50 protein-coding genes, 1 pseudogene and 1 other annotated feature (1 of these 52 cut by a window edge) are annotated in these 57,553 nt (G+C 58.4%); of the genes and pseudogenes, 17 read left to right on the top strand and 34 right to left on the bottom strand.

The window, feature by feature from the left end; translation table 11 throughout:
• Positions 1-822, top strand: the 3' portion of a protein-coding gene (locus FHC52_RS14060; RefSeq protein WP_126288202.1) for an AAA family ATPase. Its footprint begins 267 nt before the window's first position; 822 of the gene's 1,089 nt are visible here — the last part of the coding sequence; its start codon lies off the left edge, out of view; its stop codon occupies positions 820-822.
• A 56-nt stretch (positions 823-878) separates the two neighbouring features.
• Here FHC52_RS14060 and FHC52_RS14055 read toward each other — a convergent pair whose 3' ends face one another.
• Both FHC52_RS14055 and FHC52_RS14050 read right to left on the bottom strand, forming a co-directional pair.
• Positions 879-1,130, bottom strand: a complete 252-nt coding sequence (locus FHC52_RS14055; protein ID WP_039267093.1) for a hypothetical protein — start codon at positions 1,128-1,130, stop codon at positions 879-881.
• Positions 1,131-1,431: 301 nt separating this feature from the next.
• The gene (locus tag FHC52_RS14050; protein WP_039267135.1) at positions 1,432-1,665 is read right to left on the bottom strand and encodes a hypothetical protein; all 234 of its coding nucleotides are present in this window, start codon (positions 1,663-1,665) and stop codon (positions 1,432-1,434) included.
• Positions 1,666-1,775: 110 nt separating this feature from the next.
• On the opposite strand from FHC52_RS14050, the pseudogene FHC52_RS22770 reads away from it, so the two are divergent.
• Positions 1,776-1,923, top strand: a pseudogene (locus tag FHC52_RS22770) (AAA family ATPase); the annotation flags it as partial.
• A gap of 38 nt (positions 1,924-1,961) precedes the next feature.
• Here FHC52_RS22770 and FHC52_RS14045 read toward each other — a convergent pair.
• From FHC52_RS14045 to FHC52_RS14005, 9 genes are all read right to left on the bottom strand, one after another.
• On the bottom strand, positions 1,962-2,417 hold the full coding sequence (locus tag FHC52_RS14045) for a hypothetical protein (protein WP_039267095.1): 456 nt from the start codon (positions 2,415-2,417) through the stop codon (positions 1,962-1,964).
• 4 nt (positions 2,418-2,421) lie between these two features.
• The gene (gene cdiA, locus FHC52_RS14040) at positions 2,422-14,520 is read right to left on the bottom strand and encodes a contact-dependent inhibition toxin CdiA (RefSeq protein WP_126288204.1); all 12,099 of its coding nucleotides are present in this window, start codon (positions 14,518-14,520) and stop codon (positions 2,422-2,424) included.
• A gap of 14 nt (positions 14,521-14,534) precedes the next feature.
• A complete protein-coding gene (locus tag FHC52_RS14035) occupies positions 14,535-16,232 on the bottom strand; it encodes a ShlB/FhaC/HecB family hemolysin secretion/activation protein (RefSeq protein WP_241236508.1) in 1,698 nt (565 codons plus the stop codon).
• A 182-nt stretch (positions 16,233-16,414) separates the two neighbouring features.
• Positions 16,415-17,368 (bottom strand): GlxA family transcriptional regulator, encoded by a 954-nt coding sequence (locus tag FHC52_RS14030; RefSeq protein ID WP_126288206.1) that lies wholly within the window; start codon positions 17,366-17,368, stop codon positions 16,415-16,417.
• A gap of 26 nt (positions 17,369-17,394) precedes the next feature.
• A complete protein-coding gene (locus tag FHC52_RS14025; RefSeq protein WP_032654371.1) occupies positions 17,395-18,174 on the bottom strand; it encodes an MBL fold metallo-hydrolase in 780 nt (259 codons plus the stop codon).
• Positions 18,175-18,297: 123 nt separating this feature from the next.
• On the bottom strand, positions 18,298-19,098 hold the full coding sequence (gene nlpA, locus FHC52_RS14020) for a lipoprotein NlpA (protein ID WP_220420119.1): 801 nt from the start codon (positions 19,096-19,098) through the stop codon (positions 18,298-18,300).
• 139 nt (positions 19,099-19,237) lie between these two features.
• Entirely contained in the window at positions 19,238-19,636 is a 399-nt protein-coding gene (locus tag FHC52_RS14015) for a type II toxin-antitoxin system VapC family toxin (protein WP_023293716.1), read from the bottom strand.
• Positions 19,633-19,899 carry an antitoxin gene (locus tag FHC52_RS14010; RefSeq protein ID WP_032654366.1) on the bottom strand — a complete coding sequence of 89 codons (267 nt, stop codon included), beginning with the start codon at positions 19,897-19,899 and terminating at the stop codon, positions 19,633-19,635. Before FHC52_RS14010 ends, FHC52_RS14015 begins: the two co-directional genes overlap by 4 nt.
• A 129-nt stretch (positions 19,900-20,028) precedes the next feature.
• Positions 20,029-20,448, bottom strand: coding sequence for a GNAT family N-acetyltransferase (locus FHC52_RS14005; RefSeq protein WP_032654363.1), 420 nt, complete (start codon positions 20,446-20,448; stop codon positions 20,029-20,031).
• A 141-nt stretch (positions 20,449-20,589) separates the two neighbouring features.
• Here FHC52_RS14005 and FHC52_RS14000 point away from each other — a divergent pair, with 141 nt between their 5' ends.
• Positions 20,590-20,886, top strand: coding sequence for a YicS family protein (locus FHC52_RS14000; protein ID WP_032654360.1), 297 nt, complete (start codon positions 20,590-20,592; stop codon positions 20,884-20,886).
• A gap of 50 nt (positions 20,887-20,936) precedes the next feature.
• Here the strand turns inward: FHC52_RS14000 and FHC52_RS13995 are convergent, their stop codons facing one another.
• Complete coding sequence (locus FHC52_RS13995) at positions 20,937-21,887, bottom strand: LacI family DNA-binding transcriptional regulator (RefSeq protein WP_126288210.1); 951 nt, start codon at positions 21,885-21,887, stop codon at positions 20,937-20,939.
• 293 nt (positions 21,888-22,180) lie between these two features.
• On the opposite strand from FHC52_RS13995, the gene FHC52_RS13990 reads away from it, so the two are divergent.
• The 6 genes from FHC52_RS13990 to FHC52_RS13965 all read left to right on the top strand — a co-directional run bounded on the left by FHC52_RS13990 (position 22,181) and on the right by FHC52_RS13965 (position 28,095).
• Positions 22,181-22,495, top strand: coding sequence for a PTS sugar transporter subunit IIB (locus FHC52_RS13990; RefSeq protein ID WP_021242703.1), 315 nt, complete (start codon positions 22,181-22,183; stop codon positions 22,493-22,495).
• Positions 22,496-22,506: 11 nt separating this feature from the next.
• Entirely contained in the window at positions 22,507-23,835 is a 1,329-nt protein-coding gene (locus tag FHC52_RS13985; protein ID WP_032675701.1) for a PTS sugar transporter subunit IIC, read from the top strand.
• Positions 23,836-23,852: 17 nt separating this feature from the next.
• On the top strand, positions 23,853-25,229 hold the full coding sequence (locus FHC52_RS13980) for a glycoside hydrolase family 1 protein (RefSeq protein WP_219369134.1): 1,377 nt from the start codon (positions 23,853-23,855) through the stop codon (positions 25,227-25,229).
• Positions 25,230-25,234: 5 nt separating this feature from the next.
• Positions 25,235-25,537 (top strand): PTS lactose/cellobiose transporter subunit IIA, encoded by a 303-nt coding sequence (locus tag FHC52_RS13975; protein ID WP_029741865.1) that lies wholly within the window; start codon positions 25,235-25,237, stop codon positions 25,535-25,537.
• Between the two features lie 138 nt (positions 25,538-25,675).
• Positions 25,676-27,055 carry a carbohydrate porin gene (locus FHC52_RS13970; RefSeq protein WP_126288214.1) on the top strand — a complete coding sequence of 460 codons (1,380 nt, stop codon included), beginning with the start codon at positions 25,676-25,678 and terminating at the stop codon, positions 27,053-27,055.
• A gap of 134 nt (positions 27,056-27,189) precedes the next feature.
• Positions 27,190-28,095 carry an EamA family transporter gene (locus tag FHC52_RS13965; RefSeq protein ID WP_023345167.1) on the top strand — a complete coding sequence of 302 codons (906 nt, stop codon included), beginning with the start codon at positions 27,190-27,192 and terminating at the stop codon, positions 28,093-28,095.
• 48 nt (positions 28,096-28,143) lie between these two features.
• Here the strand turns inward: FHC52_RS13965 and nepI are convergent, their stop codons facing one another.
• The 3 genes from nepI to FHC52_RS13950 all read right to left on the bottom strand — a co-directional run bounded on the left by nepI (position 28,144) and on the right by FHC52_RS13950 (position 30,476).
• The gene (gene nepI / locus FHC52_RS13960) at positions 28,144-29,334 is read right to left on the bottom strand and encodes a purine ribonucleoside efflux pump NepI (protein ID WP_021242697.1); all 1,191 of its coding nucleotides are present in this window, start codon (positions 29,332-29,334) and stop codon (positions 28,144-28,146) included.
• Positions 29,335-29,399: 65 nt separating this feature from the next.
• On the bottom strand, positions 29,400-29,927 hold the full coding sequence (locus tag FHC52_RS13955; protein ID WP_126288216.1) for an SRPBCC domain-containing protein: 528 nt from the start codon (positions 29,925-29,927) through the stop codon (positions 29,400-29,402).
• Between the two features lie 96 nt (positions 29,928-30,023).
• Positions 30,024-30,476: a DUF1198 domain-containing protein gene (locus FHC52_RS13950; RefSeq protein ID WP_014830062.1), complete on the bottom strand. Its 453-nt coding sequence runs from the start codon at positions 30,474-30,476 to the stop codon at positions 30,024-30,026.
• 99 nt (positions 30,477-30,575) lie between these two features.
• Here FHC52_RS13950 and FHC52_RS13945 point away from each other — a divergent pair, with 99 nt between their 5' ends.
• Entirely contained in the window at positions 30,576-31,478 is a 903-nt protein-coding gene (locus tag FHC52_RS13945; protein WP_126288218.1) for a LysR family transcriptional regulator, read from the top strand.
• Here FHC52_RS13945 and FHC52_RS13940 read toward each other — a convergent pair.
• The 10 genes from FHC52_RS13940 to FHC52_RS13895 all read right to left on the bottom strand — a co-directional run bounded on the left by FHC52_RS13940 (position 31,466) and on the right by FHC52_RS13895 (position 41,326).
• On the bottom strand, positions 31,466-32,470 hold the full coding sequence (locus FHC52_RS13940; protein WP_126288220.1) for an alpha/beta fold hydrolase: 1,005 nt from the start codon (positions 32,468-32,470) through the stop codon (positions 31,466-31,468). The genes FHC52_RS13945 and FHC52_RS13940 overlap by 13 nt on opposite strands.
• A 160-nt stretch (positions 32,471-32,630) precedes the next feature.
• A complete protein-coding gene (uhpT, locus tag FHC52_RS13935) occupies positions 32,631-34,022 on the bottom strand; it encodes a hexose-6-phosphate:phosphate antiporter (RefSeq protein WP_126288222.1) in 1,392 nt (463 codons plus the stop codon).
• A 132-nt stretch (positions 34,023-34,154) separates the two neighbouring features.
• Positions 34,155-35,474 carry an MFS transporter gene (locus FHC52_RS13930; protein WP_126288224.1) on the bottom strand — a complete coding sequence of 440 codons (1,320 nt, stop codon included), beginning with the start codon at positions 35,472-35,474 and terminating at the stop codon, positions 34,155-34,157.
• Entirely contained in the window at positions 35,467-36,972 is a 1,506-nt protein-coding gene (uhpB, locus tag FHC52_RS13925; protein WP_126288226.1) for a signal transduction histidine-protein kinase/phosphatase UhpB, read from the bottom strand. The genes FHC52_RS13930 and uhpB overlap by 8 nt, the downstream gene beginning before the upstream one ends.
• Positions 36,969-37,562: a transcriptional regulator UhpA gene (gene uhpA, locus FHC52_RS13920; protein WP_021242693.1), complete on the bottom strand. Its 594-nt coding sequence runs from the start codon at positions 37,560-37,562 to the stop codon at positions 36,969-36,971. The genes uhpB and uhpA overlap by 4 nt, the downstream gene beginning before the upstream one ends.
• Positions 37,563-37,644: 82 nt before the next feature.
• Positions 37,645-37,932, bottom strand: coding sequence for an acetolactate synthase small subunit (gene ilvN / locus FHC52_RS13915; protein WP_008500144.1), 288 nt, complete (start codon positions 37,930-37,932; stop codon positions 37,645-37,647).
• Positions 37,933-37,935: 3 nt separating this feature from the next.
• Positions 37,936-39,624 (bottom strand): acetolactate synthase large subunit, encoded by a 1,689-nt coding sequence (gene ilvB, locus FHC52_RS13910; protein ID WP_220420118.1) that lies wholly within the window; start codon positions 39,622-39,624, stop codon positions 37,936-37,938.
• A 106-nt stretch (positions 39,625-39,730) separates the two neighbouring features.
• Complete coding sequence (ivbL, locus tag FHC52_RS13905) at positions 39,731-39,829, bottom strand: ilvB operon leader peptide IvbL (protein ID WP_071789119.1); 99 nt, start codon at positions 39,827-39,829, stop codon at positions 39,731-39,733.
• A 107-nt stretch (positions 39,830-39,936) separates the two neighbouring features.
• Entirely contained in the window at positions 39,937-40,416 is a 480-nt protein-coding gene (locus FHC52_RS13900; RefSeq protein WP_023326385.1) for a type VI secretion system tube protein TssD, read from the bottom strand.
• Between the two features lie 205 nt (positions 40,417-40,621).
• Positions 40,622-41,326, bottom strand: a complete 705-nt coding sequence (locus tag FHC52_RS13895) for a hypothetical protein (protein ID WP_032654336.1) — start codon at positions 41,324-41,326, stop codon at positions 40,622-40,624.
• 691 nt (positions 41,327-42,017) lie between these two features.
• Here FHC52_RS13895 and tisB point away from each other — a divergent pair.
• The 4 genes from tisB (at position 42,018) to emrD (ending at position 44,874) form a co-directional block, all read left to right on the top strand.
• A complete protein-coding gene (tisB, locus tag FHC52_RS23035) occupies positions 42,018-42,107 on the top strand; it encodes a type I toxin-antitoxin system toxin TisB (protein ID WP_008500146.1) in 90 nt (29 codons plus the stop codon).
• A gap of 64 nt (positions 42,108-42,171) precedes the next feature.
• Positions 42,172-42,618, top strand: a complete 447-nt coding sequence (locus tag FHC52_RS13885) for a GNAT family N-acetyltransferase (protein WP_032654331.1) — start codon at positions 42,172-42,174, stop codon at positions 42,616-42,618.
• 62 nt (positions 42,619-42,680) lie between these two features.
• The gene (locus FHC52_RS13880) at positions 42,681-43,514 is read left to right on the top strand and encodes an EamA family transporter (protein ID WP_025910714.1); all 834 of its coding nucleotides are present in this window, start codon (positions 42,681-42,683) and stop codon (positions 43,512-43,514) included.
• Between the two features lie 175 nt (positions 43,515-43,689).
• On the top strand, positions 43,690-44,874 hold the full coding sequence (gene emrD / locus FHC52_RS13875) for a multidrug efflux MFS transporter EmrD (protein WP_023293703.1): 1,185 nt from the start codon (positions 43,690-43,692) through the stop codon (positions 44,872-44,874).
• Here emrD and FHC52_RS13870 read toward each other — a convergent pair.
• Positions 44,777-45,865: a cellulase family glycosylhydrolase gene (locus FHC52_RS13870; RefSeq protein ID WP_032654324.1), complete on the bottom strand. Its 1,089-nt coding sequence runs from the start codon at positions 45,863-45,865 to the stop codon at positions 44,777-44,779. The genes emrD and FHC52_RS13870 overlap by 98 nt on opposite strands.
• A gap of 84 nt (positions 45,866-45,949) precedes the next feature.
• Positions 45,950-46,876, bottom strand: coding sequence for a DNA-binding transcriptional regulator DsdC (gene dsdC / locus FHC52_RS13865; protein WP_032654322.1), 927 nt, complete (start codon positions 46,874-46,876; stop codon positions 45,950-45,952).
• 204 nt (positions 46,877-47,080) lie between these two features.
• On the opposite strand from dsdC, the gene dsdX reads away from it, so the two are divergent.
• Both dsdX and dsdA read left to right on the top strand, forming a co-directional pair.
• Positions 47,081-48,418, top strand: coding sequence for a D-serine transporter DsdX (dsdX, locus tag FHC52_RS13860; RefSeq protein ID WP_032654320.1), 1,338 nt, complete (start codon positions 47,081-47,083; stop codon positions 48,416-48,418).
• A gap of 17 nt (positions 48,419-48,435) precedes the next feature.
• Positions 48,436-49,722, top strand: coding sequence for a D-serine ammonia-lyase (gene dsdA, locus FHC52_RS13855; RefSeq protein WP_021242686.1), 1,287 nt, complete (start codon positions 48,436-48,438; stop codon positions 49,720-49,722).
• Positions 49,723-49,776: 54 nt separating this feature from the next.
• On the opposite strand, the gene FHC52_RS13850 is transcribed toward dsdA, so the two are convergent.
• From FHC52_RS13850 to FHC52_RS13835, 4 genes are all read right to left on the bottom strand, one after another.
• Complete coding sequence (locus FHC52_RS13850; RefSeq protein WP_023293700.1) at positions 49,777-50,124, bottom strand: DUF202 domain-containing protein; 348 nt, start codon at positions 50,122-50,124, stop codon at positions 49,777-49,779.
• Positions 50,114-50,461, bottom strand: coding sequence for a YidH family protein (locus tag FHC52_RS13845; protein ID WP_023293699.1), 348 nt, complete (start codon positions 50,459-50,461; stop codon positions 50,114-50,116). The genes FHC52_RS13850 and FHC52_RS13845 overlap by 11 nt, the downstream gene beginning before the upstream one ends.
• 92 nt (positions 50,462-50,553) lie before the next feature.
• Positions 50,554-51,876: a 6-phospho-alpha-glucosidase gene (locus FHC52_RS13840; RefSeq protein WP_023293698.1), complete on the bottom strand. Its 1,323-nt coding sequence runs from the start codon at positions 51,874-51,876 to the stop codon at positions 50,554-50,556.
• Positions 51,873-53,495 (bottom strand): alpha-glucoside-specific PTS transporter subunit IIBC, encoded by a 1,623-nt coding sequence (locus FHC52_RS13835; RefSeq protein ID WP_032664651.1) that lies wholly within the window; start codon positions 53,493-53,495, stop codon positions 51,873-51,875. Before FHC52_RS13835 ends, FHC52_RS13840 begins: the two co-directional genes overlap by 4 nt.
• 221 nt (positions 53,496-53,716) lie before the next feature.
• Between FHC52_RS13835 and FHC52_RS13830 the strand changes: the two genes are divergently transcribed.
• Entirely contained in the window at positions 53,717-54,463 is a 747-nt protein-coding gene (locus FHC52_RS13830; protein ID WP_126288239.1) for a GntR family transcriptional regulator, read from the top strand.
• Here FHC52_RS13830 and FHC52_RS13825 read toward each other — a convergent pair.
• The 3 genes from FHC52_RS13825 to ibpA all read right to left on the bottom strand — a co-directional run bounded on the left by FHC52_RS13825 (position 54,431) and on the right by ibpA (position 57,240).
• Positions 54,431-56,092: a putative transporter gene (locus FHC52_RS13825; RefSeq protein WP_023293696.1), complete on the bottom strand. Its 1,662-nt coding sequence runs from the start codon at positions 56,090-56,092 to the stop codon at positions 54,431-54,433. The genes FHC52_RS13830 and FHC52_RS13825 overlap by 33 nt on opposite strands.
• Before the next feature lie 172 nt (positions 56,093-56,264).
• The gene (gene ibpB, locus FHC52_RS13820) at positions 56,265-56,693 is read right to left on the bottom strand and encodes a small heat shock chaperone IbpB (protein ID WP_008500161.1); all 429 of its coding nucleotides are present in this window, start codon (positions 56,691-56,693) and stop codon (positions 56,265-56,267) included.
• Between the two features lie 136 nt (positions 56,694-56,829).
• Positions 56,830-57,240, bottom strand: coding sequence for a small heat shock chaperone IbpA (ibpA, locus tag FHC52_RS13815; RefSeq protein ID WP_008500162.1), 411 nt, complete (start codon positions 57,238-57,240; stop codon positions 56,830-56,832).
• Positions 57,234-57,305, bottom strand: a sequence feature (ROSE (Repression Of Heat Shock gene Expression) occurs in the 5'-region of heat shock genes and acts as an RNA thermometer to modulate expression.). Its footprint overlaps the gene before it by 7 nt.
• Positions 57,306-57,553 lie beyond the last annotated feature (248 nt).

The raw sequence follows: 57,553 nt of genomic DNA, 5'->3' as shown, positions 1-57,553 counted from the left end.
TACGAGCTGCAGGTCGGGTTTGTGGAGAAGCTGCCCTACCCGTCGCAGTTCCAGCTCGATCCGGTGATCAAAGAAGAATCTCTCTGGCTGAGCGGCCAGCACCGCCGCCCCTCGTCGCAGCTGATGAAGCGCAGGAATCAGGCGGTGTTTCTGAATAACGTGCATCACGAGAAAGTGACCCACAGCGGCACGCTGTACGAGAACGAATCGGTATTCGGCCAGCTCGGCGAACCGCACCTTTACCCGGAAGTGTCGCAGATGCGCGAGTCCCTGCGTAACTGGCGCTTTTATCATGAGTTTTCTGTATCAATCGGCTCAGCGATGCGGGCCCCACAGGTCGGTTTTCGCTCCCCGGTGCTGGCCAGCGACGGCGCCAACCTGGCGGCCGCGTTTCAGACCATCGTCGAGATTGGTGACGAGCTGCTGCTGATGCGCATCCTCGATCAGGCCTTCCCCGGCTGCGTGTTTTACAGCGACAACACCGGCGGACGTTTCCGCATGATGATGCAGCGCGAGGGGCTGAGCAGACCGCTGGAACCAGCGGAGTTTTCCGACGGTACCCTGCGCTTCCTGTGCCTGACGGTAGCGCTGTTAAGCCCCCGCCCACCGGCGTTTATCGCGTTGAACGAACCGGAAAATAGCCTGCACCCGCAGATGCTGCCAGCCCTGGCGAGCTTAATCGCCGAGGCCAGCCGCTACTCGCAGATCTGGCTCACCAGCCACTCGCCGGAGCTGGCGACGTTGATTGAGAAGCAGCGATCGTTTTCGCTGTATCAGCTGTCGATGACGGAGGGGGAGACGCGGGTGGAGAGGCTGGGGTAAGCCGCATTCTCTTCCTTAGAAGCCCAACAAAAAGAAACACAGTCCCAAAATCGACATTACTCCGGGGGCTTCTTTCGTATCTTGCGCTCATCGAGTAAGGCATATAGCCACGATCTGACGCCTGCCGCGGTTGCTGCAATAGCGCTTACAACGACAATCTGCTTAATATCTGACCGGTCAAAAACAACGTCATGGCTGATGATGAATTTAACGACAATCAGGGCCAGAGAGAAAAACGCCAGGCAGCAAACAAACAGGTAGGCAATGCTGAAGAATAACCTGGCGAGAGTAGGTTTATTTTTTGTCATTTTGTTCACATCATCTTTATCGGCATTATCGAAAACGCCCTTCTCAGAGAACCAAAAATATCATCAATATATACCTTTCCCGAGTCTGGTACAGGGCTAAACAGTGGTTGATATGAAAGGCCTGCAAATGTACGAACAGGGCTATAATTTTTATCTTTCCGATAGCAGTGTGTGGTTAGTGAATTTAAGTTCTCTACCCTGATTTATACACAGCAGACTCATTCTCTGCAGCTGCAAACCACGCGCTAAAGTTAGCTACTGCATCATGGTCCGCCCACTCCGGTGATGCAAAAGCATGAACTTAGTAAACGTTAGGATCGCCTGATGTAGAGTGGCCGTCAAAACAAGCAACATCGTCAGAGTCACTCTTTTTTGCAAACGGTATCAAATTTCGTTCCGGGTATTGCTTTTTAATTTCATCAAACCACTGCTGAGAATATCCCTCGAACTCGCACAGGAACCACCAAGGTTCCAGATCAATAAGATAGTCTTCATCTATAACATTCAGAAAGCTCTGTGGATACTGAAACCCCATGACAAACTCTTTATTCGACCAGTGGTCGCCTCACCCGTGTTGTTGGTGCTAACCTCTTTTTAGGTCGTAGAAATAGAATATTTCAGCCACTTTTAGTTTATCAATTGAATATCGCGTTGAACGAACCGGAAAACAGCCTGCCCCCGCAGATGCTGCCCGCCCTCGCGAGCTTAATCGCCGAGACCAGTCTCTACTCGCAGATCTGCCTTACCAGCTTCGATGGCGGAGGGGGAGACGCGGGTGGAGAGGCTGGGGTAGTCTCCCGGGGCACGGAGACACTTTTTTCGCATCTCGCTTCAGTGAAGCATGCCAATAAAGAACCCCAGATACCCGGCCCTGCTTAACCATATAAAGGGGCTGGTAAGGCCGGATCGCCGGATATTAATCAACTCTCTCATGGGGGCCAGGCCATCATTTTTGATAACGACATTTTTTGCACAATAGCGGCAATGCATAATCAGAAATAAAATTCCGGCGATCGCAAAACCAAAATAACTTTCGCGACTTCCCCAAAAATGAGTGCTTAACTTTAAATAAGTTAATCCCCAGATACTGACTAGAAAGACGATAAATGAACATGCCGCGATGTTCATGTCTCGCTTACTACCCAGACCAAAAAAGAGCGCATCAAAGAAAAACATCGTGGTAAGAGGTGACTGAACGCTTCTTCCCGTCACTTTACTAAAACGGACAAACACGACAGTTCCGATGAAAAATGCGAAAAGCGCAATTCCTAATAGAAGATAAATCATTTAATTAATCCTTTTTGAAGGGCCAGGATACGAGTTCGGTACTGCCAGCGCCATCGATCTCCGGCAGGTTGTTATGATTTTCACTTTGTCGGATACTGGCACCAATGCCTCCGCCAATTCTAAAAGCACCACCAACACCATCTTTACCAACAGATCCTTCAATTGAAAAAATACCAGCGGATATGGAACCGGAATAATCATAAGCCGGATTGAAATCCTTAATTGGATAAGGCCCGAAAGTTAATCCAGCCGACGCATCCGCGCGCCAGCCAAACACCTTTGTTATCCCGCCATTAATTGCGAATTTATCTTCTGAAAGGACCCCCTCCAGATAGCCCCCGCCGACATAACCAACAGCCACCTGACCTTTTACATCACCATGGATTTTTGCCGTATCCCCTACTGATGGACCAATATGAGAGTCTGTAATAGCCTTGTTAATTTTGTCGGGAGATACACCTTTACCGCCGAGATCGAAAGCCAGTGAAGCATCCTGTTGCGTTGCTGGAGGCACTAATCCACCCCAGTTTGAGGTAGCATTATTCTCAGCTGCGTTCTTTCCTCCTTGCGCCCCAGCAGCCGCCGAAGCCGTACTCCCTCCCGCCAACCCACCAGCCACCCCCGCCGATACAGAAGCCAGCGTAACGATCGTCTGCTTTTGATCTTCACTCAGTTTCGACAGGTCTTTCACCTCCGGATAGAGCAGGCTGGCTATCGCATGCGCAGCCAGCTCGCCCGTTGCCGCCCCCGCAGCTCCCGCAGCGGCGCTGTTACCCTGAAGAACCGCCACCGCGCCGCCCAGAATAGCGTGCGCAACGGTATTGACGGTAGGATCGCCTTCGGTTGATTTAAGCAGATGCGCCAGCTCAGGCGCCGACGCGCCTGCCAACGCACCCGCAATATTACCGCCCGCCAGTCCCTGAAGTGCCGCCGTTGCCGCCTGAATACCGCGCTGAATATCGCTGCCAGTACCGTACTTCTCCATTGCCGTCTGGCCAGCCTGATTCACGATTTGCTTATCACTTGGGTTAGCATTACCTTCCGATTTCAGCTTCTCTTTGGCCGCCTTCAGCGCCTCTGGATCGGTCATGGCATTCCGTGCCGCTATCTCTCCTTGCGTCCGCGCGATATCCGCAGCCTGGCTGCCGATATCACTGATAAGCCCGACCGCTTTCAGGCGATTTTGCTCTTTCTCCTTGTCGAAGATTGGGCTGATGCTATCGTTGGCATGTTCGGTATCGCGGCTCAGGTTTGCCACATCCTGCTTCTGATTATCCCGATCGCGAACGATAATGGTGCCGTCTGCCACCGCCGCTTGGGTGGTACCTTCCGCATGGCCGCTGTGGCTTGCGCCTGAAATCATGCCGCCCGGCATTTTGCCTTTAAAGGTATCGCCAAAACTGCCACTCCCACTCAGGCTCACACCCGTTTGGCTGACCTTATAATCCGCCTCGTTGTGAAGGTCGCTAAAGCCCAGCGTTCCCGTGTCTAACGAATTTTTGTCAGCCGTCGCCGTGGAGGCAATAACCGCGCCATCCAGTTGCGTGTGACGGCCAACCGTGACGTCAAATCCACCATTACCGGCAAACAACCCCGTCTGCTCTTGAACGGAGTCGTACGTGCTCTTCATCTTATCCTGACTGGCACTGATGTAACCGGAGCCAGTCATACTTCCGAACGTGAAGCTGCCGCCCGCCGCTACGCTGGTCTGCTTAGATTTGTAATCATTATTGTCCTGCTGACTACTCATCAAAAGATCGCGGCCAATATCAGCGACAATCTTCTCACCGTTGACCTGCGCCCCGTTCAGAATGGCATCTCTACCGCTGGTCATGGAGACCGTGCCGCCGCTGTCCAGCGTGGTTTCGGTCCAGGCGGTGCCGTTACCTTTTTCATTACCTTTAGACGCATTCACATTGGCGAAAACACTGATCCCCATCCCGCCGCTGCCGCCCCCAATACTTACGCCCACACCACCACCGCTGCTGCTGTTTTTGCCGGTGGTTTTCTGCGTGTTGGCCGCTCCCGTCAGCAGGATGTCGTTTTCAGCATTCAGCGTGGCGTCACCGCCCGCTTTCAGCTGGCTACCGCCGATCAGGATATCGCCGCTATTCGTACTCTTACCTTTGCCCGTGGCGGTAATAGAAAGATCGTTTCCGGCATTGATTGTGCTGCCCGCTACCGTGTCGCTATCGGCATGCTGCTGAGATTTCGATTTCTGGCTAGTCAGAGAGAGGCTGACACCAAATCCGTTCGCCGGATCGCCAGTCTGCTGGGCAACAACCGCTCCCTGTGCCGCCTGTACGCCCGAGAGTGTCGCTTTCGTTGCCTGCAGGGCAGCCAGACGTCCATCACTTTCTTTAGACGCCTCCTGTGCAGTGGTAACAGCGCTGTTGATTGCGCCACCCACTACGCCAGACAGAGCCACCGTAAGGCCACTGGATTTTTGTTCAAACTTCTCATCGCGGGCGCGTTTGTCATGACCCGGCTCGATCGTCACGCTGTCGCCAGTGAGCGCCATATTTTTGCCAGCCACCAGGTCCGCGCCGCCGACATGCAGCTGATTACCGGCGGCAATATCAACGCTCCCCCCCGTCGAGCCCACCGTACTGAAGCTCTGACTCTGGGTAGTGCCTTTCTCACGGAGATCGTGCGTGCTTTTGCTGCTGCCGATGGTGAAGCCAATCCCGCCCGAGCCCATCAGGCCGGATTTTTTCTCTTCCTTAAAGCGCCAGGAGGTATCGCTGTTCGTCGCTGCCACAATATCGACGTTGTTGCCCGCCTTAAGCTTCACGTCGCCATCGCCCGCCACGGCGGATCCGTTCACCAGCAGGTTATTGCCCGCAACGACCTGCACGTTATCGCCGCTCAACAATGAGCCGGATTCACGCGTCGCGCTGTTCTCCTCGATGGTGTGGGTGGTTTTCTTGCTCAGGAACCCTTTTTTGGTTTTGGTCTGCTCTTTGTAGTGATAATCGCTTTCGGTTGCGGTATTGAGATTGACGTCGCGGCCCGCCGCCACGCCGATATCGCCCTTCGCCGTTACCTGCGCGGCTTCGGTGGTGACATCGCGCCCCGCGAGGATCTGGGTATTCGCCCCGCTGGCGATCTCGGTTCCCTGCTGGCGTACGGACTCGTTGATGACGGTTTTCTTGCCTGACTTATAGCTATCGCCCTGTGTGGTCTCTTCCGCCGCCAGATTCACGTCGCGACCCGCCTGCAGCCCGACGCTTTTCTCCGCCGCCAGCGCGGCGGCCTGGGCGTTGATATCCTGCCCGGCCTTCAGCACCAGGTTATCGCCTGCGGAAATCGTGGTGCGGTCGAGCCCGGTGCTGTGGGACTCGCTTTTCCCTTTACGGCTGCTTTCGCTGGTCTGTGCCGCGTTCAGATTGAGATCGTTGCCCGCGCTCAGCCCCGCGCTGCCGCCCGCCTTCAGGTCGCTGGCGGTCACGTCAAGGTTGTGCCCGGCGTTCACCAGCAGGTTGCCGCCCGCGGTGACGTTACTGCCCTGATACGTGACAGACGAACGGCTGGTTTTCGCCCGGCTTGAGCTGAATGCGTCGTTGATCTGATTCGCGTTGACGGCAATATCGCCCCACGCGTTCAGTAGCATATCGCCACCGGAGGCCAGGTTCGCCCCGGTAACGGTGATGTTTTTCCCCGCCTCAAGCGACAGGCCATCCTGTGCGGTAATAGACGCCGTGTTGCCCAGCAGGGTGTCTTTCAGGCCGATCTTGCCGTACTTCCCTCCGGCGTTGATATCAATCTGCTCAACCTGGGTCAGGTTGTTGATGCTGCCGTCCAGGCTCTCCAGCGCGACCGTTTTGCCGCTGATGGTGGAGCTGATGTTATTGATATCGCCGATGGCGCTCAGGTTCAGGTCGCCGCCAGCTTTCATCAGGCCGTTGTTGAGGTTGCTGATGCTGTTCTGGCTGTCGAGCGTCAGGCTGTTTTTCGCCAGCAGCGAGCTGCCGCCGTTGGTGATGTCGCCGCCCTTCAGGGTAACGTTGTTACCCGCGATTACGCTGCCGTTATTGACGGTGACGTCCTTCGGCGACAGGTAGAGTTTCGGTACCATCACGGTTTCGCCGTTGACGGTGGCTTTCTCCCACCACAGCAGGCTGTGGTCGAGCGCGGCAATCTGATCGGCGGTCAGCGAGACGCCAAACTGCAGGCCCAGCGACTGCTGAGCCGCCGCGGCGTTGTCCATCAGATAGCGCATCTGATCCAGATCGGAGCCGATGCCGTTCAGGTAGCGGTTACCGGTCTGGTTGAGCACCACGTTGGAGACATAGCGGGTATCGAACGCCGCATCACCGAGGAAGCGGTAATCGTAATCCGGGTTCAGGTTGAGTCGGCCGAGCATGTAAGACGAGCCGAGGAACTGCTTCTCATCGGTAAACGCCAGCCGCGTCTCCTGAGGCGCCGTGGACGACGGTTTGACCCCGAGCATTGCGTTCAGGTCGGCAAACAGGGCGGGATCGAGCTGTCCGAGACCGTTCAGTTTCGGGTTGATGCTGATCAGGTACGGGCTTTTCGGGTTATCGGAGAAGACGAAATAGCCGTTGTTGCCCGACGGCAGCGGGTAAGCGCTGGTATCGACGCGCTGGCCCTGATAATGCCCGACGGCGCCGCCCTGAGCGGTTCTGAGATCGGCGGTGGTGACCCCGGCGTTCGCCAGCGCGCCCAGCTGGCCGAGGTTCGCGTTGCCTTTCTGCGTGGTGCCAATGTTGCTGAGAGGCGTGCCGGACGCGCCGCCGTTTTCCAGCGCGCCGCCGCCGTTAAGCTGCTGCAGCGCACCCTGGAGCTGATCGTTCCACTGCGGCGAGTTCACCGCCACGGTGCCGGTATTGCTCAGCCCCTGTTTTTGTACGCCGCTGCCGACGCTCTGGTTGCTGAGGGTGTTCAGCGACGGCGCGGAGATAACGTTGCTAACGCCGCCCGCGTTCGCAGTGGTATTGGTGTTGCTGATGTTACTGGTGAAGTTTGCGGTGACGTTACCGCCCGCCTGGATGACGGCGCGGTAGAGTTCACCCGGTTGGAATTCTGTTTCATGCCCAACCAGATTGTACTCAATAGTATCATTCTGGAATTTGATATTCTTACTACCAGCCACGCCTAACTTACTTGTTGCGTAACCAACAGACGCAGATAACGGTTTATATTCATAAATCAGGTAATCAACCTCACTACCTGCCTGCCAGCTCTGGTTATTTAATTGATTTCCAGACAGGTGAATATCACCGTTTGCCAATATATTGCTGGCATTATTATCAAGTCTGGAAGCCTGAATAGTCAGGTCACTACCTGAAGAGATACGCCCTGATGGAGAATCGCCCCCTGTGATAACAGTTGTGCTGTATCTTCCGGAAAAACGCTGCCTGACTGTATTTTTAAAAGGAGCCAGATAATAGTATGTGGAGCGATGGATATTACATGCACTATTAGCTCCACAGTTACCAGCACCCGGACCAGTAATGACTTCTCGCGAATAAAAACCATAACTTCCATTTGGCAGAGCCGTAACAGGCACATCTATTGTTGACTCACCTGTCATCCAGTCATCAACTGGTTGTACCTGACTCTGAGTTGAAGCTTTAAGCCCTTCCCGTTCATTTCGTAAGTTGATGGTTTTAATATTAAGACTTCCACCCTGCGTCTCAATATTCCCAGACGTGTTCACCACCTGGCTGTTCGCATTCCCTGCCGCATCCCGCTGCATCCACAGGTTGTTTCCCGCCATGATGTCGCCGCGCTGGTTGGTGATGCTGTCGGCAAACAGCGCCAGGTTATTCGCCGCGTACAGCAGCGCGGTGTTGACGATGGCGCCCGGCGCGCTCAGGGTCAGCGAGCCGCGCGTGCCGGTGAAGCCGTCGACGGTAATATTGCTCCGGCTGGCCACGGTGATATCGCCCCCGCCCTGCACCGAGCCCGCGGCGTTCAGCGCCACGCTGCCGCCGGAGAGCGTGCTGGAGCCGCCGCCGGTGGTGATTTGTCCGTTGTTGCTGAGCTGCCCGCCCGCATTCAGGTTGACCGCCTGCCCCTGCAGCACGCTGCGGTTATCGATGTCGCTGCCGCTGTTGATGGTGAGGGTTCTGCCTGCCGCCACAGCGGTTCGGCTGGTAAACGCGTTCGTCAGCTGCAGCGTTAAGTCCCCCAGGGACACCAGTTGGCCGGTAAGGTCCAGCCCCCGGCTCTGCAGCCACAGGTTGCCGCCGCTCAGCAGCTTGCCGCCCGCGCTCTGGGTTACCTGGTCCGCGCCAATATTCAGCTGCGTGTTGCCGAGCAGCGTGCCGCTGTTGTTCAGCTGGCTGTAGTTAACCGTCAGCTGTCCCGCCTGGGTGGTGCCCTGGCTGGCGAAATTGGTGCCGGTCAGGGTGGCGCGATCGGCCACCCACGTGCCGCCGTTGGTGGCGTTTGCCGCATTGAGTATCAGGTCGGTGGCCTGCAGCCAGCCGGTGCCGGTGAATTGCGGCGTGCCGAGCGTCAGGCGCGCGCCGGAGAGGAGTCTGCCGTCGTTACGCGCCTGCGAGGAGGCGGTCACGCGCGTCTCGCCGCCGCCCTGGATCAGGCCGTAGTTAAACAGCGCGGGCGTGGTCAGCGTCAGCGCATCGCGGCTGACGATTTCACCCCCGCTGTTGTTGGTCAGCGTCCCGCTGAGGGCCAGCGTCGCGCCGTTATCGCCCTGCAGACGTCCGTTGTTGGTGAGCGCCCCGGTGGTGATACCGAGCGTGCCCCCCTGCATTTTGCCGTCGCTGGTGACGGAGGCCGCCGTGACGTTCAGCGCCCCGCCGGACAGCAGGGTGCCGCCAGACTGCTGGCTGACCGCGCCGGTCTGGCTGAGGGTCAGGCCATTCACGCCGCTGATGGCGCCGCTGTTGCTGAGCGTGCCGCCCGTCAGCGTCAGGTTTTTCGCCGCCCACTGGCCCTGGTTCGCCAGCGTCGCGGCCTGCAGCGTTGCCGCACCCAGCGCGGTGATCCTGCTGCCTGCGGTTCCGGTGAGCGTGTCGGCCAGCGTCATCTGCAGCGCGTCGGCGCTCTGCACCGCGCCGCTGTTGGTGAGCGACCGGGCGTTAAGCAGGATGTTCTGTGCCTGCCAGCTGCCGGCGTTGGTCACTGCCCCGGACGCAATCGTCAGCGCGCCCTGGGTAAGAAGTTTGCCGCCTGCGCCGTTGATCAGCTCCTGCTGCGGCGCGGCCATCGCCATGCGCGCCATCAGCCGCTGCTGCCCCTGAACGGTCAGGCTCTGCAGACCGGTTAAGGTGCCCTGGTTGTTAATGCTGTTCTGATGCAGCGCGAGGGTGTTCCCCTGCACGGTGCCGCTGTTTTTAAGCGTGCTGCCGCCGAGCGTCACATCGCCCTCGCTGAGGAGCTGCCCGCGGTTATCCAGCGTCTGTGCGGTGATATCCGCCCAGCCCTGGCTCATCAGCGAGCCGGTTGAGGTCAGCGTGCCGCCGGTCGTGGCCGTCAGCGTTCCCTGGCTGAGCAGAGACCCGCCGTGCGTCCAGTCGCTGGCGCGGATGTCCGCGCCGTTCCCCTGCAGCGTGCCCTGCGTGGTCAGCTGGCCTGCATCCAGCGTCAGCATGCCGCCGGAGAGGGTGCGCGAGGTCGCGCCCGTGGTCAGCGTGGTGCCGGTGAGCGCCAGGCCGTTCGTTCCCTGCATCAGCCCGCCGTTGTTCATATCGCGGGCGGTGAGGGACAGCGTACCGCCCGTGATGCGCCCCGGGTTCGCCAGGGTGTCCGCGGTGAAGGCGGTCGCGCCGCCGCTCTGCAGCAGCCCGGTATTGGTTAACGCTCCGCTGAGCGTGCCGCTGAGTCCCGTCTGCCCGTTCACCGTGCCGCTGTTGGTGAGGGTGGTGCCGGTCATGCCCAGCGTGGCGCCCTGCAGCGTACCGGCGTTCGTCAGCTGTCCGCCCGCCAGCGTGAAGCCGCCGCCGGAGAGCCATTTACCGTTCAGCTCGTTGATAAAGCGGTCGGCGGTGGCGTTAACCGCGTTGCTGCCCTGCATCAGGCCGCTGTTGCGCAGCTCAGTACCGCCTGCTGTCAGCGTTTTGCCCGCCACCGTGCCGCTGCTGGTCAGCGTCGTCGCGTTAAGCGCGGCATCGTCGGTGGCAATGATGTTCCCCGTGTTGGTCAGGGCATTGCTCAGGCCCAAATCCAGGCTCTGCGCCTGAATATCGCCCCGGTTCGTCAGGTCGCTGCCCCGCAGGGTGAACCCGCCCTTCACCAGCAGCAGGCCGGCGTTATCGAGCGTGTCGAGGGATAAGTCCAGAGGACTGCCGCTCACCAGCTGCCCGGTGGCGCCGTTGCTCAGCGCACGGGTGGTCAGCGCCAGCGTGTCGTTACCCTGAAGGATCCCGGTGTTGTTCAGCTGCGCAGCCTTCACCGTGAGGGCTTTCCCGGCCAGCTGGCCGTCGTTAAACAGCTGCGCCGCCGTCAGCGTGAACAGATTTTGGCTGAGCAGGACGCCCGTGTTATCCAGCCTGCCGGTCGCGGAAAGCGTCAGGGCATCCAGCGTCTGAACGCTGCCCTTGTTATTCAGGCTCCCGGCGTCAAGCGTCGCGCTGCGCCCCTGAAGGCTGCCCGCGTTGCTGAGGGTTTGTCCGCTGAGCGTCAGGGTCTCGCCGCCCGTCACCTGCCCCTGAGGCTGGTTCGTGAAGGTGTTCCCGGACCAGGCCAGCGTGCTGCTGCCCTGAAGCAGGCCGCTGTTTTGCAGGTCGCCCCGCAGGGTCAGCACTTTCGCCAGCAGCTGGCCCCGGTTATCGGTCCTGTCGGCCTGGACGTCCAGCGCCTGCTGGCTGAGCACCTTACCGCTGTTGGTCAGCGTGCCGGTCACCGCCGCCGTCACGCCCGCTTCCCCCAGCGCGTTGCCGGTGTTCATCCACTCACCGGTGGCCAGGTTCAGGGTGTTGCCCTGCAGCAGCCCGGCGTTGTTCAGGGTGGTGTGGTGCAGGTCGAGCGCGCCGCCGGAGAGCAGCATGCCCGCCTGCTGGTTGCTGAGCTGTGTCCCGGTCGCCGTGAGGGAATGTGTCCCCTGCAGCGTGCCGCCGTTGGTCACCGACGCGCTGTTAAACTGCGCGTCGGTGCCGGCCATCAGCCCGCTGTTCGTCAGGCTGGCGGTGGTCAGCGTCAGGCCGTTCCGGGCAATCACCCGCCCGTCGGCATCGTTGCTGGCCTGTCGGGTCAGGTTCAGCAGCAGCGCGGTGGCGCTGAGCTCGCCGCTGTTGGCCAGCGTTTCACCGCCGAGCGTCAGCGTTCCGCTGCTGCGCAGCGCGCCACGGTTAGTGAGGTCTGCCACGCCGAGCGTCAGCGCCGAGTCCCCCTCGACGGTGCCCTGGTTTTGCAGGCTGTCCGCCGTGATGTGCAGGTCGCTGGCCGCAATATTGCCCGCGTTAGCAAACGCAGTGCCGTTCAGGGTGAGCCGGTCGTCCGCCAGCAGGCGTCCGGTATCGGTGTTGGTCAGGCTGAGGTAGTCGCTGCTCAGGCTGACGCCGTTGATTTCCCCCTGGTTTGTCAGCGTGTCGCCCCGGAGGTGCAGCGTGCCGTCGGTAGTGATAAGCCCGCTGTTAGACAGCACCGGAACGTTCAGCGTTAAATCCTGCGTGCTGTAGACCGATCCGCCCGCGAGGTTTGTGAGTGACCCGGTCTTCAGGCCGAGCAGGGTGGTCCCCTGCAGCAGTCCGCTGTTCTCCACCGAGGCAGCGTCCAGCGCCAGCGCACCGGCAACCAGCGTACCGCTGCTGGTGATGCGTTCAGGAGCCGTCAGGGTCATGCGTTCCGCTTTTGCGACGCCGGACTGGAGGATGTTCTGTCCGCTGAGCGCGATGGCGCTGGCGGTAAGCTCTCCGCCGCTGGTCAGGTCGCCGGTCGCGTTAAAACTCAGCGCGTTACCGGTGGATTTCCCGGCGTGCGCAATCGTGCCCGCCGTCACCGACAGAGCGCCTTTCGCCGCCTGCGTGCCGTTCAGCGCGGCATTCTGCGCCTGCAGGGTAAGCCCCTGCCCGCTCTGCAGATGCGCATCCCGGCCGGTGGTCAGGTCGCCGGTGCTGACGGTTAAGGCCCCCGCCGCGTCCGTCTGCCCGTTCAGGCTGGCGCTGCGGGTCGCGGAAATCTGTACATTGCCCTGGCTGGTGGTACGGGACGCCTGACCGCTGGTCAGGGTGCCGGCCTGCGCCGTCAGCGCCGTCGCGCCGGACAGGGTGCCATTCTGTTCAAGCGCGCCTGCCGTCACGCTCATCGCCCCGTCAGCCAGCAGGCTGCCGCTGTTACGCAGGGCCTGCTGCGCCGTGACGTTCGCATTGCCTTTCGCGCTCAGCGTGCCCCGCTGCTCCAGGGTACCAACGCTCAGCGCCAGGTTGCCGGCGCTCTGCAGGGTACCGCTGTTAGTGACCGTCTGCCCCTTCAGGGTGACGTCGTTACCCTGCACCGTGCCGCCGTTTGTCAGCTCTCCTGCGCTCACGTCAAGGTGGCCTTTCGCTGCCAGCTGGCCGCTGCTGGACACCCTGTCGCCGGAGAGGGCAATGTCGCGCCCCGCATTCACCTGCCCCTGATTACTGACGCCGCTGCCCGTCAGGCGGACATCGCCCGTGGCATCGGCCCGGCTCTGGCCGTCCATCACCAGCTGTCCGCCGCTCAGGGCCAGATTCTCTCCTGCCGAGACCGCACTGGCCGTGGATGACAGCGTGCCGCCGCTGCTGAGGGTCGCGCGGGTATCGCTACCGCTGCGGGTATTCGCCAGCGTGATATCTTTCCCGGCCGCCACGCTGAGCGCGCCTTTGGTGGTGACGCTGCCGCCGCGCTGCGTCAGGCTGCCGTCGGTGGACAGCGTGGTGTCGGCCTGACCCGTCAGCGTCGCATCCGCAAGCGCCATTCCCTGTTTGCTCGTGACGGTTAGCGCCCCGCCCTGTGCCGACACGCCGCCGCCGTTGACGGTCAGGGTATCTTTACTGTCCAGCGTCGCCGCGCCGCGGGAGACCAGGGAGGTATTGCTGAGCGTCATCCCCTGCCCGCTGCTCACCGACAGCGCGCCCGCGCTGTTTGTCCCGCCGCCCGTCGTCTGCACTTTCCCCGCAGCGGAAAGGCGCATATCGCCCTGGCTGGCGAGCGTGCTGTTATTGAGTTCCACATCCTGCGAGCTGGCCACATTCAGCGCGCCACCGGACTGATGGCTGCCGTTGAGGGCCACTCCCGCGCCGTTCGCGGTAATCGATCCGCTGGCCAGGCTGTTCGTGACCGTCAGTTTCCCGCCCGCGTCCAGCTGAATATCGCCCTGGCGCGCGGTGAGGTTGCCGAGGTTCACCCCCACGCCCGTCTCGCTGGAGACCAGGCGGATACGGTTCGCATACATCCCGCCGAGCGCGCCGGTATCCACGGCCACCACGGGCGCGGCACCCTCACCGGCAATCGGCCTGACGCTGCCGTCTGCGCCCACGCGGTTCGCTCCTGAAGTCACCGTCAGGTCGTTCGCATGAATCGCGGCGTTCACTTCCGTCGCGCGCGCAATAATCGACAGCGCGTCGCTCTTGCTGGCATCCAGCCCCTGGCCTTCAACCGTGATGGCGCCTTTCGTCACCTCCAGCGCCTGCAGGTTACCGCTGGCGTCGAACTGCGGTTTCCCCGTGGTCAGGGTGACGTTCGGGGTGTTGATAAATCCGCACCCGTTACAGGTAATGCCGTACGGGTTGGCCACCATGACGTTTGCTGCTTTACCGGCGACTTCCGTATAGCCCTGCAGCTGCGAGCGGCTGGCGCCCGTGACTTCGTTGATAATGCCTTTCGCTTCCCGCCCGGCCTGCAGGTTGGGGTTGTTCTGGATAAGCCCGCCCAGCTGGGTCTGGGTTAAACGGTCCGTGCCGTTGTTGAGGATAAGCCCCTCTTTGCCGACGTTATACTCACCGAACTGGTTATGCGAGATACCCGCCCCGTTGGGCGTGGCGATGTTGACGACCGGCACCCCGTTCCCCGCCCGATCGACCGTGGTCTGCCCGGTCGGCGTAAGCGCCGCCGCGACGGCAGGTGCCATCGGCTGCCAGACCATCAAACCGCAGACAATCCAGCTGATCAGGCGCTGCGAGAAACGAACGGGTGGGTGACGGGTATCCATAGTCGTAGAGTCTCTTAAAGCATGAAGGCAATGCGCCAGTTAACGCTCACATGATCCGGGCCGAGCCAGTCGGGGTAGTGCAGGGGCGTACCGACCGAAATCTGGCTGCTGTACCCGCGCCCTGCGCTGTTCAGTCCCACCGAAGCGCCCCACAACGTGCCGGAGGCAAAGCGGTCCTGACGGTCTTTTTCCAGCCAGCCGCCGTCAACGGCGACCGTTGCGCTCACCGCGCCAATCACCGGAAGGGTGAAGAGGGAATATCCCAGCTCGTTGCGCCAGTAGCCGCCGTTGTCCCCGGACAGATACTGCTCTTTAAAACCGCGTACGGAGCTTTCGCCGCCGAGCGTCAGGCGCTCGGAGCCGTACAGCCGGTCGGGCGACCACTGGCCGTAGGCGCTGGTCAGCCACCAGGCGTTACGGGCGACTGGACGCTGGAAGCTGGCGTTCAGGCTCCATTTACGGAATTCCGCGCGCGGCATATCCCCGGACTTATCTTCGTCGGTTTCGGCATTGAACCACGGCATGCCGTGGCTCCAGGTCGGGTTGAAGGTCGCCACGCCGCCCAGCATTTTTTGCGTGTGCGTAATGCCCAGAATCAGGCTGGAGAGGTTGCGCGTGCTGCTCTGAAGCGGCGCGTCGTTGAGCCAGTTGCGGCTGGATCGCTGAACCACGCCTGCCGCAATGCCGGTTTTCACCTCCCCGTTGCGGAAGACCACCCAGGACGCGTTAAGGCGGTGGGTTTTGGTATCGCCCGTGGAGAGCCAGTTGAATCCCTGGTTACTGATGGTGGTTCGGTAGTTACTCCAGGCGTAGCTGTAGTCCAGTAATCCGTAGCCAAACGGCACGCTGACGCCCGCCTGGAAATTCTGCGCATCGTACGCGCTGGCAAAATCGCTGCTGCGCCCGCCGCTGACAAACCATTTATCCGCCAGCCCCAGCATATTATTGGCGGTGAGCACGCCGCTCAGCTGATCTTCGCCGGTACTCTTCTGCCCGCTATTATCCAGGCTTACCGATGCACTTAAGGGAAATTCCGGCTTTGCCGTAAGATTAACAATGGAATATCCGGCCTGCGTTCCCGGAAGAATTTCAATCTGAACCGGCTCGGCGCGCAAACGGTTAATTTGCTCCATGCCCTGTTCGATGTCGCGTAAATTAAGGATGCCGCCCACCCGTCCCGGAAACGCCATTTTCAGCATACGCGGCGTTTCGCCTTCCAGACGGATCGCTTCCAGTCTGCCTTCCAGCACAACAATATTCAGCTGGCCGCCGGAGAGATCCTGCTCGGTAAGAAAAGCGCGGCTGGTGATATATCCCCGGCTGATATACCAGTCAGAAATATGGGCGAGAAGTTCCGTTATTTTCGCCATATCCAGACAGCGGCCCTGCCACGGCGCGACAAGGGTCTGCCGGGTTTTCGGGGAGATTAAGGTCGCACCGGAAAGGGTAATGGTATGAATGGTGAAACAGGGTCCGGAGCCGGTAACCGGCAGCGGTCTGGCGGGCGCGGGGCGAGGAATACTCCGCTCCAGCTCCTCACGCTGTTGCTGGTTCTGTAATAAAAGCTGCTGCTGTTGCTGTTGAATGGAATCGCGATCGGCTGGCGATAAAGGTGCAGCACTCACCCTCGCTGAAAAAAGCGAAAACAATAAGATAGCAACAGCATAATTTACTAATGAAATTATTCTAATTTTTATTTCGGCGCTATTCATCCATGCCACAAACATGTCCGCAATGATTATTTTTGTAATATAAGAGTTTTCTTAAAGCGAGTATATCTAATTTGAATTAGGGCTCCTAAAATTAATAGTTATTTCAGAAGAGTGAGAAGGATATTAAGAGAAAATAAGAAAGGATTTAACTCACCCTTAAATCTTGAGTTAGCCGTAATACACTAGGCATGAAGCCGAAACGTCTTTCGCCACTCCGCCGGACTCACCCCAAAACGCGCTTTAAACTGCTGTCGCCAGGTGACGGCGGAATTAAATCCCACCAGCTCAGCCACGCGTTCAATCGGCATATTTCCGGCTTCCAGTAAGATCTGGCTGCGCCGCAGGCGTTCGGCGGTCAGCCAGTCGGTGACGCTCATCCCCGTCGCGTTAACAAAATGACGGGTCAGGGTGCGGCGGCTCATCGAGACCACGTCCGCCAGCGAGTCCAGACTATGCGGTTCGGTGATGTGCTGCTGCAGGTAGTCGATCAGGCAGTTAATGCGTCCGTCGCGGGTATCTTTGGGTACCGGCTGGGCGATGAACTGCGCCTGCCCGCCCTCGCGGTGGGGCGGAACAATCATCCGGCGGGCAATCTGGTTAGCAACCACGCTGCCAAAGCGCTGGCGAATGATATACAGGCAGCAGTCGAGGGCTGCGGCAGTCCCGGCGGAGGTGATGATATTGCCGTCATCCACGTAAAGGGCATTAATATCCAGCCGAACGTTCGGGAAGAGCGACTGAAACTGACGTTCGAACTCCCAGTGGGTGGCCGCACGTTTGCCGTCGAGGATCCCCGCCCAGGCCAGCACAAACGACCCCAGACACAGCCCGACGATTTCTGCGCCGCGGTCTCTCGCCTGTACCAGGCTGTCGAGCAGCGTCTGGGGCGGGCGTTCAAGAACGTGCTGCCAGTAGGGAACGACAACAATATCGGCCTGCCCAATGGCGGTAAAATCCTGCGTGGCGTTGAGGGCAAATCCGTCTTTTGAGGTGAGGAACCCTGGCGTTTCGGCGCAGATCGTCACGTTAAAGCGCTTTTCTCCGGAGACCGAGTCGCCAAACAGAATGCAGGGAACGGAGTAGTGGAACGGGCTGAACCCCTCTACTGCGACAATCGCGACGTTGACTAGCGACATTTGTCTCTCCTTTCCCCTTTAGACACTCAGAATATAACGGTTTCGCCATCCTCAGGAATACTCACCGCGTCACTCACCTGGTTGGCTTCTACGTACTCACGCAGCGCGCTGCGGGTCAACAGGCAGTGGTTAATGGCCTCCATATGGCTCGCCACAATGTTGGCCTGCGGCAGCAGGAAATGAACGTTAAGCACATCTTCCTGCCCCATAATAATGGGCCCAAAACCAATGACGTGGGCATAGCCAGCGTTCAGCACCACCACGTCCGGCTGGTGCTTTTGCAGATCGGCCGCCACCTCGTCACGCCAGACGGTATCCCCGGCAATATAGAGCGTCTTCTCATCAGGATGACGCAGCACCACGCCACAGGCCTCGCCCAGCCGCTCCGCCAGTTCGGGCACGGCGTATGCGCGATCGGTACCGTGCTGACCGCCGTGGGTTTTCGCTATCCGAATATCACCAAAGGTGGTTGCGTCGGTCATGACCGTCAGGTTGCTAAACCCCTGGCTGCGCAGGAGCGCGGCATCACGGTCGTTTTGCACGTAGATCGGTTTATCTTTGGCGATCAGCTCCGCCGCGGCGCGATCCCAGTGATCGTCATGGGTATGGGTGACGATCACCGCGTCGGCGTCCAGCAGCGTGTTGACGTCAACGGGGAGTTCGACCGTCGGGTTACGGCGTTCGGCATGGGCCGTGCCGGGGAAGCCCGGATAAGCGCCCTGTGGGGCCAGCATAGGGTCGATTAAAAAACGTTTTCCGGCGTAGGTAATCAGCTGGGTGGCGTTGCGAATGTGGGTGATGTTCATGGGCTATCCTCCGGTTGGTGTGATAAGGAGGATAGCCAGCCGTCGCGCGGCACGCTGTGGGTTAAAGAGCAATTACCGATGAAATCGGGCCAATTTACGTCACCGTGCTTTATGCGGGTACTTTTACCAGCCCGGCACCGCCCCGCCATTAAAGATCGTCTCCGCCGCTTTCGCCACTTCAGGCGACTGATACGACTGGATAAATTCCTTCACGTTCTCCGCGTCTTTCTTGTCTTCGCGCGTCACCACGATGTTCACGTACGGCGAATTTTTGTCTTCGATAAAGACGCTGTCATGCACCGGCGACAGCCCGGTTTGCTGGATATAGGTGGTGCTGATGATGGCGACATCCACTTTCGGGTCGTCCAGCACGCGCGGCAGCTGCGCCCCTTCGAGCTCCATGATTTTCAGCTGCTTAGGGTTGGCGGTAATATCCAGCGCCGTCGGCAGCAGCCCGGTATCTGGCTTCAGGGTGATGAGCTTCTCTTTTTGCAGCAGCAACAGCGCGCGGCCAAGGTTGGTCGGGTCGTTTGGAATGGCAATGGTTGCGCCGTCCTTCAGGCCAGACACGGATTTGATTTTGCGGGAATAGCCGGCCATCGGGAAGACAAAGGTGTTCGCCACGGCCACCAGCTTGTAGCCATGCGCCTTATTATCCTCTGCAAGGAACGGGCGATGCTGGAAGACGTTGGCATCCAGTTCCCCCTGGTTGGTGGCATCGTTAGGCAACAGCGAGCCGCTGAAGCCCACCAGCTCCACGTCCAGGCCATATTTCTCTTTCGCCACCTTTTTGGCGACTTCCGCCACGTCCTGCTCGGCGCCGTTGATGACGCCGACTTTAATGTGTTTGGCATCGCTGCCACTTTGATCGCACCCGGCTAGCAACAGGCCAGCCAGTACCAGAGCACCCAATCGACGTTTCACAAGACAGTTCCTTTTGCTGAATGTTGTAGTGACTATATCGACAACGAGGCGGTGAAATAAAAACCGAAAAAGAATCAATAAGAAGGATAAGTTATATGCGGGTATGGCCGGGTGGCGCTGCACCACCGGGCATCAGGGATCACAACGTTGTCGTCCAGTCCTCGACGGCAAGCTCCTGCACCATTCTGAATGCACGATCGTTAGTAACGATCGTTGTTCCCCGACTGATAGCATGTGCAGCGATCAGTTGATCGAGATCCCCCATCACTTTCCCTTTCTTTTCCAGGGTTGCACGGAGTTCACCGTACGTTGCTGCGGCGTCGCTGTCCCAGTCGCAAATCGTGATGGTATTGAGAAACTCCCGGATTGTTTCTTTCAATCTACTGCTTTTCTTCTTGTCAGCACCATACAGCAATTCCGCTTCGGTAATGCTTGAGATACAAACGTCACCCGGCGCCAGACATGTCATTCTGCTTACAACCTCCGGGTGTCGTTTAAACAAGTGACTCACAATATTCGTATCCAGCATATGTCTCATGAGCATGCTCCATCCAGAGGGTCTCTTGTCGTAACACTCTGATTGCGTTCCTCCTTGCTCAAAAACGTATCTGGTACGTCCGTTTCTGCCAGCATGCGGAGAAAATTATCCCAGCTCTTTATTAGAACAGGTTTTGCCACCAAAACGACATTCCCCTCCTCATCCCGTCGGATGTAGACGCTCTCCGTATCAAACGCGAATTCAGCAGGCAGCATAACGGCCTGATTCTGACCCTTTTTGAATAGTTTTGCTGTGCGTTCCATTGCTATCTCCATGGATGACTTGACCAGGCCAAAGCATGCGCCACGGCCCGAAAAGAAGACAAGCAACACGTTTTAAATTAGGAAAGCGGCTCGCAATAAATAGCAGAATGCATAATGACAGAAACGGGCTTAAAGGGCTTTCGCCAGGTAATGTCGCTGCATGCCCGGGTACGGATAATCCTGCAAAGACATCTGCAGCTGGTACCCCTGTTTTTCATAGAACGGACGCGCCTGGAAGCTGGCGGTATCCACCAGCGCGTGCTTGCAGCCTTTGCGTCTGGCTTCATCTTCCGCCGTTTTGATGAGCTGGCTGCCCACGCCGGATCCGCGTACGGCATCGCTCACCCAGAGAAAGTCGATATTCAGCCAGTCGCCTTTGCGCACCCCAATGAGCCCGCCGAGCATGGTGCCGATGTCGTCCCGCACGTAAACGCCAATATCCCCGCTGAATGTGGAGAGATCCAGAAACTGCGCATTGTAGGCTCTCAGGCCGGTGAGTAACTCTTCTTTTTCCTGCGCCGTAACCGCATGAGTAATGCTCAGGTGCATATTTTTTCTCCTTGTTATCTGTGCCGTTTCACTATCTCACACACGCAACGTAGAGAAAATTCATACTTTCGGCTGGCGTCGCTACACTGAATGTAACGATATATTTCATGGGAAGCCTGTGACGTCAAAAGGGGGTTGTTGATGAAAGCTGCACACCTTGTCTGCCTGCTGGTTTGTCTGCTGTTCGCCGCGTTTGTCCATGCTCAGGAAAAGGAGGATCCGGCGAAAGAGGCGCAGATTAAGCAGCAGGTCATGAAAGATATAAAGAAAACCTGTACGCCACAGAAAAAGCAGAGCGATAAGGCCTGGCAGGCGATGATTTTGTCGTCAGAGGCCAATCAGCTGCTGATCAAAAATGCCGTTACCGCCGTGAAGCGTGACAACCTGGACGCCTACTGGGCGGCGGTTGGCCAGGTGGATTGTATGGAAGATTATTGAATGCTTCTCGCCGGGTGGCGGCTGCGCCTTACCCGGCCTACACAACATGTTTAACGCTTACGCACGTCTGGAATGATCAAATCCCCGCGCAGCACATACGAGCCCAGAATCTGCGTTTTCTCCGTCAGCCAGCTCACAATACGCGCCGCCATCGCATCCATAGAATATTCAATCGCCGGGATCACCGGAATACCCGGCAGGTGCAGCGATCCGGCCAGACTGAAGACCATAATGTCGTCCGGCACGGATTTATTAAACGCCTGCAGCTGCGGGATCACCCGCTGGGCTTCCTGCTCGTCCGCCACCAGCAGCGCGTTGAAGTTCAGCGTGCTGGCGTTATTCAGCAGCTCCTGTAGCGCAACGGACGACGAGGTCGCGTCCATGAACACAAGGTTGCGATTAAAGGGCAGGAAATTTTTCTCCAGCGCGTGCTTGTAGCCGAGCAGCACCTGGTCAGCAAAACCGCTGCCGTGCGGATGGATCAGGGCAATCTGGCGTCGCCCCTGGCTGGTCAGGTAGTTACAGGCGGTTTCGGCGGCAAAGGCGTGATCGAACTGGATGCTGTTGGAATTATCAGACTCCATGCAGTCCACCAGAATGACGTTGTCCATGTCGACGTCCAGCGGGAAACGCGCGCCAATCACCAGGATGTCATCGCAAAGCCCGCAGGAGAGTTCCTCAAGAGCGTGCATCACTTCCGCTTTGCTGTGCGCGAAACGCAGCAGCAGGTGTTTTTGATGCTGGCTGAGCTGTTTTTCCAGCGCGTACAGGTAACCGGTGGTCTGGTTAATGTTTTCCTGGGCGCAAATCACCCCGATACAGCCCGTCGACTGGCTCAGCAGCGACTGGGCAATCACATTAGGCCGGTAGTTAAGCTCATCCACTGCCTTCAGAACGGCCTGACGGCTGGCTTCCTTTACGCCACGCGACCCACTCAACACTCGCGATACCGTGGCTTTAGACACCCCGGCAAGACGTGATACATCATTGATTGTCGACATCTCTTTCCCCTGGCAGGCTTACCTCGCACCTGCAAATTCCATGACCGCTTCGGCTCACATTATAGCCAGAGCGGAGTATATCCGTTTCCGTTTTCCATGGAAACCGATTTTCCGTTTCCACTCCAAATGATGTCAAAACAGCCAAATTATGTGACCTGCATCCGGTTAATTAGCCTCATAAGTATTGGATCTTGATGGTTGTCACAGTTCTGTCTTTTATGAATGGAAACCGGTTTCCGTATCATGTCCAACCATCCTCGCAATAACTTTTTACATTTAGAGGATGGTTGTCGATGTTCAAGATTATGCTGTGCTGCTCTGCCGGGATGTCCACCAGCCTGTTGGTCAGCAAAATGGTCGATGTCGCGAAAGAACGTGGTTTGTCGGTGAAGATTGATGCGTACGGTGTTTCCGAATTTGATACGCAGTTTCCGCAATACCAGGTGGTACTTCTCGGACCGCAAGTGAAATACATGTTACAGACACTCTCAGACAAGGCGGCGACGCATGGCATTCCGGTGCAGCCCATCGACATGATGGACTACGGCATGCAGCGTGGCGATAAAGTACTGGACTTTGCTCTGTCGCTCATCGAAGCGGCACACTAAAAGGTGTTCACATGAGTTCGTTATATCAATCCATGGTTGCGGTGATTGAGCAGTCAATTACCCCGCTGGCCGCGAAGCTCGGTCAGCAAAAGTACGTGATTGCCATCCGCGACGGCTTTACCGCCGCGCTGCCGTTTATGATCATCGGCTCGTTTATGCTGGTGTTCATCTTCCCGCCGTTCTCGGCGGATACCACTAACAGCTTCGCCCGCGGCTGGCTGGATTTTTCCCAGACCTACCGCGAACAGCTGATGCTGCCGTTTAACCTCAGCATGGGCGTGATGACTTTCTTCATCTCGGTAGGGATTGGGGCGAGCCTGGGGCGTCAGTTTAACCTCGACCCGGTGATGTCCGGCCTGCTGGCCTTTATGGCCTTCCTGCTGGTCGCCGCGCCGTATACCGACGGCAAAATCTCAACCCAGTACCTCTCCGGCCAGGGCATCTTCACCGCCCTGATCACCGCCATTTACTCAACCCGCGTGTACGCCTGGCTGAAGCAGAACAACGTCACCATCCGCCTGCCGAAGGAAGTGCCCACCGGCGTGGCGCGTTCGTTTGAGATCCTGATCCCGGTGATGGTGGTGATCGGCACGCTGCACCCGCTGAACCTGTTCATTGAAGCGCAGACCGGGATGATTATCCCGCAGGCGATCATGCACCTGCTGGAGCCGCTGGTGTCCGCGTCTGACTCCCTGCCCGCCATTCTGCTCTCCGTGCTGCTGTGCCAGATCTTCTGGTTCGCGGGTATCCACGGCTCGCTGATTGTTACCGGCATCATGAACCCGTTCTGGATGGCGAACCTCTCGGCAAACCAGGCGGCACTGGCCGCAGGCGCGGCGCTGCCGCACGTTTATCTGCAGGGCTTCTGGGATCACTACCTGCTGATTGGCGGCGTCGGTTCCACCCTGCCGCTGGCCTTCCTGCTGCTGCGCAGCCGCGTTACCCACCTGCGCACCATCGGCAAAATGGGCGTGGTGCCAAGCTTCTTTAACATCAACGAGCCGATTCTGTTCGGCGCGCCGATCATCATGAACCCGATGCTGTTTATCCCGTTTGTGTTTGTTCCGCTGGTCAACGCCTGCCTGGCGTACGGCGCCACGAAGCTCGGCTGGCTGGCACAGGTGGTCTCGTTAACCCCGTGGACTACGCCCGCGCCGATTGGCGCCTCGTGGGCGGCGAACTGGGCGCTGAGCCCGGTGGTGATGTGCCTCGTCTGCATGGTGATGTCGGCGCTGATGTACCTGCCTTTCCTGCGCGCCTATGAGCGTACGCTGATTAAAAACGAAGAGCAGAAAGCCCAGGCTGCAGCCGTGGGTGCCGCTGAAGCCACAAGCAATTAAGTCAAAGAGGAAGGGTCATGAAATACGCATTTCCCGATAACTTCTGGTGGGGCAGCGCAAGCTCCGCTCTCCAGACGGAAGGGACACGAGAGGGTGAAACCACGTGGGACTACTGGTTTGCCCGCGAGCCGAACCGTTTTCACAACGGCGTGGGGCCGCAGCACACCTCCACGTTTTATCAGCACTGGAAAACGGACATTCAGCTGTTAAAACAGCTGAACCACAACAGCTTTCGTACCTCGATTAGCTGGGCGCGCCTGATCCCCGACGGTATCGGTGAAGTGAACCCGGACGCGGTCGATTTTTATAATCAGGTCATTGATGAGCTGAATGAACAGGGCATCACGCCGTTTATCACCCTCTTCCATTTCGACATGCCGATGGCGATGCAGGAAATTGGCGGCTGGGAAAACCGTGACGTAGTGGACGCGTACGCCCGCTATGCGCAGATTTGCTTCGAGCTGTTCGGCGACCGCGTGCTGCACTGGTTTACCTTCAACGAGCCGATCGTGCCGGTGGAAGGCGGTTATCTGTACGACTTCCACTACCCCAACGTAGTGGATTTTCGCCGGGCGGCCACCGTGGCTTATCACACGGTGCTGGCCCATGCGAAGGCGGTTCAGGCCTACCGCGCCGGGCACTACGCGGGGGAGATCGGCATCGTGTTGAACCTGACGCCGTCGTATCCGCGTTCGCAGAACCCGGCAGACGTGAAGGCGGCGCACGTTGCGGATCTGATGTTTAACCGCAGCTTCCTTGACCCGGTCCTGCGCGGCGAATACCCGGCGGATCTGGTGGCGCTGCTGAAATCTTACGACCAGCTGCCCGCCTGCAAGCCGGAAGACGGTTTCCTGATTGCGGAAGGGAAAATCGACCTGCTCGGCATTAACTACTATCAGCCGCGTCGCGTGAAGTGTCGCGACAGCGCGGTGAACCCGCAGGCGCCGTTTATGCCGGAATGGTTCTTTGATAGCTACGAGATGCCGGGCCGCAAGATGAACCCCTACCGCGGCTGGGAAATCTACGCGCCGGGTATTTACGATATTCTGATTAACCTGCGCGACAATTACGGCAATCCCCGCTGCTTTATTTCTGAAAACGGCATGGGCGTCGAAAACGAGCAACGTTTTATTGAAAATGGCCAGATTAACGATCAATACCGCATTGATTTTATATCTGAGCATTTAACGTGGCTGCATAAAGGCATAAGCGAAGAGTGTAATTGTCTTGGCTACCATATGTGGACATTTATTGATAACTGGTCGTGGTGTAACGCGTATAAAAATCGCTACGGATTTATCCAGCTCGATTTAAAGACGCAGCAGCGCACCATTAAGAAAAGCGGGGAGTGGTTTGCCGCCACCGCCTTAAATAATAGTTTTGAAAAAGAGTAATGATAATGATTGCACTAGAAGAAGCCGTAATGGAAATTATCGTCAACGCCGGGCAGTCCCGCAGCCTGTGCTTTGAGGCGCTGCACGCGGCGCGTCAGGGCAACATTGACGAGGCCAAAAGCCTGCTGCGCGAAGCCGACGGCTACGCGCGCCAGGCGCACAAGATGCAGACCAAACTGATCGAGCAGGATGCGGGCGAAGGCCGCCAGCCGATGACGTTAATCATGGTGCACGCGCAGGATCATTTAATGAACTCCTTATTAGCGCGTGAATTATCCGAAGAAATTATTCATTTATATCAGAGATAGTCTATGGCGAAATAAATTACTGTAATACCTCTGTACCTAAAACTAGAAATCCACTTGTTCTGATGATAGCGACATATTCTGTCAGATCGGAGCGGGATGGTTATTGTCTGAATAAAATTAAACTATATTGAGATAACCATGAATACGATTAAAAAACTTCCATTAACCATGGCGGTTATCGCCGCGCTTTGCCCAATTTCCGTGCTCGCCCAGGAATTCACGCAGGAGCAAATCGACGCCATTGTGGCGAAAGCGGTGGATAAAGCCCTGGCCGAACGTCAGGCCAAAATGGATGCCGCCGTCGCGAAAAAAGCGGACGTGGTGACCGAGCCGCAGAGCGCGGCGCAATCCCCGGACATGGCGATTCCGTTCGGGATTAAATTTACCGGCTACGCCCGCTACGGCGCACACTTCCAGGCCGCCGATCAGAAATACGTGGCGGTGGATGGCTCCTACAACGGCGCGTCCGCGATCGGTCGTCTGGGTAACGAAGGCAACGGCGGCGAGTTCCAGCTCTCCAAGGCCTTCAAGGGCGAAAACGGCGCCATCTGGGACATCAACGTGATGATCGACCACTGGGGCGACGAAGTTAACCTGAAAAAGGCCTACGCGGGGGTGACCAACATTATGGCCTCCAACCCGAACGCCTATTTCTGGGCCGGTCGCGACTTCCACCAGCGTCCGCAGCAGGGCATCAACGATTACTTCTGGATGAACCACGACGGCCAGGGCGCCGGGGTGAAGAACTTCGATATCGGCGGCGTGCAGTTTGACGTCGCTGCCGTGGCGGCAGTGGAATCCTGTAGCCCGGAAGTGATGGAAGACGAAGCGAACCCGTCACGCATCACCTGTACCGGCGGGTCCGGCACGGGCGACAAAGGTAACTACGCGGCCACCTCTAAAATCCACGGCATGAAGCTCGGTCCGCTGGATCTGGAGCTGTACGCCAACTACGGCTTTGATTCAAAAGCGGTGGAGAGCGATGAGCGTCTGAACGCCTGGCAGGGCGGCGTGGTGCTGAGCCACACCAACGACAGCGGCGTGAACAAGTTGATTGCCCGCTACTCCGATAACTCGGACAACAGCGTGTTCAATAAAACCGAAGACCTGACCACGGTCTACGCCAGCTTCGAAGGGCTGTACAAATTCACCCAGGCCACGCAGGTGGAGTACATCCTCGCCTTCCACGACTACGACAACAGCCGTGATAAGACCGACAACCGTAAGAACTACAACGCCATCGTGCGTCCGATGCACTGGTGGAACGACGTTCACTCCACCTGGCTGGAAGCGGGCTGGCAGCACGTGGATTACGACAACGGCGGCGACAACAAAGGCTGGAAGCTGACCCTGTCGCAGAACATGTCTATCGCCATGGGGCCGGAGTTCCGTCCGATGCTGCGCTTCTACGTGACCGGCGGCAAGGTGGATAACGCACGCACCGCGCGCGTGAACAACACCAAAGACGAGACGCTCGACGACTTCAACGTCGGCGCGATGTGGGAGGCGTGGTTCTAGTAGAGCGTCGTTTGTTTCGCCCGGCGGCGCTGCGCTTGCACGGGCCTACAAGGTTTTGTAGGCCGGGTAAGCGTAGCGCCACCCGGCAAGATCCCATGTTATGCTACAAAAAAACCAACATAACAGGGGAGAAAATGGGTTCCACACGTAAAGGGATGCTGAACGTCCTGATCGCCGCCGTTTTATGGGGCAGTTCCGGCGTTTGCGCGCAGTACATCATGGAGAAAAGCCACATTTCTTCGCCTTACCTGACCATGGTTCGCCTGCTGTTTACCGGCGTGATCCTGCTGACGCTCTCCTTCGTTCACGGCGACAAGATTTTCTCGGTCATCAAACATCGCAAAGACGCCCTCAGCCTGCTGTTTTTCTCGCTGGTCGGCGCGCTCACCGTGCAGCTCACCTTCCTGCTGACGATTGAAAAATCCAACGCCGCGACGGCCACCGTGCTGCAGTTTCTGTCGCCAACGATTATCGTGGCGTGGTTCGCGCTGGCGCGGAAAAAGCGCCCCGGCGTGTTTGTTTTGTCCGCGATTGTGACCTCGCTTGTCGGGACGTTCCTGCTGGTCACCCACGGCGACCCAACCTCGCTCTCCATCTCGCCTGCCGCCCTGTTCTTCGGCATCGCCTCGGCGTTTGCCGCCGCGTTTTACACCACCTATCCGTCAACGCTGATTGCCCGCTACGGCACATTGCCGATTGTCGGCTGGAGTATGTTAATTGCCGGATTAATGCTGACGCCGTTCTACGCCGGACGCGGCACCACCTTCGTTATCGACGGCGGCCTGCTGCTGGCGTTTTTCTACCTGGTGGTGATTGGCACCGCGCTGACGTTCAGCCTGTATCTGAAAGGCGCACAGATGATCGGCGGGCCGAAGGCGAGCATCCTGAGCTGCGCCGAACCCTTGAGCAGCGCGCTGCTGTCGGTGATTTTGCTGGGCGTGGCGTTTACCCTGCCGGACTGGCTGGGGACGCTGCTGATCGTGTCGTCGGTGGTGCTGATTTCGATGGATTCGCGTAGAAGGGTTAAGGCATCGGCGTAGCCTGATGCCCTCACCCCAACCCTCTCCCACGGGAGAGGGAGAAAAACACTACTTCGCTTTAACCTTCCCTGCCACCAGCAGCGCCGTCAGCAGCATCAGCGTACCGGAAATCACCAGCGGTGACGTCAGCCCCAGATGGTCGAGCGCCACGCCGCCAATGGCCGCGCCGCAGGTGTTCGCCAGCTGGATCACCGCCACCTGAATCGACCCGGCTTTTTCCGCCTGATCGGCAAGCGAGCGGGTGATCCACGTCGACCAGCCCACCGGCACCAGCGCAAAGGCAAAGCCCCAGATAATCGCAATGGCAGACGCGACCCACTTATCGCTGCCCCACAGCACCAGCACCGTGGCGCTCGCCGCCAGCACCAGCGGCGCACCCGCCAGCGCCACCTTCAGGGAGCGTTTCAGGAACTGCGACGACAGCGAGGTACCGACAAAGCTGGCGATACCAAAGCTCAGCAGCACCAGCGTCAGGCCGTCCACGTCAAAGCCCGCCATGGTCATAAACACCGGGCGGATATAGGTAAAGAAGGCAAACTGCCCGGCAAAGGCCATAAAGATGGCGGTCATCCCCGCCAGCACGCCGGGGCGCTTGAGCAGCGCGAACATGTTCTGTTTATGGTGCGCCGCTTCGCCCGGCAGGGACGGCAGCGCTTTCCACACCCAAATGATGCAGAGCAGGCCCATCACCGCCGCGGCGTTGAAGACGTTACGCCAGCCAATAATCCCGCCGAGGAAGCTGCCTAACGGCGCGGCGATCACCAGCGCGATGGAGACCGCACCGAAGATAACGGACAGGGCCTTCGGCACCGTACGCGCCGGCACCAGGCGCATAGTGAGCGAGGCCGACATCGCCCAGAAGCCGCCGAGCCCCAGCCCCAGGCAGGCGCGACCGAGCAGCAGCAGGGTGAAGCTTTCCGCGAAGGAGACCAGCAGGCAGGAGAGCGTCAGCAGCACGCTGAACAGAATGACCACCTTGCGGCGGTCGATGGTGCCAATCACCTGGGTGATAAACAGGCTGGCGAACATCGCCACGAAGGCGGTGACGGTAACGGACTGCCCCGCCACGCCTTCGGAAATGCCCAGGTCCTGCGCCATCGGCGTCAGCAGGCTCACCGGCAGAAACTCAACGGTAATCAGGCAGGCGACGCAGAACGCCACGGAGAAAACCGCCGACCAGTTGGGGCGTGAAACCTCTTTGGTCTGCGGTCGGGTCGTGGGCTGGATATGTTCTGTCATGGCGTCACCTGAAGATAAAAACGTGCGGAAAAGCCGCGCAGTTTATCATCAAAAGTGTGACGAATTTAACGTTTCGACAACTTTTCTTGCATCGCCGCCTTCGCCAGCCCGACGATCCACTCCTGATGCCCGTTGATCATCGGGTTCGGTAGGGTACGTGCTAATTCCTGTGCCGGAACGCCTTTCTGCGACTCCTGAGTCAAAATACGGACGCGGTTACCCGGTAAGTCTTCAAACAGCCAGGCGTGGATCACATCCAGACGCGCGCTCTCCTCCCCTTCCACCCAGCCGTGCCAGGCGATACGCGCCGCCTCGCCATCGACCGGCGGAACGTACTCCGTCACCCGCGCCTCAACCGGAAAGCCAAAGGTCGTGAAGCGGAAGCGGGCGTTGGCGCTCAATTCCGGACCGCTGCCGTCGTGAAAACGAATATCTTCGGCGTTGCTGTAGTAGTTCGGCCACAGGGTAGTGTCGTTGAGCTGCGCCCAGATCGCTTTCGCGCTCAGTCCGGCGACAATGATTTCATTGGACGCAAAGTTATCGGTAGTGCCTGGCAGGTAATCGTCTGGCCAGATAATGGCGGATTGTTTCATGGTTCACCTCATCGTGAGTGGATGAGGTGATGGTGCGCCCGTGAGTGGTATAAATCTAATGATGATGCCTTATACTCATCATCACGGTTCGTGATATCAGTGCAGGTAAAACACACCCTCTTCTGGCAGAAAGAGCTGGTTGTAACGCAGCTGGAAAGCGTTCAACTCCTGCGGATCCGGCTCCATCTCGCGCATAAAGCCAAGGGCGAGGCGGATTTGCGCATCGGTGATCGGCGCGGCCAGGCGGGCTTTACGCAACATGCGGTGCCAGGTGTGGAGATTCTCTTCGCTACCGTCGACGATACAGACCTGCCAGATGAGCAGCACCTGGGCAGCGTTTTGCAGATGCGCCTCGTCCGGGCGTTCAAGATAGCGGATAAACTCATTGCCGGGCGTTTTACCGAACTGATCGATCATCGATTCTACCGGCATCGGGGTGATACCCAGCCGTTCGCTCAAGCGTTTGATGGCGCGGCGGGAATCCGAGGTCAGGACACGAAACCCAACCACAAACACCACGGCAAGTGTTGCCAGCATTATCCAGACCATGCGTTCTCCTTTGAATAGCCGCTCATCATAGCGGGAAACGCAGGGTATCGACAGCGGGCACGGCCATAATAGTGAACTGAAAAAAGGTAGAACATCGTCATGAAAACGGATCTGCGCATGCTGGATCTTAACCTGCTGAAAACGCTCGACGCCCTGCTGGATGAACGCAGCGTCACCCGCGCGGCGGCGCGTCTGGCCCTGACCCAGCCGGCGGTCAGCGGCATGCTGAACCGCCTGCGGGATTACTTCGACGACCCGCTGTTTATCCGAGCGCCCCACGGCATCGTACCCACGACGCGTGCGGAAGCGCTGGCCGCGCCGGTGAAGCGCATCCTGGCAGATATCGACCTCCTGCTGCAGCCGGTGGCGTTTGACCCACGACAGGCCACCCTCACCTTCACGCTTGCTGCCACCGATTACGCGCTCCGCGCGATCGCGGTGCCGTTTATCGCGGCACTGAAGGTGCGGGCACCGGCAATACGCGTGCGGGTTATACCTGTCGATTCCGAGCGCATGATGAACCAGCTTGAACGCGGGAACGTTGACGTGGCGCTGATCACGCCCCACACCACGCCAGACGACCTGCACAGCCGGGCGCTTTATGATGAACGGTACGTTTGCATGATGCGTGCCGACCACCCGGACGCGGGCAAACCGCTCTCTCTGGCGCGCTTTTGCGCCCTTGAACACGTGCTGGTCTCTTATGAGGGTGACAGTTTTCGCGGCGTGACGGATGGCGCGCTGGAAAAAATGGGCCGGACGCGGCACGTGGGGTTATCGGTGAGCAACTTCCTGGTACTGCCGGATGTACTGGCGATAAGCGATATGATCGCCGTGGTACCGTCACGGATAGCGGAAAACCAGACGGGAATGTTTGTCTGCGACACACCGGTTCCGGTGCCGGGTTTCACCAAGTGCATGGCCTGGCACGCAAGAACACACCGTAACCCCGCGCAGATGTGGCTGCGCGGGTTGTTGCTGGAAACCTGTCAGCGCGCCTGAAGCCCTTTCAGCAGTGCCTCGTGGAAGCGTGCAGGATCCTGCATCTGCGGCGCGTGCCCCATGTCGTTGAACTCGACCAGCGTCGCGTGCGGGATGCGTTTCGCCGTCTCCTTCCCCAGCACCGCATAGTTGCCGAGCGTTTTGCGGATCTCAGGCGGGGCGAGATCTTTCCCGATGGCGGTGTTGTCCTTCGTGCCGATCATCAATAATACCGGCATCTTTAGTTCACTAAATTCGTAGATCACCGGCTGGGTGTAAATCATGTCGTAGAGCAGCGCCGAGTTCCAGGCCACACGTTCTTTTCCCGGCCCGTTGTTCAGTCCGGCGAGCATGGTGACCCAACGCTCGTACTCCGGCTTCCACGCTCCGGCGTAGTAGGTATTTTTCTCGTACTGACGAATGCCCTCGGCGCTGACCTTCAGCTCGCGCTGGTACCACTGGTCGACCGTAATATGCGGCACGCCGCGCGCTTTCCAGTCTTCCAGACCAATTGGGTTGACCATCACCAGCTGCTCCACCTGCTGCGGCCACATCAGTGCGTAACGGGTCGCCAGCATGCCGCCAGTCGAGTGGCCGATAACCGTCACGCGATCGACGCCGAGCGTTTTCAGCAAGGCGTGGGTGTTATCAGCCAGCTGCTGAAAGGTGTACTGATAGTGCTCCGGTTTGGTGGATTTACAAAAGCCAATCTGGTCGGGAGCGATCACCCGATAACCGCTGGCTGAGAGCGCACGGATAGTGCCGTCCCAGGTACCGGCGCAGAAGTTTTTGCCGTGCATCAGCACCACGGTGCGGCCGTTGGGTTTTTCCGGCTTCACGTCCAGATAAGCCATATCCAGAGACTGTTCCTGGGAGGTAAACGTAAAGTGTTTTACCGGCCAGCCGTAGTCGAAACCTTCCAGCTTCTCGCTGTAGGTGGGCGCATCCGTAGCCATTGCGGGGGTTGCCAGCGCCATCAACAGCGCCAGGCAGGATAATCGTCGGGTCAACATGCAAGCTCTCCCATAGCAAAAGGAATAAGGCTGCGCGAAAGGCGGCAGCAAAAAAACTGTAGAGCAAGGAGAGGGGCGATTGTGTAAAGCGGGGTAAAAACTGGAATTTAAAACAAAAAAGCCCGGCATCACACACCGGGCAAAGAAGTCACCTGCACACTCAGGCTGCTTTTAATTTCTGCACACGATTTTCACGGCGAATTTTACGTTCTTCCAGCACCGCGACCATCGCCATCAGGACGATACAGCCGATCGCTGCCGCATCCAGCGCCGCGAAGGTTCCCGCCCAGCCGGTGAGGCCGAAAATTGGCGTGCCGTCGGCGATCATCCCCAGACCCAGCTTGGCAAAGCTGTCGCCGATCAGGTAGGCGAAGGTGCCCTTGATCCCGTCGGCGGCGCCGATCGCTTTTTTCGGGACGAAGCCCACTGCCGCCACGCCGATCAGCAGTTGCGGACCAAACACCAGGAAGCCGAGCGCAAACAGGGATGCGAGGTAAACGTACTGGTTGCTGGCGTGTTGGTAGACGCCGAGGGTAGCGATAATCAGCGCCAGCGCGATGCAGGCCACCAGCGCGCGACGGCCGTTGGCAAGGTCGGAGAGCCAGCCCCACAGCAGCGTGCCGACCAGCGCGCCCACTTCGAACAGGGTGAAGCCCTGAATCGCCACCTCTTTAGAGAGCTTAAGCTCCTGGAAGGCGTACACGGTAGACCACTGGTCGATGCCGATGCGCACCACGTAGAGGAAGATGTTTGAGAAGCAGAGCAGCCAGATCACTTTGTTTTTCAGCACGTACTCAACAAAGATCTGCCATTTGGTCATCTCGTTCTCTTCGGTCTCTTTGTCCTCTTCGCTGATCTCCTCGCCGAACAGCTCTTCGGCTTTGCCGAGGCCGTAGGATTCGGGGGAGTCGCTGCCGAAGCGCAGGCCGATAAAGCCGACAATCAGGGCGATAATCGACGGGAAGATAAACATACCGATGACGTGGCCGTCGAACAGGTAGTTTGCGCCAAACAGCGCCACGCCTGCCGCACCCGCCCCGCCGAGGTTATGGGAGATGTTCCACATGCCGAGGTACGACCCTCGCTTGCGGCGCGGCGTCCATTTGGTGATGGTGGAGTAGCTGCACGATCCGCCGGTACTCTGGAAGAAACCGCTCAGGGCGTAGAAGGCGATCATCAGGAACAGGCTAACGGACCCTGCGCCCATGCTGGCGCTGAAGCCGAGCATACAGATGGCGGAGAGGATCAGCATAAACGGCAGGAACTGCTTGGTATTTTTGCCGTCCGCGTAGTAGGAAACGACCGTTTTCCCCACGCCGTAGGTGATGGAGAAGCCCAGGCCAATCATCCCCAGCTGCGTCATGCTCAGCCCGTAGGTGGAGATCATGTCGTTCTGCGCGATATTAAAGTTTTTGCGGATCAGGTACATGGTCAGGTAGCCGATGAAGACCACCAGATAGGACTGCATGAACGGTTTGAACCACATCTTGCGCCGCACGTCGAGCGGCAGATCCAGGGTCGGCTTGCGCACCTGATTTAAGAAGGCCAGCATGGTTGGTTTACTCCTGAGCTGATTTTTGCAGCATTGTAAAAATCAGCCGGGAGAGATGCCTGAGACAGCGTCCAGGTAAAACCGGGAAAATTTCTTAGTTTTGCGCCACTCGGGGCGAAAAGGTGAGGCGCATCACATCACACTGGCTTCACGCGGGGCCTGCGCATGTAAAAACGGCAGCAGCAGGAGGGCGGAAATTCCCGCCGCGATGGCGATCACCGCGAAGAAGCCGCTCCAGTGCCAGATGTCGATCACCCGCGCTAGCGGCCAGCCGGAGAGCGATGCGCCGAGGTAGGCAAACAGCCCGACAAAGCCCGTCGCCGCGCCTGCCGCCTCTTTATGGGAGCACTCTGCCGCCGCCATGCCGATGAGCATCTGCGGGCCAAAGACGAAGAAGCCGGTGGTGAAGAAGCACGCCGCCTGCATGACGTAGCTGGCGAACGGCATCAGCCACAGCGAGCCAACAGAGAGCAAAATCCCGGCGGCAAAAATCAGGTTCATCGGGCCGCGGTTGCCGTTGAACAGCTTATCCGAGCCCCAGCCCGCCACCAGCGCGCCGATAAACCCGCCCAGTTCGAACATCGTGACCGCCGAGTTAGCAGTGACCAGGTCCACGCCGAGCGTCTCGGACATGTACAGATTGCCCCAGTCGTTGATGGCCGCGCGCACCACGTAGACCAGCACGTAGCAGAGCGAGAGGAGCCAGATGTAGGGGTTTTTCAGCACGTATTTGGTGAGGATCTCCTTGCGGGTCAATCCCGCGCCCTCCTGCTGCTGGGCAATCTCCATCTCGTCGTGCCGCCAGTCGCCCACCGCAGGCAGGCCCACGGTCTGCGGCCTGTCACGCAGGCGCCAGCAGAGGAACAGCCCGGCGACAATCGCCAGGCCACCCGCAATCATCATCCCCGCGCGCCAGCCGTAGTGCAGCGCCGCGGCACCCACCACCATCGGGATCAGCGCCCCGCCGACGTTGTGCGCGGTGTTCCAGACGGCCCACCAGCCGCCGCGCTCGTTGCGCGAGTACCACGCCGTGAGCAGGCGGGCGCAGACCGGCGCACCCCAGCCCTGGAAGAAGGCGTTCAGCGCCCACAGCAGGGCAAAGGCCCAAAGCGAGGTAGAGAAACCAAACAGGATGTTCACCACGCCGGTGGCGATCAGCCCTACGCCCATGAAATAGCGCGCGTTGGAGCGATCGCTGACGATGCCGGAGAAGAACTTCGACAGGCCGTAGGTGATGTAAAACAGCGTCGCCAGCAGGCCGATGTCGGTGCGCGTCATCACGCCGCTGGCGAGAATTTCCGGCGCGGCGGCGTTGAAGCTTTTGCGGGTGAAGTAGAACAGCGCGTAGCCGAGCCAGATGGCGATCAGAATATGGCGACGCCAGTAGCGGTAGCGGGCGTCGATTTCCGCTTTGTCGCCAATCGGCGCGGCGCTGGCAGGGGTTTTAAACATGATAACTCCGTAGCGGCAGGCTGACGCTGACGCGCGTCCCGTGGGTGCAGGAGAGGTTCAGCGTGCCGCCCAGCGCCTTGACGCGCTCGCGCATGCCCGCCAGGCCAAAGCCCTGGTGGCCGGAGCCCGGCGGCAGGCCGCAGCCGTCGTCTTCAATTATCAGCATCAGGCGTTCGTCCTGCTGCCAGCCCTGTATCGTGACCGCGCTGGCATTGGCGTGTTTAACAATATTGTTCAGCCCTTCCTGACAGACGCGGAAAAGGGTTACGCGCTGGCCTTCGCTCAGCACAGATTCGTTAATTCGCCAGTCGAGATGGCTGACAATGCCGCGGCTTTCAAGCTCCATCTCGCGCATCAGGGAACGCACCGCCTGCTCCAGCGACAGGTCGTCGAGCTGGCGCGGACGCAGCCTGCCGAGCAGGCGTCGCACCGAGTCATACACGCCCAGTGAAAGCTGCTCGATATGCGCTCCGCCCTGCTTCACGCCCGCGTTTTCCGCCGCCAGACGCTGGACAATGCCCGCCTGGGTGCGGATGGCGGTGATCGTCTGGCCGATATCATCGTGCAGCTCGCGGGCGACCTCCTGCCGCACGCTCTCTTCCGTCTCCAGCAGGCGTTCAGCCAGACGCCGGTTGCGCGCCAGCTCGGTTTGCAGGGACTGGTTCAGCTCGCGCAGACGCTGAATACCCGCCCCGAGCAGCAGCCCGGTCAGGCTCTGGGCCAGCAGCGAGAGCAGCAGATCCACCGGATGGTCGTGCCAGGTCTGGCTGGCAATCAGCGCAATGGCGTTCATCAGGGTCGCGATCAGCGCCCCCTGCCAGCCGTAGTGCCAGGCCAGGGCAATAATCGGCAGCGCCAGGCAAAACGGCGTAAAGCGTGAAAGCTCGGCAGGTAGACCCAGCTGAAGCCAGAGGCTCACCACGAACAGCAGCAGATACCAGATGAGATGCCTGGCGCGCCAGTTCACCGGTTGGGACACCAGCCCCGGACCAAGCGGCTGCCAGACGGTGCTGGAGAGATAGTGCCAGATAACGAGGCAGGTCGGCGCAAGCGTCAAGCCGCCGGTGAGGGTGAGCAGCAGCGCGTTGAGCATCTCCTTATCGCCAACCCACGGCAGGGACTGCAGCAGCGCGGCGGCAATCAGCGCCGCCCCCTGGCGCAGCAGCGTGCGCCAGTCGCGCTGGTGACGATAGCGGGAAATGAGCGCAACCGGGAGAAGCGTAAGCAGGCTTCCGGTCATCAATAATGGCAGATGCGCCAGAGCGACCTCCTGCGCCAGCCAGACCAGCAGCAGCCACTCTGCGCCCAGCAAAACGGGCCAGTAGCCGCGCGGGCACTGGAGCATTAACCCCAGTCGCAGGCCGAAGGGAAAGAGCAGCACCGCCAGTTCAGGACGTTCCACCAGATGCAGGCTGATGCTCCACAGGCAGAACCACGCGGCAGAGAAGATAAAAAAGCTCGCAACGACGGCGATCAGCCGCGAAAACACGGGACTCATTGCCAGCTGTCGAACATGCGGCGCGCCAGCTCGACGTCGTTGCTGACGTTGAGTTTTTCCATCAGGTTGGCGCGATGGACGTGCACGGTCTTCGGCGACAGATCCAGCTCGGCGGCAATCTCTTTTACCGACATCCCCTGCGCGAGCTTCTCAGCCACCTGACGCTCGCGCCGGGTGAGCGGATCCTGTCGTCCGGCCGCCAGCTTGATGGCGATTTCCGGCGTCAGGTAGCAGCCGCCGGTGGAGACGGTGCGCACGGCGGCAATCAGCTCGTCCGGGCTGCAGCGTTTAGAGAGGAAGCCGCGTGCGCCCGCGTTGAGTGCCTGCTCGACCAGCGCCGGGCTGTCGTGGACCGAGAGCATAATGGTCGCCATTCCTTTCGGCAGCTGGCTTAACAGCTCCAGCCCGGAGAGATCCGGCATCGAAATGTCGCAGATACAGACCTGCACCCCGCGCCCCGGCAGGCCCGCCAGCGCCTCGCGGCCGGAGCCAAACTCGGCCACGACCTGGAAATCCGGTTCGAGGTTGAGAAGCTGGGCAAAGCCAGAGCGGACGATAAGGTGGTCGTCGATAAGGGCGATGGTGGTCATGTGTGTTCCTGCGGTCTGAAAAAGCCGGATGGCGCTGCGCTTATCCGGCCTACAAGAGCGAAAGACGCTTACCTTAAGCGATCTATTCGAAGAACACCGCAATTTTGTTAAACATGGTGGGATCGGACTGGTTGCGCGCCACGTTGGTGACATCTTCCAGCTTGTCGATCTGCGCCATCATCTGCTCCAGACGCTGGTCATCGTTGACCAGTAGCCAGATGCGGCTGTGCTCGCTGCCCTGAATCGGCAGACAGAGAATGCCTTCCACGTTAAACGCCCGGCGGGCAAAGAGCCCGCAGACGTGGGTCATGACGCCAGGGTGGTTGCGGACGGTGAGTTCCAGAATGACGTTATCATGTTGTTTCTGCATGGCTTATTCTCCCACCATCTCAGTATTTGCCGCACCCGGCGGCACCATCGGATACACTTTTTGTTCAGGGTCGATACGCACGTGGATCAGCGCCGGGCCCGGACGCGAGATCGCCGCCTGCAGCGCCGCGTGGGCATCCTCTTCCGCGTTCAGATCGCAGGTGTGCAGGCCAAAGCCGGCGGCAATCTGCATAAAGTTAATCATCCCCGGATAGGTCGCCGCAAACACGCCCTGCTTGTAGAACAGGCTCTGCTGCTGGTGCACCAGCCCCAGCGCCTCGTTGTTCATCAGGATGATTTTCACGTCTAACTGGTTTTCGGCTGAGGTCGCCATCTCCTGAATGTTCATCATCAGGCTGCCGTCACCGGAGAAGCAGATGACTTTGCGGTCCGGATTCGCCAGCGCCGCACCCACGGCGGCGGGCAGGCCAAAGCCCATGGTGCCGAGGCCGCCGGAGGTCAGCCACTGGCGCGGACGGTTCAGCGGGTAGGCCTGGGCGGTCCACATCTGGTGCTGGCCCACGTCGGTGGTGATAATCGCGCTGTCGTCCACGCAGGCGGCAACGGCGTTGATAAGACCATAGTGGCTCAACGGGTCGCCTTCAGTTGGGATCGCACCCGGGAACTCGCGCTGCAGATCGGCCACCAGCTGGCGCCAGTCGGCGCGATCGGTCGCGTCGGTTTGCGGGATCAGCTGCGCCAGCACTTCGGCCACGTCGCCCTGAATCGCCACGTGCGGCTGCTTGATTTTACCCAGCTCGGCGCGATCGATATCCACGTGAATGATTTTCGCGTTCGGGCAGAACTCCTCGGTTTTGCCAATCGCCCGGTCATCAAAACGCGCGCCCATCACAATCAGCAAATCCGCCTCTTGCAGGATGTAGTTGGTGCTGCGCGCGCCGTGCATGCCCAGCATCCCCAGGGACAGCGGGTGCGCTTTTGGCAGCATGCCGAGCGCCATCAGGGTCATGGTGGTCGGCAGGTTGGCTTTTTCCGCAAACTGGCGGATTTCATCCGCAGCGTTAATCGCCCCGCCGCCCAGATAGAGCACCGGGCGTTTGGCGGCGTTAATCATGGCGGCGGCGTCGCGTACGCTCTCAGCGCTGAACTCCGGCGCGGGGGCACGCTCGCCCGGCTCCGGCAACACGTCGATCTCGATCTCTGCGGTCTGGACATCCTTAGGAATGTCTATCCACACCGGGCCCGGGCGGCCGGACTGCGCAATGCGGAACGCATCGCTGATAACCTGAGGAAGCTCTGCGATGTCGCGAACTAAATAGTTATGTTTGGTGATGGGGATAGAGATGCCGTAGGTATCCACTTCCTGGAACGCATCGGTACCGATCATCGAGGACGGCACCTGGCCGGTAATGCAGATCAGCGGAATGGAGTCGAGGCGCGCGTCGGCGATGGCGGTGACCAGGTTGGTTGCGCCCGGCCCGCTGCAGGCCATACAGACCGCCGGTTTACCCTGCGTGCGCGCCATGCCCTGAGCGATGAACCCCGCCCCCTGCTCGTGGCGCGCCAGCACGTGGCGGATCTGCGTGCTTTGGCTTAACGCATCGTACAGCGGCAGCACCGTGCCGCCAGGGATGCCCGCAACCGTGGTGATGCCCTGTCGCTCCAGCAGATGAACGATCAGCTGCGCGCCGGTAAAACGCGTCTTGGTGGATGTTGTGCCCGAACTTGCCATGCTCCAGTCCTTTTCTTCTGGGCCGACTTTCCGGGGAGGGTCCTAAACGAAAAACCCCGCCCGGTTTGCGCCGGCGGGGTTTTGGATTCGTGTGTTGATCCAGTCCCTACGGCGCATTGCCGACGACCACCACCACACGCACGACGACCACTGCGGCTGGTTGCGCAGTTTTTAGTAGGGTCGAAGTGAAGAGGGATGAAGTCATTGGGGACCTGTGTTTGGAATCATTGATGGAATTTATACAAACACAGGTTTTCGGGCGTGACAATGGAAATATTTTCATCTGCGCAAAAATGCGTCAGGGATCACGTTTCAGTACGTTGCCCGCTCATTCCAGGCGTCACTATAGATGACATTGCCGTCGCAATGCTTCCAGGTGATTTTCTCATAGCGTATGAGAACCGTTTCAAGGTGTGTTCCCGTGTTTGCGCCGGGATACAGGTCTGGTGTGATTGAGGTTATTTTCACATTCTCCAGGAGGATATTAAAATATTCCTGTTCTAAACCCGCCTCATTAATCTGATACATCTTAATGATGGCTGACTGGAGTGTTCTTCCCGTACTCAGCGCACGAAAGAGAAGCGGGGTTACACGATCAAATTCTTTCTGGAACATGATGGGCATGTGTATGCGCGTGCCCGTCAATTTCCCGGTATTCCCGTCGACTGGGATGTTGACATTATGAGTGAACGATTTGAGTTCAATTGAACCTTCACGCCCTGTCACAAGGCAGGGGCCAATCATGGGGGAACCATTTTCATCTGTAAGAAATAAATAAGCCGGATTTGACATAAAGAATCCCTTTTTTAAAACTCAATCGTACTTATCAAAGCGACCGAAAATTATTGGATGAACAATGATAAATACACCGATAGCAATAAATGTGAGTAATACCCAGTAGTCAGGCACCAACCACAGAAACAAAGAGGCGCATACAAAAACATAAACGGGAAATAAAATATCAGTAAAGAGAATTGATAGCAGACTCTTAAACATGCTACTTGTCCCTTAAGTCGTCATAAATCGCTTCAAAATCCCTGTAGAATCCCATTTGAACTTTCTTAATCAGTTCAGACAGGAATGGTTCAATAAAGTAATAGAGCATCTCCAGTTGTGCGGCATAGAGGGTGGCGTAATACTTTGGGTCCAACGTTTTCAGGCGACGAGCAGCAAGCGCGCACTTCTGGTCCGTGCCAATGAGTTGAAATGCCATGACAACGTTCGGTACACGACGTGCAAGCCGTTCGACGACGATTTCTGAGAGCAGGCCAGATTTGGAGAGATATATTGCCAACCCCCATGCTATTGCTAAACGCGCTGCTTTGCTTGTCGGGATATTTTTAACAAGTCCGGTTACCTGTGAACCCGTCTTGCGGGCGCGATTTTGTTCATTTCCATTTTCAGAGTCATTTAGAACACTTTTAAAATAAAGATAGAGCATCTGTGCTATTACATCGCGATAACGGTAAAGAGACACAATTGAGAGGTACATCCTCTTTTCTTCTGAGAGAAGTTCATCACATACATCGTGATAGCTGGGGATTAAACATGATGAGTACCAGCTTACACGCTCCATTCCTGAATAGATATCAGAGCCGACTCCCTTTAATGCTTTCCATGTCCCGGCAACGCCTTGCTGTCCATAAAGAGCCAACTGCCTGTCGCTCTGGAACTTCATCTTCAAATAATCCGATGCTTGCATAACATTTCCATATCATGCCTGTGGTTATAAGAATATACATTGAAAAGCAGTGTAATTCAAACCAGTGAAATTCCCTCACAAATACATTCACGAGAAAAATAATTTGATTATATATTATTTTTTAAGGCTATATGCGATGCGGTTTTAATAGCCTGGTGCGTCTGTTGTTTATATTAAATGGCTTATTTGGTGCTGCATCTCGTAAAATTATCCTGGTACCCCTGCATAAAATTGATTTCTTAAGAAGCCTGACCAGGCCACTGCTTATCCCGGTATTTTTTGTGGGCAGACCAGAAAACAAAAAACCCCGCCGAAGCGAGGTTTTTATCAGGGTTTTGCGGTTGGTCGCCGCAGAACACACTGTGTTACGTCAACGCAAAAAGTATACGCGATCGAAGACGAACGCGCAATTCCGGCACGGATTTTGACGTTTTTGAGTATGGATCTCCTTCCAGATTTTGTCTACAAAATACTGTTCATACGTACAGTATTTATCTATACTGAGGGTGTTCGCAGTGAGCGAGGGGGCCGCAGTTCTACCGGCGCAACGAAGTCCTGGCTGAAACGGGTGGTGCCGTCAGTGCCTTAACCCCTGAAGTGAGCACACTGTGTTACGTCAATCCAGGTGCTGGCAACAGGCGGCGGAAAGGTACGCCAGCATCGTGCTCCTTTTAACCAAAAGGAGACGCGTATGAGCGTAGTGGATATGGTGATACTTATCCTCAAACTCATTGTTGCTGTACTGCAACTGCTTGATGCTGTCCTGAAATTCGTTCGGTAATTCAGGTTCAAGTCGCACCTGAGAGGGGCGGGCAACCGCCCCTCTTTAATAACGAGGGAATGCTATGTCGCGTCTGTTAATTGAGCCTGTCACGCCAGAAGAGCCGGGGTACATCGCCCTGAAGGCTGAAAGTATCGCATCGAATTTCAACATGCTGCGCAGGCTGGAAGAGAGCTGGCAGCGGGGTGAGAACCGCTTTAACGCGCCGGGTGAAAAGCTGCTGGGGGCGTTTCTCAACGGCAAGCTGGTTGGCGTGTGCGGTCTGAATCGCGATCCGTTCAGCCAGCAGCCGCGCGCCGGGCGTATTCGCCATCTCTACGTCAGCGAGAAGTGCCGCGGGCTGGGGATTGGCAAGCAGCTTTTGACCGTGGTGATGGCCGATGCCAGCATCTGGTTCGATTTCCTCAATACCCATGCGCCGGACGCTGCCTACGGATTTTATCGCCAGGCAGGGTTTACGCTGGTCTCGGACGAACCGCGGGTGACGCACCGCCTTTTTTGTGCGGTGTAACCGGCTGGCAGCTTCAGGACGTGAATGTTACAGTTGAGTGACAATTCATCACCCGATACGCCATGACCCTCACCGTATTCTGCATTTTGCTGTTCGCCGCCCTGCTGCATGCCAGCTGGAATGCCATTGTCAAAGCCGGAACGGACAAGCTCTATTCCGCGATTAGCGTCAGCGGCTCCGCCACGCTGATTGCCCTGGTGCTGCTCCCCTTCTCTCCACAGCCCTCTGCCGCAAGCTGGCCGTTTTTGATCGTCTCCTGTGCCTTACAGGTGGTCTACACCGTGCTGGTCGCGAAGACCTATCAGGTTTCCGATATGAGCCAGACCTACCCGCTGATGCGCGGCACCGCCCCGCTGCTGGTGGCGCTGATCAGCGTGCTGGTGCTCGGCGATCGTCTCTCCTGGCTCGCCTGGTCCGGCATCGGGGTAATTTGCCTGTCGATTCTGGCGATGGCAATGAACGGGCGCATGCAGTCACGCAAGGGGATCTGGCTGGCGCTGCTGAACGCCTGCTTTATTGCGGGATATACGCTGGTGGACGGCACCGGCGTGCGGCTGTCGGAGACCGCGCTGGGCTATACGCTGTGGACCTTCTTTATGAACGGCTTCTGCCTGCTCGGCTGGGCGATGGTCGCGCGTCGGCGCGAGGCGTCCGGCTACCTGCGTCTGCACTGGAAAAAGGGGCTGCTTGGCGGGGTGGGGACCATGGGCTCTTACGGTCTGGCGCTGTGGGCGATGACGCAGGCGCCGCTGGCGGTGGTCGCGGCGCTGCGTGAAACCTCCATACTCTTTGGCGCGCTGATCGCTTTTTTGCTTTTAAAAGAGAAGGTTGCGGGCCTGCGCATTGCAGCAGCGCTGGGTATCGCCGGCGGCGCCATTCTGCTGCGCCTGGCGTAAAGCACTGGCAACATTAGTTGCCGTTCTTGTTTACAAATCCTGCCTTTACCGGTTTTTTCATTCACCGCGACAATGCTTAAATTGTCATCTCTCTGTGGTAGATTCCTCGCGCATTTATGGGAATGCGCAGTCACTTATTCTTCATTTTTCTCTTTTGGCAAAAGTATTCAGCGACATGAAAAAGCAACGGAACGTTAACTTATTGTTGATGCTGGTGTTACTGGTGGCCGTCGGTCAGATGGCGCAAACCATCTACATTCCGGCGATTGCCGACATGGCAAAGGAATTGAACGTCCGCGAGGGCGCGGTACAGAGCGTAATGGCGGCCTACCTGCTGACCTATGGCGTTTCGCAGCTCTTCTACGGCCCGCTCTCCGACCGCGTCGGGCGTCGCCCGGTGATCCTGGTGGGCATGAGTATTTTCATGGTGGCGACGGTAATTGCCATTACCACCCATAGCCTGACCGTACTGATTGCCGCCAGCGCCCTGCAGGGCGTGGGGACCGGCGTTGGCGGGGTGATGGCGCGAACCTTACCGCGCGATATGTATCAGGGCACCCAGCTCCGTCATGCCAACAGTCTGTTGAATATGGGGATTCTGGTCAGCCCGCTGCTGGCCCCGCTGATCGGCGGCCTGCTGGACACGATGTGGTCCTGGCGCGCCTGCTACGCCTTCCTGCTGGTGCTGTGCATCATTGTCACCTTCAGCATGGCGCGCTGGATGCCGGAAACGCGTCCGCAGGACGCGCCGCGCACGAAGCTGATCGCCAGCTATAAAACGCTGTTCGGCAACGGCGCGTTCACCTGCTACCTGCTGATGCTGATTGGCGGCCTGGCGGGTATCGCGGTGTTCGAAGCCTGCTCCGGCGTGCTGCTGGGCGCGGGGCTGGGCCTGAGCAGCATGGTGGTGAGCATTCTGTTTATTCTGCCGATCCCGGCGGCGTTCTTCGGTGCGTGGTTTGCCGGTCGACCAAACAAGCGCTTCTCCACCCTGATGTGGCAGTCGGTGATCAGCTGTCTGCTGGCGGGTCTGATGATGTGGATCCCGGGGCTGTTTGGCGTGATGACCGTCTGGACGCTGCTCATCCCGGCGGCGCTGTTCTTCTTCGGCGCGGGGATGCTGTTCCCGCTCGCCACCAGCGGCGCGATGGAGCCGTTCCCGTTCCTTGCAGGTACGGCGGGCGCGCTGGTGGGCGGTTTGCAGAACATCGGTTCTGGTGCGCTGGCCTGGCTCTCGGCGATGATGCCGCAGACCGGGCAGGCTAGTTTGGGCCTGCTGATGACGCTGATGGGGCTGCTGATTTTACTGTGCTGGCTGCCGCTGGCGTCGCGTGTCCCGCATCACGAGCAGCCGGTTTAACCGCATGATGGCCCGGCTTCTCGCCGGGCTTTTCACAGACGGGCGCAATCATCGCCTGCAGTAACGGCTCTGGCGCTGGCCGCCAGGCCCCCTCTTCCCCGTCGTAAAACTGGAAGTCCGCGTTAAGCGCATACGGAATTTTCGCCTTTTGCAGCTCGCAGGCCATATAGGTGGCAAAGGCCATTTGCGAGGCGGTTGGCGTTAAGCGACTTGACTCCCCCACGCCCCAACCCCCGACCCAGCTAACGTGCCCGGTTTTTTGCTGCCAGTGCAGCGCGGCATTGATGCGGTTACGGATAGCCGCTTTCTCCGCCGCCGTGCCGGATGTCCACGGGTATTTACCGCCATTTTTCAGCGGCCCCCACGGGAAAATATGCCACTCCGCCAGCAGATAGGTTTGGCTGTGCGCGGGCAGCTTCAGGCTGGATAACTCCTCCGGCGCGGCACGCAGGCGTGGCGCAATGAAGATCATGCGCTGCGGGTCGATGTCGTGGATCGCTTTAATGGTTTTTTCATACACGCGGTTTAGCGACGCCAGATTGTGGTTAAGCTTGTCGGCAGGCTCATAAATGAGATCAAAACCCAGCAGCGGGTAGCTTTGACCGAAATAGTGCGCCACGGCAATCCACCAGTTGACCGTCTCTTTCTCGTTATCGGCTTTCGGGTCGTTTTTATATTCATCAGCCTGATAAGCGACTATCGGGATCACGCCATACTGCTCACAGGCTTCTACCAGCTTGCGCAGGTGGATCAGCCGAGCTTCCGTCGGCTCGTCGGCCACGCGGATGCGCACGTGGGTAATGCCTTTAGCCCGAAAATCGCGGACCACCAGCGGGTCGAATTCGCGTATGCCGCGCTCGGTGCGCGCCCAGTCCACATCCATACCGACGCCAAGCTGCTGCGCATAACGGGCAGCCGTCAGCGGCGGCTCAGCGGCAATGGCCCAGCCGGAAGAGATCAGTAACGCGGTCGCTATAAGAGGCTTTAACACGGTTTACCCTGGATAAATCGAAAGCATTACCTGTATTTAGCACGCTTTTTCACATTTGGTGTAGCGCGAAAGCGTAATAATTCTTCAACCTGCCAGTTCTCTCAGCCAGCCGATAAAGGCGTCTATTTTCGGCCACTGTCGGCCCGAAAGCGTCGATACATAGTAGTGCTGATGGCATTTCAGGGTCTTGTCACCAAACGGGGCGATCAGTTCGCCCCGTTCAAGCCGTTTTTGCACCAGCCGCTTTCTGCCCATCGCGACGCCGACGTGGTTGATGGCCGCAATAATCGCTAAGTCGGAACGATCGAAACCAATACCCGACGATGGCGGCATATTCACCGCAAAGTGCTGCGCCCAGGTCAGCCACTCATCCGTACCGGAATCATTGCTCCAGGCCTGACGGTCGTGCAGCAGCGTGCAGTGGCTAAGGTTATCGGGGTTTTTCAGCAGCTCATGCTCGCGGGCATACTGCGGCGAGCAGACGGGCAAAATCTCTTCGTCCATCAGGAAGTGATGAGACAGATGGTTTGGCGGCGTATCGTCGAAATAGAGCGCCAGATCGACGCCCGTTCGCTGCATATTGACGTAATCATTGCCGGTCAGGACGGTGAGCGATATTGACGGATAGCGGCGGGTAAAGTCACCCAGCATGGGTACCAGCCAGCACTGAGCGATCGACGGCCGGGAGTAGACCGTCAGCGTGCCGGACAGCGCCTGGTTTTTGATGTCCAGGATCTCCTGATTCAGGGTGTCGAGGGACGATTTTAGCGTCCAGTAAACGCGCTTTCCCTCCTGCGTCAGCTCGACTTTACGGTGCGAACGGACAAACAGCTGAATACCCAGCTCTTCTTCGAGCAGGTTGATGCGGTGGCTCACCGCGCTGGGGCTGAGCGACAGCTCCTCCGCCGCCAGCGCGAAGGATTCATGCCGGGCCGCCACTTCAAAGGTGTACATTTTCGACAGCTGCCAGCCGTTGAGCAGCCGGTTTCTGGCTTCATTTGCATCGGTCATCACAATTCTCACGCGTGGTTTCTGCGCTCAGCATACTGTTTAAGGGTGAATTTATGTGAACCTAATGCGGATTAAGTGCGTTTTTTAGAGCGCAGTCACTCAGTTGATTCAATCTGGCTCACCTGAACGCCAATTTATATCGTTTGTCAGCCCACGCCGCTTTTTCGTCCAATACCCCCAGATGACATAAGGGTGAGGTGAGATATGGGATCTCAGGTCTGGGTTGTGGCAACGCTGCTGGTCAGCATTGTGTTGATTGTTTTAACCATCGTAAAACTGAAGTTTCACCCGTTCCTCGCGCTGCTGCTGGCGAGCTTTTTCGTCGGCGCAATGATGGGAATGAGCCCGCTGGATATGGTAAACGCCATTGAGAGCGGGATTGGCGGCACGCTGGGCTTCCTGGCGGCCGTGATTGGTCTGGGCACCATTCTCGGCAAGATGATGGAGGTTTCCGGCGCGGCAGAGCGCATCGGGATCGCCCTGCAGCGCTGCCGCTGGCTGTCAGCAGACGTGATTATGGTGCTGGTGGGCCTGATCTGCGGCATTACGCTGTTCGTGGAAGTGGGCGTGGTCCTGCTGATCCCGCTGGCGTTTTCCATCGCCAAAAAGACCCACACGTCGCTGCTCAAGCTGGCCATTCCGCTCTGTACCGCGCTGATGGCGGTGCACTGCGTGGTGCCGCCGCATCCGGCCGCGCTGTTTGTGACCAATAAATTAGGGGCGGACGTTGGGACGGTAATCGTCTACGGCCTGCTGGTGGGCCTGATGGCCTCTCTGGTCGGCGGCCCGCTGTTCCTGAAGCTGCTCGACAATCGTCTGCCGTTTAAACCGGTTCCGGCGGAATTTTCAGACCTGAAGGTGCGGAAGGAGCATACCCTGCCGTCGCTGGGCGCCACGCTGTTTACGGTGCTGCTGCCGATTGCCCTGATGCTGGTGAAGACCATCGCTGAACTGAATATGGCAAAAGACGGCACGCTGTATACGCTGCTGGAGTTTATCGGCAACCCCATCACCGCCATGTTTATCGCCGTGTTTGTCGCCTACTACCTGCTGGGCATCCGCCAGCATATGGGCATGGGCGCGATGCTGACCCATACCGAGCACGGCTTTGGCTCTATCGCCAACATTTTGCTGATTATCGGCGCAGGCGGCGCGTTCAACGCCATCCTGAAAACCAGCGGACTGGCGGACTCGCTGGCGCAAATTCTCTCGAACCTGCACATGCACCCTATCCTGCTCGCCTGGCTGGTGGCGCTGGTGCTGCATGCCGCCGTAGGCTCCGCCACGGTCGCGATGATGGGCGCCACGGCCATCGTCGCGCCGATGCTGCCGCTCTATCCGAACGTCAGCCCGGAGATCATCACCATTGCCATCGGTTCCGGCGCCATTGGCTGCACGATCGTGACCGATTCCCTCTTCTGGCTGGTGAAGCAATACTGCGGCGCGACCCTGAATGAGACCTTCAAATACTATACGACGGCGACGTTTATCGCCTCGGTGCTTGCACTTGGCGGCACATTCCTGCTTTCTTTCATTATCTGAGCGCGAAGAGACGTATTATGGAAAACGCAACTATCACCACTTTAACCGCACAGTTTCCTCTGGTTGAGGATCTGATTGCCCTGAAAGAAACCACCTGGCTTAACCCGAACACGACCACGCTTGAAGAAGGGCTGCCCTATGTCGGGCTGACCAAAGCCGACGTGGACGATGCCCATGCGCGCCTCAACCGCTTCGCGCCATATCTGGCGAAAGCCTTCCCGGAGACGGCCGCAACGGGCGGGATTATTGAATCCGAACTGGTCGCCATCCCGGCAATGCGGGCGCGGCTGGAGAAAGAATCTGGCAAATCCATTCCCGGCACGCTGCTGCTGAAAAAAGACAGCCATTTGCCAATCTCCGGCTCGATTAAAGCGCGCGGCGGTATCTATGAGGTGCTGACCCACGCGGAAAAACTTGCGCTGGACGCCGGGTTGCTGAGCGTTGAAGACGACTACAGCATCCTGCTGGAGCCGCGCTTTAAGGACTTCTTCAGCCAGTACAGCATTGCGGTAGGCTCAACCGGCAACCTGGGGATGTCCATCGGCATCATGAGCGCACGCATCGGCTTTAAGGTGACGGTGCATATGTCCGCCGACGCCCGCGAGTGGAAGAAAGCCAAACTGCGCAGCCACGGCGTCATCGTCGTGGAATATGAGCAGGATTACGGCGTGGCGGTGGAGCAGGGACGCAAAGCGGCGGAAAGCGATCCGAACTGCTTCTTCATTGACGATGAAAATTCCCGCACCCTGTTCCTGGGCTACGCGGTGGCGGGCGAGCGCCTGAAGGCACAGTTTGCCGCTCAGGGCCGCGTGGTGGATGCCGATCATCCGCTGTACGTCTACCTGCCGTGCGGCGTCGGCGGCGGCCCCGGCGGCGTGGCGTTTGGCCTGAAGCTGGCCTTTGGCGATAACGTTCACTGCTTCTTCGCGGAGCCCACGCACTCCCCGTGCATGCTGCTGGGCGTTTACACCGGCCTGCACGATGAGATCGCGGTGCAGGACCTGGGCATTGATAACGTGACGGCGGCGGACGGGCTGGCGGTAGGACGCGCCTCCGGCTTCGTGGGCCGCGCGATGGAGCGCCTGCTCGACGGGTTCTATACGCTTTCCGATCAGAGCATGTACGACATGCTCGGCTGGCTGGCGCAGGAGGAAGGCATTCGTCTGGAACCGTCCGCGCTGGCGGGCATGGCCGGACCGCTGCGCGTGCCTTCAGATGCCAGCGTTACTCACCTGGTGTGGGCGACCGGCGGCGGCATGGTGCCGGAAGACGAGATGGCGAAGTATCTGGCTAAAGGGCAGTAATTCTGCCGGGTGGCGGCAGTTGTAGGCCCGGTAAGGCGTAGCCGCCACCGGGCTTTAAAAGCTCACAATTTGCTGAATGTGAGTCACTGCGAAGAGTAAAGACAGCAACAGCACGGCCAGGGCGATGAGGAACTTATCCCGCACCGCCTTCGGCTGCACAAAGTCGTCCTGCGCTACGTCCATCAGGTTACGGCTGCGGGTATAGCGCCATAAAACGATTGCCACCAGCGCCAGCACAACAAGCGAGATCCAGAACGGCACCCCGGTGCGGTGCCAGTTGTGCTTAATAGCCAGGGCGATCAGCGCGCCATACCCCAGCAGCGTGCGCAGCCAGGCGAGCGACGTCCGCTCCGGCTGCAGGCCGGGGTCCGCTTCGCGTCGCGCTTTGCGGCTATCCGCCATAGAACACCAGCACCATCACCACGCCCGCCACCGCCAGCAGAATCACGCTGATGATGAGTAACCCACGCGTATAGGGCAGATCCTGCTTCAGTCGCATCGCCTTCTCATTGCGCAGCCAGCGCAGGTAGCCGTAAATCGCCAGCACGCCCGCGAACAGGCACAGCAGCAGCGCCAGCACCTCGCGAATCAACGGCGTGGCGAAATCAGGCGCGAGCTGGTCGAGCCCCACCCCGGCGGCAAGAAACCCCAGCGCGGTGCGGATCCACGCTAAAAACGTGCGTTCATTAGCCAGCGAGAAGCGGTAGTCCGGCGCTTCGCCGAGGCGGGAAATTTTCATGAAGGTTCCTTGTCGAGCTACGGGCAGGCTTCAGCATAGCGTAAATCGACAAGGACAAGGAGACCGGCATCGGGCGATGCCGGTCAGGACGATCAGTGCAGCGCTGGCCAGTAATCCTTGTTGGCCTCGATCAGGTCATCCAGAATCGCTTTTGCGACGGACGCGCTCGGCACGGTTTTCGACAGGGTAATCGCCTGCCAGAGTTTCTGGTACGAGCGCTGCTCCCAGGCATCCACCACCAGTTTTTCCACCGCCACCTGCTGGCTCATCAGCCCTTTCTGGAAGTGCGGAATATCGCCCACCGTGAGCGGCTCCGGTCCGTTATGACCCACCAGGCACGGGATCTCCACCATCGCGTCGGCATCAAAATTATGGATAGCCCCGTTGTTAGGCACAATCAGCAGCATGCGTTCCTGGGTATTAAAGGCAATCGCGGTTGCCAGATCGACGATGTACGACGCATGTTCGTCGATTTCCAGCTCACCGGCGGAGGATTTGCCCGCCTCGATAATCGCCCGGCATGAACTGAATACATGCTTCTCACGGTGATCCATGACCTCATTGGCGCGGGTGCGTTCCGGGTTGGAATGCGCGACCACGTAGTCCGGGAACAGATAATACTTCAGGTAGGTGTTCGGCATGGTGTCCGAATCCAGCGCCTGCACGTCTTTGGCTTTCGCGAACGTATCGTTCCAGCTCGCCTCGGTATGGGCATCGTCAGAAGGTGGAACATAGCCATGTTTCGCCACGTATTCGCGCAGCTTCGGCATCAGATCGTTACCTTTCAGGTCTTCAATCGACGTCCACCAGCCGAAGTGGTTCAGGCCATAGTAGCGCACGCGCATCTCTTTCCGGTCCTTCAGGCCGACAATCTGCGCCATGCGCCCTTCAATGCCGATCGGCATATCGCAGATGTTGAGAATTTTGGCGTTCGGACGCAGGCGGCGCGTGGCCTCCGCAACAATCGCCGCCGGGTTGGAGTAGTTCAGCATCCACGCGTTCGGGGAGTACTGCTCCATGTAATCCACCAGCTCCAGCACGCCGCCGATAGAGCGCATGCCGTAGGCGATCCCGCCCGGGCCGCAGGTTTCCTGGCCCAGCACGCCGTGGCGCAGCGGGATTTTTTCATCTTTTTCGCGCATCGGGTATTTGCCCACGCGGATATGCGCCATCACGAAATCGACATCGCTAAACGCCGCTTTCGGGTCGGTGGTATAGCTGAATTCAATCTCCGGGGCCTGCTCCTTAAGGATGATTTTGCACGCTTCGGCGATGGTTTCCTGACGCGCGCCGTCGTTGTCATAGAACTTCAGGGCGCGCAGCGGGAAACGGTCACGGTTGGCTAACAGCATCAGGACGATACCAGGCGTGAAGGTGCTGCCGCCGCCTGCAATGACAACTGAGAATTTTTTCATGATATAGCCTCTGTCAGGGTGGTTTGTTCATTCGTTAAGGGGGTTTTCATCAGCGATTCCAGCTGGTCGCGCACCTGAGGAACGTGCAGACCGACAATCACCTGAATGCCGTTGCCGCGTCGCACCACGCCGTGGGCGCCGAGGGCTTTGAAGACGTCATCGCTTTGCGTTTTCGCCATATCGACCAGGGCGATGCGCAGGCGGGTGGCGCAGTTGTTGATGCTTTCGATGTTGGCCGCGCCGCCCAGCGCCTGCAGGAATCCGGCGGCCTGCCCGACCTGCTGGCTGGCCGCGGCCGGGGCGGTGGTTTGCCCGCGCGCCGCCTTATAGTCGGCCTTGCTGTAGAGCTTGATTTCGCTCTCTTCCCGGCCCGGGGTTTTCAGGTTCAGACGCGCAATCAGCGTTTTGAAGACCACGAAGTAAACTCCGGTAAAGCAGACGCCAATGCCGATCTGGGTGAACACCGTCGAGGCGTGGTTGTGGAACATCGGGATCCAGTTTTGCGGCAGGAATTGGTCCAGCAGGCCGCCGCCCATGTTCCCGACCACGCCGAAGGTGTACATCACCGTTGCCATGGTGGCCGCCAGCACGGCGTGAACGGCAAACAATAGCGGCGAGATAAACAGGAAGGTGAATTCGAGCGGTTCGGTAATGCCCACCAGCACCGCGGTAAGCGTGGCCGGGACCAGCAGCCCCGCGACCTTGACGCGGTTTTCCGGCGACGCGGTGTACCAGATCGCCAGCGCAATCCCGACCGAGCCGAACACTTTGGAGTTGCCGTGCAGCGCGAACCCGCCTTCCGGGAAAAGAGTTTTCAGCGGCAGGGTGCTCTGGCTGAATTCCTGCAGGTGCTGCGCCCAGTAGACCTGAATTCCCCCTTCCACCGCCGCCGGGCCAAAAATGAACGGACCGTAGACGAAGTGGTGCAATCCGGTTGGGATCAGAATGCGTTCCAGGAAGGTATAGACCCATACGCCCAGCGCACCGGCAGAACGCAGGAACGCCTGCAGGGACTCAATGCCCATCTGCACTTTCGGCCAGCCCAGCAGCGTCAGCCAGGCGCAGGGGATCATGACGAAGAACGCGAGGATCACGACAAACGAGCTGCCCTGGAAAATCCCCAGAAACACCGGCAGCGGCTTGTCAAAATAGCGGTTGTGGATGGCGGTGACGATGCCTGAAATCACGATAGCGCCGATGATGCTGGTATCGAGCGTTTTGATCCCGGCAATCATCGCCAGCCCGCTTCCCGCTGTCGGTTCGGCGGAGAAGTCGACGCCGAAGAAGTGGCCCCAGGTCATCCCCATCGCGTTGATGAAGTAGTTCCAGGTCAGGAAGCTAATCAGCACAGCCAGACAGGCGCGGCCCTGGGCCTGCTTCGCCAGGCCAATCGGCAGGCCGACGGCAAAAATCAGCGGCATATTGCGGAACACCGCCCAGCCGCCCTCTTCAATGATGTGAACAATCTGCGCGAAAAGATGATCGGGGGCCGTTAAGGCTTCGCCGACAAACAGCGGGTTGCGAAGCATGATGGCGATTCCCACCACGATCCCGGCGAACGGAAACAGCAACACCGGGGTAAACATGGCACCGCCAAAACGTTGTATTTGACTGAGCATTTTTAAATCCTCATGAAACAACCTGTAGGGGTAGAGGCCTTTATGGTTTTTTGCTGGCCTGAGGTGAGCATAAGAACTTACTGATGCGCGAACATGGCGTGCCGCTGCGATTCGTGATCGCATTCATGGTTTTATTTTGACCAATCAGGTCTACTTTTTACGGTAAATATGGACATGTCAGGACGCCATCCACGCCCTGATAAGGGCAGAGAGGTCTACTGGTGATCTACAAATCGATTGCCGATCGATTGCGGCTGCGGCTGAATTCGTCGGACTACAATATCGGCAGTCCGCTGCCGGGCGAGAAAGCGCTGGCGCAGGAGTTCGGCGTGGCGCGAATGACCATCCGCAAGGCGCTGGATCTGCTGGTGAGCTGGGGGCTGGTTGAACGGCGGCACGGCAGCGGCACGTTTGTGTCACGCAAAGACGTTCACCACGAAACCACCAACCTGACCGGGCTGGTGGAGGTGCTGCGTCAGCAGGGAAAAGAGGTGCAGAGCAAGGTGCTGCAGTTTGAAGTGATGCCCGCCCCGCCCGCCATCGCCAGCCAGCTGCGAATTCAGATGGATGAGCGGATCTACTTTTCCCGGCGGGTGCGCTACGTGGACGGAAAACCGCTGATGCTGGAGGACAGTTTTATGCCGGTGAAGCTGTTTCGCAATCTGTCGCTGGCGCATCTTGAAGGGTCAAAGTTTGATTACATCGAGAAGGAGTGCGGGATCACCATCAGCGGCAACTACGAGAGCCTGACGCCGGTGCTGGCCGATAAGCAGCTGGCGGGTTATATGAACCTGCCGGAACAGACGCCGCTGTTGCGTATCACCTCCCTTTCCTACAGCGACAGCGGCGAGTTTCTCAACTATTCCGTGATGTTCCGAAATACCAGTGATTACCAGGTGGACTACCATCTGCGGCGCATCCACCCGGAAGATTTACTAGCTCATCCCCCAGAACAGCACCGCCAGTAGCTGCGGGGTGATGATGCGCAGGAACATCACCAGCGGGTAGACGGTGGCATAGGAGAGCGCGGCCGCGCCGCTGGTGGTGTGCAGGTTATTGGCAAAGGCCAGCGCGGGCGGATCGGTCATGGAGCCCGCCAGCATGCCGCACAGCGTCAGGTAGTTCATTTTGGCGAACATCCGCGCCAGTATGCCCACCGTCAGCAGCGGGATCGCCGTGATAAAGATGCCGTAGCCGACCCAGCTCATCCCTTCGCCCTTGATCAGCGTATCGACGAAATCCCCGCCGGACTTCAGCCCGACCACCGCCAGGAACAGCACGATGCCCAGCTCGCGCAGCGCCAGGTTGGCGCTCGGCGGCATAAACCAGTAGAGCTTACCGATGCAGCCGATACGCCCGAGGATCAGCGCCATAATCAGCGGCCCGCCCGCCAGGCCCAGCTTGAGCGCCACCGGGAAGCCCGGCACGTACAGCGGGATGGAGCCCAGCAGCACGCCAAGCCCAATACCGATAAACACCGGTAGCATCTGCACCTGCTGCAGTTTCTGCTGGGCGTTACCCACCATATCCGCGACGGCGTCGATGGAAGACGGGCGCCCAACCAGGTTGAGGATATCCCCGAACTGCAGGCTGGCCTCCGGGCTGGCGACCAGCTCGACACCCGCACGGTTAAGGCGGGAGATCACCACGTCATAACGCTCTTTTACCTGCAGATCGCGTATTTTTTTGCCAAGGACGTGCTCGTTGGTTACCACAACGCGTTCCACCCGCATATCGGTGCCGCGCGTTGAGAGCGAGGTATCCACTTCCTGACCAATCACCAGACGGGCATTGTTCAAATCGCCGGGCTGGCCCACCAGGTGCAGCAGATCGCCTTGCTGAATGATGGTGCCGGGCGCGGGCACCATCAGCATATCGTCGCGCTTAAGGCGGGAGCAGATAATATTGGCGCTGTTCAGAATCGGCACGTCCTGAATCGCCATATTGTTCAGGTTGGGGTTATCAACCCGAATGTTGATGGTTTTGATCGGCATATGGCCGTTGGTAAGCGTGGTTTCGTGGTCCTTCGCCTCTTTATCGACGTTAATGCGAAACAGGACGCGGACCAGCCACATGGAGAGCAGAATGCCGCAAATACCAAACGGATAGGCCATGGCGTAGCTCATCCCCATCTGGTCGACGATGCCAGGTTCGATGCCCAAATCGCGCAGGATTTGCTGCCCCGCGCCGAGCGCAGGCGTGTTGGTGACCGCCCCGGAGAAAATGCCCAGCACCACGGGCAGCGGGATAGCAAAGATTTTATGCAGAATGGCGGTGACCAGCCCGCCCATCACCACAATGCCGAGGGCAAACAGGTTGAGCCGTAAGCCGGAGACCCGAAGTGAGGCGAAAAAACCCGGCCCCACCTGAATCCCGATGGTATAGACGAACAGGATCAGGCCGAACTCCTGGGTAAAGTGGAGCATTTCGGCGCTCAGCACCAGCCCGAGCTGGTCGGCAAAGTGGCCGACAAAAATGCCGCCAAACAGCACCCCGCCTATCCCAAACCCGACGCCGCGGATTTTGATATTCCCTATCCACAGGCCAACAACAGCGACCAGGGCCAACACGCTGACGGTTAACGCGATATCACTCATGATCCACTTCCTTGGCATAACCTTAGTTATGCTAAGGATTCTCTCAGAGCCGTGGGCGGTTGTATGGGCGATGGCGCACAAAAAAGCCCTGCCGGGGCAGGGCCTTGTGCGGTCTGTGAGCAGTGTCGGGTGGCGGCTGCGCCTTACCCGACCTACAGGTTCGGCGGGCTTGTTAACTATTCAACGCCGGCCGGTCGCTAATGGCGATACGCTGCGGCGCGATGGCTTCCGGCACGTTACGGGTCAGGTCAATATGCAGCAGCCCGTTGGTAAACGTTGCGCCGGAGACGTCCATATGGTCTGCCAGGGTAAAGCTCAGGCTAAACGGCTGATTAACCAGCCCTTGATGTAGCCATTTGGTCTCGGTCTCTTGTTTCTCCGGCGTACCTTTCACGGTCAGACGCGTGCCTTCGAGCTGAATATCCAGATCCTCCTGACGGAAGCCGGCCAGCGCAAGGGTAATGCGATAGTGGTTATCGTCGCTTTTTTCGATGTTGTACGGCGGAAACGTCTGTTGCTCAGCGGTGTTTTGCAGGGCATTAGCCAGTTTGTCAAAACCAATCCACTGACGAAGTAAGGGGGATAAATCGTAGTTACGCATACTAAATCTCCTTCTGAGAAGCGAGTTCGGCACAGTTTAATGTTGTGCGCAGTTGTTCCTGCAAATCCTGATGGATTCGCATATGCTCCCGTTACGGCAAGCAGGTCTGGGTGGGCCGCTCGCGCGACCCGCATAATTAGTTAATTTCGATACGACGCGGTTTTTTCTCTTCCGGAATCACACGTTCCAGTTCGATAAACAGCAGGCCGTTGACCAGGTTCGCGCCTTTCACATGAATGTTCTCAGCTAACTGGAACTTGCGTTCAAAGTTGCGCTCAGCGATGCCCTGGTAAAGGTAGGTACGTTCTTTCTGCTCGGCCGTATGGGAACCTTTCACCACCAGCAGGTTGTCCTGCGCGGTGATCTCCAGTTCGTTTTCTGCAAAACCGGCGACGGCAATGGCGATGCGGTAGTGGTTTTCGTCAACCAGCTCAACATTGTATGGAGGGTAGCCGTTGCTCTGGCTTTGGTTATTTTCTAAATGGTTAAACAGGCGGTCAAAACCAATTGCAGAACGGTATAGCGGAGAAAGATCGAAGTTACGCATAAATAAAACTCCTGAAATCAGCGAGAAAATTAAGCCTTCCACCATGGACAGGCCTTTACGCCCCCCGAACACCCATCAGGCGAGTTCGTTATCGGGTCGTATTCTTAAAATGGGTCTGCAACCGGGCTTTTCAAGCATGACAACTGCACTTTTTTTTGCACTTTCCTGCATCTCGCATAGACTGGGACAACAGCACAAAGGGTTAAATTGCGATGGCTGCCACAGTGCGGGGTTATCGGGCTATCCATTTTGGATAAGGCTCGCTATAACCCTGAGTTGCAGGTCTATGCAGTGCCATTAACGATGACTGAGT

Source organism: Enterobacter sp. EC_64 (assembly GCF_019584165.1).
GTDB classification, from domain to species: Bacteria; Pseudomonadota; Gammaproteobacteria; order Enterobacterales; family Enterobacteriaceae; genus Enterobacter; species Enterobacter roggenkampii.
The sequence above is the reverse complement of the archived record's forward strand: the minus strand, read 5'-3'. Positions and strand labels throughout refer to the sequence as shown.

Bases quoted from the DNA above. Each gene is read 5' to 3' on its own strand.
- FHC52_RS13850 (WP_023293700.1), bottom strand. From the start codon at position 50,124: ATGGCGGATAGCCGCAAAGCGCGACGCGAAGCGGACCCCGGCCTGCAG.
- tisB (WP_008500146.1), top strand. From the start codon at position 42,018: ATGAGCGTAGTGGATATGGTGATACTTATCCTCAAACTCATTGTTGCT.
- FHC52_RS13900 (WP_023326385.1), bottom strand. From the start codon at position 40,416: ATGTCAAATCCGGCTTATTTATTTCTTACAGATGAAAATGGTTCCCCC.
- dsdX (WP_032654320.1), top strand. From the start codon at position 47,081: ATGGGATCTCAGGTCTGGGTTGTGGCAACGCTGCTGGTCAGCATTGTG.
- uhpB (WP_126288226.1), bottom strand. From the start codon at position 36,972: ATGAGTCCCGTGTTTTCGCGGCTGATCGCCGTCGTTGCGAGCTTTTTT.
- FHC52_RS14025 (WP_032654371.1), bottom strand. From the start codon at position 18,174: ATGAACATCACCCACATTCGCAACGCCACCCAGCTGATTACCTACGCC.
- FHC52_RS13835 (WP_032664651.1), bottom strand. From the start codon at position 53,495: ATGCTCAGTCAAATACAACGTTTTGGCGGTGCCATGTTTACCCCGGTG.
- nepI (WP_021242697.1), bottom strand. From the start codon at position 29,334: ATGACAGAACATATCCAGCCCACGACCCGACCGCAGACCAAAGAGGTT.
- FHC52_RS13825 (WP_023293696.1), bottom strand. From the start codon at position 56,092: ATGAGTGATATCGCGTTAACCGTCAGCGTGTTGGCCCTGGTCGCTGTT.
- FHC52_RS13885 (WP_032654331.1), top strand. From the start codon at position 42,172: ATGTCGCGTCTGTTAATTGAGCCTGTCACGCCAGAAGAGCCGGGGTAC.
- uhpA (WP_021242693.1), bottom strand. From the start codon at position 37,562: ATGACCACCATCGCCCTTATCGACGACCACCTTATCGTCCGCTCTGGC.
- FHC52_RS13845 (WP_023293699.1), bottom strand. From the start codon at position 50,461: ATGAAAATTTCCCGCCTCGGCGAAGCGCCGGACTACCGCTTCTCGCTG.
- FHC52_RS13995 (WP_126288210.1), bottom strand. From the start codon at position 21,887: ATGTCGACAATCAATGATGTATCACGTCTTGCCGGGGTGTCTAAAGCC.
- uhpT (WP_126288222.1), bottom strand. From the start codon at position 34,022: ATGCTGGCCTTCTTAAATCAGGTGCGCAAGCCGACCCTGGATCTGCCG.
- FHC52_RS13965 (WP_023345167.1), top strand. From the start codon at position 27,190: ATGGGTTCCACACGTAAAGGGATGCTGAACGTCCTGATCGCCGCCGTT.
- FHC52_RS14055 (WP_039267093.1), bottom strand. From the start codon at position 1,130: ATGACAAAAAATAAACCTACTCTCGCCAGGTTATTCTTCAGCATTGCC.
- FHC52_RS13840 (WP_023293698.1), bottom strand. From the start codon at position 51,876: ATGAAAAAATTCTCAGTTGTCATTGCAGGCGGCGGCAGCACCTTCACG.
- FHC52_RS13940 (WP_126288220.1), bottom strand. From the start codon at position 32,470: ATGTTGACCCGACGATTATCCTGCCTGGCGCTGTTGATGGCGCTGGCA.
- ilvB (WP_220420118.1), bottom strand. From the start codon at position 39,624: ATGGCAAGTTCGGGCACAACATCCACCAAGACGCGTTTTACCGGCGCG.
- FHC52_RS13980 (WP_219369134.1), top strand. From the start codon at position 23,853: ATGAAATACGCATTTCCCGATAACTTCTGGTGGGGCAGCGCAAGCTCC.
- FHC52_RS13945 (WP_126288218.1), top strand. From the start codon at position 30,576: ATGAAAACGGATCTGCGCATGCTGGATCTTAACCTGCTGAAAACGCTC.
- ibpB (WP_008500161.1), bottom strand. From the start codon at position 56,693: ATGCGTAACTACGATTTATCCCCCTTACTTCGTCAGTGGATTGGTTTT.
- FHC52_RS14010 (WP_032654366.1), bottom strand. From the start codon at position 19,899: ATGGAACGCACAGCAAAACTATTCAAAAAGGGTCAGAATCAGGCCGTT.
- FHC52_RS13975 (WP_029741865.1), top strand. From the start codon at position 25,235: ATGATTGCACTAGAAGAAGCCGTAATGGAAATTATCGTCAACGCCGGG.
- FHC52_RS13970 (WP_126288214.1), top strand. From the start codon at position 25,676: ATGAATACGATTAAAAAACTTCCATTAACCATGGCGGTTATCGCCGCG.
- dsdC (WP_032654322.1), bottom strand. From the start codon at position 46,876: ATGACCGATGCAAATGAAGCCAGAAACCGGCTGCTCAACGGCTGGCAG.
- ivbL (WP_071789119.1), bottom strand. From the start codon at position 39,829: ATGACTTCATCCCTCTTCACTTCGACCCTACTAAAAACTGCGCAACCA.
- FHC52_RS14035 (WP_241236508.1), bottom strand. From the start codon at position 16,232: ATGAATAGCGCCGAAATAAAAATTAGAATAATTTCATTAGTAAATTAT.
- FHC52_RS14050 (WP_039267135.1), bottom strand. From the start codon at position 1,665: ATGGGGTTTCAGTATCCACAGAGCTTTCTGAATGTTATAGATGAAGAC.
- FHC52_RS13990 (WP_021242703.1), top strand. From the start codon at position 22,181: ATGTTCAAGATTATGCTGTGCTGCTCTGCCGGGATGTCCACCAGCCTG.
- ibpA (WP_008500162.1), bottom strand. From the start codon at position 57,240: ATGCGTAACTTCGATCTTTCTCCGCTATACCGTTCTGCAATTGGTTTT.
- FHC52_RS14015 (WP_023293716.1), bottom strand. From the start codon at position 19,636: ATGAGACATATGCTGGATACGAATATTGTGAGTCACTTGTTTAAACGA.
- FHC52_RS14045 (WP_039267095.1), bottom strand. From the start codon at position 2,417: ATGATTTATCTTCTATTAGGAATTGCGCTTTTCGCATTTTTCATCGGA.
- ilvN (WP_008500144.1), bottom strand. From the start codon at position 37,932: ATGCAGAAACAACATGATAACGTCATTCTGGAACTCACCGTCCGCAAC.
- FHC52_RS13880 (WP_025910714.1), top strand. From the start codon at position 42,681: ATGACCCTCACCGTATTCTGCATTTTGCTGTTCGCCGCCCTGCTGCAT.
- FHC52_RS13985 (WP_032675701.1), top strand. From the start codon at position 22,507: ATGAGTTCGTTATATCAATCCATGGTTGCGGTGATTGAGCAGTCAATT.
- FHC52_RS14005 (WP_032654363.1), bottom strand. From the start codon at position 20,448: ATGCACCTGAGCATTACTCATGCGGTTACGGCGCAGGAAAAAGAAGAG.
- FHC52_RS14000 (WP_032654360.1), top strand. From the start codon at position 20,590: ATGAAAGCTGCACACCTTGTCTGCCTGCTGGTTTGTCTGCTGTTCGCC.
- FHC52_RS13930 (WP_126288224.1), bottom strand. From the start codon at position 35,474: ATGTTTAAAACCCCTGCCAGCGCCGCGCCGATTGGCGACAAAGCGGAA.
- FHC52_RS14030 (WP_126288206.1), bottom strand. From the start codon at position 17,368: ATGTCGCTAGTCAACGTCGCGATTGTCGCAGTAGAGGGGTTCAGCCCG.
- emrD (WP_023293703.1), top strand. From the start codon at position 43,690: ATGAAAAAGCAACGGAACGTTAACTTATTGTTGATGCTGGTGTTACTG.
- dsdA (WP_021242686.1), top strand. From the start codon at position 48,436: ATGGAAAACGCAACTATCACCACTTTAACCGCACAGTTTCCTCTGGTT.
- FHC52_RS13895 (WP_032654336.1), bottom strand. From the start codon at position 41,326: ATGCAAGCATCGGATTATTTGAAGATGAAGTTCCAGAGCGACAGGCAG.
- FHC52_RS13950 (WP_014830062.1), bottom strand. From the start codon at position 30,476: ATGGTCTGGATAATGCTGGCAACACTTGCCGTGGTGTTTGTGGTTGGG.
- cdiA (WP_126288204.1), bottom strand. From the start codon at position 14,520: ATGGATACCCGTCACCCACCCGTTCGTTTCTCGCAGCGCCTGATCAGC.
- FHC52_RS13955 (WP_126288216.1), bottom strand. From the start codon at position 29,927: ATGAAACAATCCGCCATTATCTGGCCAGACGATTACCTGCCAGGCACT.